Genomic DNA, 56,488 nt, shown 5'->3' with positions numbered 1-56,488 from the left:
CGGGCAGTTGCCAACGGACCTCTTTGCCGATGATCGATTGGAAATCACGGACCATCGCTGGGTACGGGTGCGGACCAGCCACGGTGCCGATGCAATAGAACGTGTCTTCGACGTTGGTCACCCAGTCACGCAGCGCATCGTTCATCGCGTCTTTCAGCGTGCCACGACCCGAGGTCACAGCAACAACTTCGGCGCCCAGCAACTTCATGCGGAACACGTTTGGCTGCTGGCGTTCCACGTCGTGCGCGCCCATGTAAACAACGCATTTCAGACCGAATTTCGCACAAACAGTCGCAGTCGCAACGCCGTGCTGACCTGCACCGGTTTCCGCGATGATACGGGTTTTGCCCATGCGGCGCGCCAGAATGATCTGGCCCAGCACGTTGTTGATTTTATGCGCGCCGGTGTGGTTCAGCTCGTCACGCTTTAGGTAAATCTTTGCGCCGCCCAGCTCTTCGGTCATGTTCGACGCGTAATACAGCGGCGACGGACGACCGACATAGTGTTTCCACAGGTCATCCATTTCCGCCCAGAACGTGGGGTCGTCTTTGGCGTTTTCGTATTCTGCCTGCAGATCAAGGATCAGCGGCATCAGCGTTTCGGCAACAAAACGGCCGCCGTAATCGCCAAAACGTCCGTTTTCGTCAGGACCGTTCATAAAGCTGTTGAATAGATCGTCTGCCATTTTGGCCTCCCCGCGTTTGCCGAAAACTCCTACCCTTTCGCTATCAAAGGGTAAAGCGGTACTGCTATTTTTAGGGCCGCCCGACGGTCGGACAACCCAATTTGTTATGCTTGTGCAGCAGCCACGAATTTGCGGATCAAATCGTGGTCTTTGACGCCCTTTGCGCTTTCTACGCCAGAGGACACATCGACCTGCCGCGCGCCTGTCAGATCGACAGCGCGGGCCACGTTTTCAGGCGTTAGGCCGCCCGCCAACATCCATGGCCGAGTCCAATATTTGCGGCGCGCCAGCGTCCAATCCCATTCGTGGCCGTTACCACCCGGCAAATCGGATCCTGCCGGCGGTTTTGCGTCGATAAGCAATTGGTCGGCGACTTGGCTGTAGATATCGATTTGATGGGTATCTTCGGGGGATGACAGGCTGATCGCTTTCATCACGGGTAGGCCGTATTTCGCCCGTACCTCGGATACACGTTCGGGCGTTTCTGATCCGTGCAACTGGATCATGTCCAGCGGGACATTCGCCGTTAGGTCATCCAAAAACGCGTCATCTGCATCCACAACCAACGCGACCTTGGCCACGCCGATCGGCACCTGAACAGCCAACATGGCCGCATCAGCAATCGTCACATTCCGTGGGCTTTTGGGAAAGAACACGAAACCGACGTATGCCGCGCCAGCCTCTGCCGCAGCCTGAATGCCCGCGCTATCGCGCAGGCCGCAAATTTTCACTCTGACGTCGGGCATTTAGGTGCGTTCAACCAACTGCAGAACATCGTCTTTGCCGTCGCCGTCCATGTCTTTCAGGCGGTCCAACTCGCGGCGCAACTGTGCGGCTTCGCGGGCTTTGGCCCGCCCTTCAGCACGGTTTTTATGTTCGCGAATCCATTCCCACAGAAAGCCGATCAACAACCCGACGCCAACGCCTAGGAAAATTGCCATGAACAGTGGGATTTCGATATCAGGCGAAATGCCCAGCAGCGACGCCAATGCAGGCGGCATAGCCCGTAGCAGGACAACTTCGGTATTGGCCAGTCCGACCAATACCAGACACAGGGCGACAAGGCCCCAAAAAGCATAACGTAAGGTTTTCATCCGTCTCTCTTATTCGTCGCCGTTCAGACGATCACGCAATAGTTTGCCTGTCTTAAAGAACGGAACGTGTTTTTCATCAACCTCGACCGATTCACCGGTGCGCGGGTTTCTGCCAGTTCTGGCATCGCGTTTCTTTACCGAAAAGGCGCCAAAACCGCGCAGTTCAACACGGTGTCCGTCGGCCATGGCTTCGGTGATGGTATCGAACACGGTGTTCACAATCTTTTCGACGTCACGCTGGTACAAATGCGGATTTTCGTCAGCAATCTTTTGGATCAGTTCAGATCTGATCATGAAAACGATCCCCCCTCAGGAAACATACTAGGCAGTCCATTGTGCCCCGACATCGACTATAGGAAAGGAAACTAGATCGGGAAATAGGTCTATCTAGGCCAAAACACGAATTTTCGCATGAATTTCGGGCAGTTGGGTCAATTATCCGACCATAATGACCCGCATTGTTGACGGATGCTGGCTGCTGCACTGCAGCACTCGAAAGGTTTGATTCGCATAAAAAAACCCCGCCACGTTGCCGTGACGGGGTTCTTTTTGGTGATAACCAGGACTGATTAGTCGTTGGTTTTCAGGGCTGCGCCCAGGATGTCACCCAACGAAGCGCCGGAGTCGGACGAACCGTACTGCTCAACAGCTTCTTTTTCTTCTGCGATTTCGCGTGCTTTGATCGACAGACCCAGTTTGCGGGTTTTGCTGTCTACGTTGGTTACGCGAACGTCGACTTTGTCGCCTACGCCGAAACGCTCTGGGCGCTGGTCAGCACGGTCACGCGACAGGTCGGAACGACGGATGAACGATTTCATGCCTTCGTATTCAACCTCGATACCGCCGTCTTCGATTGCGGTAACTTCAACGGTGATAACCGAACCACGCTTTACGCCGCCGATTGCTTCAGCGAATGGGTCGCCTTCAACAGCTTTGATCGACAGAGAGATACGCTCTTTTTCGACGTCCACTTCGGTGACAACGGCCTTAACCATGTCGCCTTTGCGGTAGTTCTGGATCGCATCTTCGCCACGCTCGTCCCACGACAGGTCGGACAGGTGAACCATGCCGTCGATGTCGCCTGGCAGGCCAACGAACAGACCGAATTCGGTGATGTTCTTGACTTCGCCTTCAACCTGCGTGCCCTCTGGGTGGGTCTCAGCAAAGACTTCCCATGGGTTGCGCTGGGTCTGTTTCAGGCCAAGAGAAACGCGACGTTTGGACGAATCGATTTCCAGAACCATGACTTCGACTTCTTGCGAGGTCGAAACGATTTTGCCTGGGTGTACGTTCTTTTTGGTCCACGACATTTCGGAAACGTGTACCAGACCTTCGACACCTGGCTCCAGTTCGACGAATGCGCCGTAGTCGGTGATGTTGGTCACGCGGCCCTGGTGTACCGATTCCAGTGGGTATTTGTTTTCAACAGAATCCCATGGATCAGCTTGCAGCTGTTTCATGCCCAGCGAAATGCGGTGGGTGTCTTTGTTGATCTTGATAACCTGAACGTTGATGGATTCACCAATTGTCAGGATTTCCGATGGGTGGTTCACACGGCGCCATGCCATGTCGGTGACGTGCAGCAGGCCGTCTACGCCGCCCAGGTCAACGAATGCACCGTATTCGGTGATGTTTTTAACAACGCCTTCGACCGACTGACCTTCGGTCAGGTTGCCGATAACTTCAGCACGCTGTTCTGCACGCGACTCTTCCAGGATTGCGCGACGCGACACAACGATGTTGCCACGGCGGCGGTCCATTTTCAGGATCTGGAATGGTTGCTTCAGACCCATCAGAGGGCCAGCGTCACGAACTGGACGTACGTCGACTTGGCTGCCTGGCAGGAACGCAACAGCGCCGCCCAGATCGACAGTAAAGCCGCCTTTGACGCGGCCAAAGATTGCGCCCTCGACGCGCTCTTCTGCAGCGTATGCTTTTTCCAGACGGTCCCATGCTTCTTCGCGGCGTGCCATCTCGCGCGAGATAACAGCTTCGCCACGTGCGTTCTCTGCTGCGCGCAGGAACACTTCGACTTCGTCGCCGACAGCGATGGATGGAGCTTCGCCTGGGTTAGCGAATTCTTTCAGATCAACGCGGCCTTCCATTTTGTAGCCTACGTCGATGATAGCTTGGCCAGCCTCGATCGAGATGACCTTACCTTTGACAACCGAACCTTCAGCAGGGGTGTCGATTTCGAAGCTTTCGTTAAGGAGGGCTTCGAATTCCTCCATAGTTGCGTTAGCCATGTGGCATCATTTCCTTTACACGGTTTTTTTCTGGCCGGGCGGTTGGTTCCACCGGTCTTTGGTTGACGTCCTAAACGCAAAACAAAGAGGGCCGGATGTTTCCGACCCTGCCCGAATCTGCGCCCGTGGATGTGTTCCCCACTTTGGACAGACGCGCGTTTACTGTGATTTTGCCTTAATTGCAAGGCTGGTCATATCATGGCGTTGATACGTTCCAGATAGTCATCCTCGGCTTCATGCGCTTTGCGAGAGTAAGGAAACGCCGTGCCATAACTAATCGCATCGGCGGCGCTGTCTATCATTTTGGCATGGATGACCTCTGCGCCCTTGGGGCTGATGGTTGGCCGCGCTCCATTGTCATTCAGGTCCAACGCCATTTCAGCCGTCCCGAAATGATCGTACCCCATCGACCATTCCGAAAACGGCGACTGCGCATCAGCGGCGCGATCCATCAAAACCTCTAGGTCCGTATGCCGGTCGTCATTTTCCAATCGTTGCATAAGGTCGCGCAGATGGGCCGATGGTCCGTGCAAGGCCTGAAAAAATTGTTGGTTGGCGCGCCACAGATACCCTGTGATCCCTTGCCTGCGATTGTTCAGGATGGAACTGCGTAAAATGTCCAAATCCGAATGGTCATAATCGGCATAGCAGGGTCTGCTGCGATACAAAATCCGACGGAATTCCATTCTTGCCCCCCCAACCTTATGATCTTCTACACCCATCCGCGCCTCGAACTATCAAAAATACGACACGCTCTATCGCTGTTCCATCAAATGCTATGGCCGCAAAAATGGCGTGGGCAACAAAACATTAGCGCGCTGACCCAAAAGATAAAGGCCCCGCAACTGCGAGGCCTTTGGTGTTTCGATTAGACTTCGGTCACGAAATCCTCTGTGCTGCGGCGCACCTTTTTCTGGGGCAGAAGCCAGTCATTTTCAGGCTGACGATACCCAACCGGCAAAATGACGACGGATTTCAGGCCTTTGTCTTTCAGGCCCAGAATGTCATCGAAAGCAGTCGCGTCGAAACCTTCCATCGGGGTCGCGTCGACCTCTTCTTCGGCGGCCGCCATCATGGCAAAGCCCAGCGCGATATAGGCCTGACGGGCCGCGTGTTCGAAATTGGTGCGTTCATCGCGTGGCAGGTACATGCCCTTTAGGCCTTCGTAATAGGTCACCAGAGCGTCCGATTTTTCACCGCGGATTTCTGCGTGCAGGTCCACAACGCCATCGATACGGTCTGCGGTATAGTTATCCCACGCAGCAAACACCAACACAGCGGTGCCATCGACCAGCTGTTTCTGGCCAAATGCGGCCTCGGACAGCTTTGCGCGGGTTTCGGTGTCTTTCACAACGAACAGGTGGAACGGCTGCAAACCGGACGACGTTGGCGCCTTGCGCGCGGCGTCAATGATACGGTCCAGCTTTTCCTCTGGTACGGTTTGGGCAGCGTCCATCGCTTTGGTTGCATAACGCCATTCAAGTTTTTCATAGAACATCTGAGTGGTCCCTTAGTCTGGTATAAAATTTATACTGGTATATATTGGTCACTAAGAAGCGCCGACAAGAAGGCACATGTTTGAAACCAGTATCAAGGATGACACCATGAAGGATCACACGATTGGCCATTGCCCTATGGCCTGTGAAAAACTGAACGGTTTTATGTCTCGCGTTGGCGACCGCTGGAGCGTTCTGGTCATCCTTGCGTTAGATGGCATGGGGATGATGCGTTTCAATGAACTGAAACGTCATTTGGGCATTACCCAGCGTATGCTGTCGCGAACCTTGCGCGAATTGGAACGCGATGGGCTGGTGCGCCGCACGGAACATGACACCGTACCGCCGCGGGTCGATTACGAACTGACCGCTTTGGGGGAATCCTTTGGCGACCCGATCCGTTATCTGGGGGATTGGGGCCTAAAGCATTTAGAACAGATTGATGCTGCGCGCGCCGAATTCGACGCGAAACATCCCGATTAACGGGCGGCGTTGATCGCGTCGCAAGCGGCTTTGATCGCTTGTTCGATCGACATGTCAGATGTGTCGATCATCACCGCGTCATCTGCCGGCTTTAGCGGGGCCGTTGCGCGTTCGCTGTCGCGTTTGTCGCGGGCAACCACATCGGCCAGCACCTGTTCGCGGGTGGTTTCAGGATGTTTTGCCGACAATTCCAAAAACCGACGTTCAGCGCGGCATTCCGCGCTGGCGGTCACAAACAGTTTCACATCGGCATTCGGGCAGATCACCGTACCGATATCGCGCCCGTCCAACACCGCGCCGCCCGTGCGGCGGGCGAATGACTGTTGGAACGCAACCAAAGCGCTGCGCACTTCGGGGATGACGGCGACTTTGCTGGCGGCCTGCGCGACTGCGGCGGTGCGCAGCGCGTCGTTTTCCAGATCCAAAGGGTCTAGCGTTTCAGCCGCCTGAACAGCGTCCATGCCGTCCAGCGTTTTGGCCCCAACGGCGCGATACAGCAGCCCCGTATCTAAATGCGCAAAGCCGAATGCGGCTGCGACCGCTTTGGAAATTGTGCCTTTGCCAGCGGCGGCAGGTCCATCAATCGCAACCGTAAACTGCATCTTATGCCTCGCGGGTGATCGCTGCGCCCAGTTCGGCCATCAGCGGTTCAAAAATCGGGAAAGACGTTGCAATCGGCGACCCGTCGTCAACGCGCATCGGTTCGTTCGTCGCCATACCCATCACCATGAACGACATCGCAATGCGGTGGTCCAAACGGGATTCGACGGTGGCGCCACCTTTGACGTTGCCGAAACCTTGGCCTTTGACGATCCACCAATCATCGCCTTCGTCCACGGTCACGCCAGCCGCGCGCAGGCCTTTGGCCATTGCGTCGATACGGTCGGATTCTTTGACGCGCAGTTCTTTGACGCCCTTCATCACGGTGTCGCCATCTGCAAAGGCCGCAACCACGGACAGCACAGGATATTCGTCGATCATCGACGCGGCGCGCGCTGGGGGAACTTCGATCCCTTTCAGGTTCGGGCTATATTTTGCGCGCAGGTCCGCGACAGGTTCACCGCCCTCTTCGCGCAGGTTTTCGTATTCCAGATCGGCACCCATTTCGCGCAGCGTGGTGAACAGGCCCGCGCGGGTGTCGTTTAGGCCGATGTTCGGCACCAATACGTCCGACCCTTCGGTGATGATCGCAGCGCACACAGGGAACGCAGCCGATGACGGATCGCGCGGTACAACGATGGTCTGCGCTTTCAATTCAGGCTGACCGGTCAACGTGATCACGCGGCCTTCGTCGGTTTCTTCGACGGTAAGTTCCGCGCCAAACCCTTGCAACATGCGTTCGGTGTGATCGCGAGTCGCCTCTTGTTCGATCACAACGGTTTTGCCTGGGGCGTTCAGACCCGCCAACAGAACCGCCGATTTCACCTGCGCCGAAGGAACAGGCGTTTTGTAGGTCACAGGCACAGGGTTTTCCGCGCCAACGATGGTCAGCGGCAGGCGGCCACCCTGACGGCCATAGGATTTCGCACCAAACAGCGCCAGCGGATCGGTCACGCGGCCCATCGGGCGGGAATTCAGCGATGCGTCGCCCGTAAATGTCGCCGTGATCGGCGACGTCGCCATGCAGCCCATGATCAAACGCACGCCCGTGCCCGAGTTACCGCAGTCGATCACGTTTTCAGGCTCTTTGAACCCGCCAACACCGACGCCTTCAACGGACCAGTTGCCTTCGCCGTGGTCCACGACCGTCGCGCCGAATGCGCGCATGGCTTTGGCGGTGTCCAGAACGTCTTCGCCCAGCAGCAGGCCAGTGATTTCGGTTTTACCCACGGACAGCGCGCCCAAAATCAGCGAACGGTGCGAGATGGATTTATCGCCCGGCACATTTGCCACGCCGTTCAGCGGGCCACATTTGCGGGAAATCATCGGGATCGGAGTGCCGTGACCGGACATGAGTAACCTCTTTTAGCTATGCCAAGCGTCATATCGCGGGACCAATTCATGGTCCAGATGCGGCGCACCCATTGGTCCGCCGCATCAGTAGTTTTAGTGACCGCCCAAAATGCCGGTGCGGACGCTGTAATCCACAGCGACTTCGTAATCAGGATCGTCGTCACTATCCACGATCAGGTGGCCTGCCTTTTTCAGCAGGGCATGGCAATCGTGGCTTAGGTGACGCAGCTGAACCTTTTTGCCAGCGGCTTCGTATTTTGCGGCGATCGCTTCGATCGATTGCAGGGCGGATTGGTCAACCACGCGGCTGTCATTGAAATCAATGATCACCAGCGATGGGTCGTTCGCAACGTCGAACAGTTCGGCAAAACCTTCGGCCGAACCAAAGAACAGCGGCCCCTGAATTTGATAGACCTTTGCGCCTTCGGGTGTTGCGTAGGATTTCGCGTGAATACGGCGCGCGTTGTTCCATGCATAGGCCAGCGCGGACACGATCACGCCCACAACAACGGCTGTCGCAAGGTCGGTCATCACGGTCACGACGGTCACCAGAACGATCACAAACGCATCGATCAGCGGCACGCGGAACAGGATTTTGAACGAATTCCACGCAAACGTGCCGATCACGACCATGAACATCACGCCAACCAGCGCCGCCAGCGGGATCTGTTCAATCAATGGCGAAGCCACCACGATGAACGCCAGCAGGAACAACGCCGCAGCGATGCCAGCCACGCGGGTACGTCCACCCGATTTCACGTTAATCATCGACTGACCGATCATCGCACAGCCGCCCATCGTGCCAAAGAAACCAGCGATAAAGTTTGCAGACCCCTGCGCGATACATTCCTGCGATGCGCCGCCGCGTTTGTTGGTCATTTCACCGACCAAGTTCAGCGTCAGCAGCGATTCAATCAGGCCAATCGCGGCCAGAATGATCGAATACGGCAGGATGATTTTCAGCGTTTCTAGGTTCAGCGGAACCTCAGGGAAATGGAACATCGGCAGGCCGCCTTTGATTTCGGCCATATCGCCCACGCGAGGCACATCGATGCTGAACACGATCACGATGATCGCGGTGATACCGATACCAGCCAGCGGCGCAGGGATGATGTTCGTGAATTTAGGCAACGCATAGATGATCGCCATGGTCAGCGCGACCAGACCCAGCATCATATATAGCTGCATACCCGACAGCCATTCGCCGCCCGATGCGCCATGCCCCGAAACCTCGGCCGTGCCAGGCACCTGAAATTGCGTCATCTGAGCCAAGAAAATAACGATCGCCAGACCGTTCACAAAGCCCAGCATAACAGGGTGCGGGACAAGGCGGATGAATTTACCCCAGCGCAGAATGCCCACGGCAATCTGGATGATCCCCATCAGGACAACAGTTGCGAACAGGTATTCGACCCCGTGTTCCGCAACCAGCGCCACCATCACAACAGCCAACGCGCCAGTTGCACCCGAAATCATGCCCGGACGGCCACCGATCAGCGCGGTCACCAAACCGATGATAAACGCGGCATACAAACCGACCAGCGGGTGCACACCTGCGACAAACGCAAAGGCGACCGCTTCGGGTACCAGCGCCAGCGCCACGGTCAGGCCCGACAGAATTTCGGTTTTCATTTGGGACGGCGTCAGATCACCTTTGTCGGCGATCGCTAATTTTTCGGCAAAGGCCGACAATGTCGCGCGGGGCATAGTCCACATCCTGTTTCTGTTCGCTTGATCCGCCCCTATCCTGTTAGCGGTAGAAAGTGAACCCACGGCGAAATTTTGACACCATCCATGATCTAATTTCACCACAACAACTGGGTTGCACATCCAAACGCAACACGGCACCGTTACAACCAAAAGATGAACAGGTGAGACAAATGACAAAAATCGGAATCATCGGCGGATCAGGCGTCTATGACATTGACGGATTGGAATACCGCAAATGGGTGGCCGTTGATACCCCATGGGGCGCGCCGTCGGACGAATTGCTGACAGGCACATTGAACGGCGTCGATATGGTTTTCTTGCCCCGCCACGGTCGCGGCCATGTGCAAACGCCGTCCACCGTCAATTACCGCGCCAACATCGCGGCACTGAAACAATTGGGCGTGACGGATGTGTTCAGCGTGTCGGCCTGCGGATCGTTCCGCGAAAACATGGCCCCCGGTGATTTTGTCATCGTCGATCAATTCATCGACCGCACCTTTGCGCGGGAAAAAACGTTCTTTGGCCCCGGATTGGTCGCACATGTCAGCGTCGCGCATCCCACCTGCGACCGCCTGATGGACGCAGCCGAAACAGCGGCCAAGGCAACAGGCACCACCGTTCATCGCGGCGGCACGTACCTAGCGATGGAAGGCCCGCAATTCAGTTCGATGGCCGAAAGCCACATGTACCGCGCGTGGGGCTGTGATGTCATCGGCATGACCAACATGCCAGAGGCGAAATTGGCGCGAGAGGCAGAGCTTTGCTACGCATCGATTGCGATGATCACGGACTACGACAGCTGGCACCCAGACCACGGCGCGGTACAGATCACCGACATCATCGCCACGCTGAACGGCAATTCGGCCAATGCCAAACAAACGGTCGCCAATCTGCCTGCCATTTTGGGCTCTGACCGCGCGCCCTGCCCCTGCGGCTGTGACACGGCGCTGGAATATGCCATCATGACCGCGCCCGACAAACGCGACGGCACCATGGTCGAAAAGCTAAAGGTGATTGCGGGCCGCGTATTGGGCTGATAGCCCCCGCGCCGAATTCAAATCAGAGGCCGACATGAAAACTGTTCAGGACTATATCCGTACGATCCCCGATTTCCCGCACGAAGGCATCATGTTCCGCGACGTGACCACGTTGTTTTCGGACCCGCGCGGGTTTCGGATCGCAGTCGATCAATTGCTGCACCCCTATATGGACCAAAAGATCGACAAGGTGATCGGGCTAGAGGCGCGCGGTTTCATCTTGGGCGGCGCGGTCGCGCACCAATTGGCGGTGGGTTTTGTGCCCGTGCGAAAGAAAGGCAAACTGCCCGGCAAAACCATTTCGCAGGACTACAAACTGGAATACGGCGAAGCGACCGTCGAAATCCACGATGACGCGCTGCAGGCTGGCGAACGGGTGCTGATCGTCGATGATCTGTTGGCCACGGGCGGCACCGCAGCAGCGGGCATCCATCTGGTCGAACAGCTGGGCGCGGTCGTTGTCGGATGCGCCTTTGTCGTGGACCTGCCCGAACTGGGCGGCCGCAAACACCTGACGGACATGGGCATGTCCGTCCATACGCTGTGTGATTTCGAAGGCGCCTAAACGGTTAGGGCCGGATGAACGTCAGATAATGCGGCGTCCGGCCTTCGCGCAAAGCCTTTTGTTCGTAGCGGGTCGAAATCCAATCGCCCCACGGATCACGCCAATCGGTCGGGCCTTCGGCGGTCCATTGGAACCCTGCTTTTGGCACTTCCTCTAGGGTTTGGCGCACGTAGTCTGGGATATCGGTCGCAACGCGGAATTCCGAACCGGGTTTCAATTTGCGAAACAGCGGGTCCAGATGTTCATCTGTCACAAAACGACGGCGGTGGTGGCGTTTTTTCGGCCACGGATCGGGATAGTTCAAAAACGCCTTTTCGATGGATTCATCGGGCAGAACGTCAAACAAATCCCGCGCATCACCGGGGTGGACCGAAATATTGGTCGCGCCCGATTTACGGATTTTGCCCAGCAACATCGCCACACCGTTGATGAACGGTTCGCACCCGATGATTTCCACCTCAGGGTATTTTTCCGCCATGTGGATCAGGTGTTCACCGCCGCCAAAGCCGATTTCGACCCAAACAGGTTTGCCGTGAAAACGGGCCGCCATATCGATCGGATCGCGGTTCGGGTTTGTATCCCAATCCACGCCGCCGGGGGCCAATGCGGCCAAATCTTCGTCTAGGTAATCTTTTTGTGCCTGATTCAGGGTTTTCCCGTGAATACGGCCATAAAAGTTACGCCAAGGGGCTTTGGGGTGTTTGTTTGCACTGGTCATGGGCCGCGCTGTAGCAGGACGCGCGGCTTACGGCAATATCAGCGGATGGTCAGCATGACATCTTGGGTCGCGGATAGATCAATTCCCGCCTGATCCGCCAGTTCGGTCACCGAATAGACATCGCGATCAGGGATCGTGAACGGAACCGACCGCGTATCCAGGTCAAAGATATCACCCTGCCACAATTCATTCACGCTGCGCATATAGGCATCCCAATCCGAACACGCCCAATCGCTATAGCTGTTCCCCGCCGCCGTATCGACCAGATACCGGAAACACATCAGCCCATCGCGGCGTTCCCATTCCCCGACCCAAGGGATCGGGCGCTGCGGATACCACAAAATCGCATGTCCATCGGCGGCCAGATATTCAACTTGGGTGCCGTGGTCGGTGCTAAAGGTTTGCGCGGTACGACCAGCAAGGGACGGAGACCCCAAAGTTGGCATTTCCAACGTACAGGCCGTCAAACCCAATATCGCAATGATCCCAAACCGCCACATAGTTGCCCCCGCAAACATAGATACAAAAAGGGCGGCACAAGACCGCCCTTTGATATTTTAGACCGCTTTGGTCAGCGCATCGACCAGATCGGTGCGTTCCCACGAAAAACCGCCATCCGCGTCAGGTTCACGGCCAAAGTGACCATAGGCCGCCGTGCGTGCATAGATCGGTTTGTTCAGACCCAGATGGGTACGGATACCGCGAGGCGTCAGGTCCATTGCGCCCGAAACAGCGCGTTCAATCGCGGCTTCGTCGACTTTGCTGGTGCCGTGGGTGTTGGCATAGATCGACAGTGGTTTCGCAACGCCAATCGCATAGGACAGCTGGATCGTGCATTTATCCGCTAGACCAGCCGCAACCACGTTTTTCGCCAGATAGCGCGCAGCATAGGCCGCCGAACGGTCCACCTTGGTCGGGTCTTTGCCCGAAAACGCACCGCCGCCATGTGGGGCCGCGCCGCCGTAGGTATCCACGATGATTTTGCGGCCCGTCAGGCCAGCGTCACCATCAGGGCCGCCAATGACGAATTTACCCGTTGGGTTGATCCACCATTCGGTCGCATCCGACAGCCAGCCATCAGGCAGCGTTTCGCGGATGTAGGGTTCGACAATCGCACGCACGTCAGCCGACGACAGCGATTCATCCAAATGCTGGGTCGACAGGACCAGCGACGACACGCCAACAGGCTGACCGCCGCGGTAGATGACCGACAGCTGCGCCTTTGCATCTGGGCCCAGCGCTGGTTCGGTGCCGCTTTTGCGGACCTCGGCCAGACGGCGCAGAATGGCGTGGCTGTATTGGATCGGTGCGGGCATCAACGCTGTGGTTTCGTTGGTTGCGTAACCAAACATGATGCCTTGGTCGCCTGCGCCTTCGTCTTTGCCATCGGCCTCATCGACACCTTGGGCGATGTGGGCGGATTGTTCGTGCAGCAGGTTGGTGATTTCCACGGTTTCCCAGTGGAATTTATCCTGTTCGTAACCGATGTCTTTGATCGCGCCGCGCACGATATCAGGCATCGATTCCATATACTCTGCCAGTTTGGACTGATCGGACAGGCCAACTTCGCCCCCGATGACGACACGGTTTGTCGTCGCAAATGTTTCGCAGGCAACGCGGGCTTCTGGCTCTTCTGCCAAAAGCGCATCCAGAACCGAGTCAGAGATGCGGTCGCATACTTTATCGGGGTGACCTTCGGATACGGATTCCGAAGTAAAAGTGTAGTCCAGTCGTGACATGAAATGCTCCATTAGATGTGACCCGCCACGCCAGGAAGCCGTTGTGGGGGTGAGTGTGGTATCGGTTAGACCCGCCAGAGTTTAGCGTCAACGGCCATTTGACCGATTGATGATTATTACGGCGCACAGTGCTGTGAGGATTACAATGAATCCCAAAACCTACCCATCCGAGCGTAAAAAGTAGTCGGCAGGGTAATAGGCAAAGCCGTATCAACGTATCCGTTCGTCTGAAACGGCAAATCTGCAACGACCGTTCCGCGCCCATCAATCACGGCGGATATGCCCGTATTCCCGACGCGCACCATTGGCACACCTTGTTCGATCGCGCGAATCCGCGCTTGGGCAAAATGCTGTTTCGGACCAGCCGACGGACCGAACCACGCGTCGTTTGTAATCAGGACCAACGCGGCGGGTCTGACCCCGCTGGCCGACATGGACGGGAAAATACCTTCGTAACAGATCAACGGCAGGATCGGGCCAACCCCAGGGATATCGATCACCTCTGGGCCGAGGCCTGCGGCATAGGCCGCCCCATCACGCGCCGCGAACCCGCGAATGCCCAATTTCCACGCCAGTTCGCCGCCCGGGAAATATTCACCAAACGGGACAAGGTGAGATTTGTCATAAATGGACCGCGATCCATCAGATTTCAGCGCCAGCATGCTGTTGTAATACAGGCCATCGCGGCTGCTGTTCAGGCCTAGGATCACGGTAGACGTCGGCGTCGCGTTCGAAATTTCGGCCAGCGTGTATTCTGCATAATTCATTAGGGTCGGAATGGCCGTTTCGGGCCACACGATCAAATCCGGCGCGGGCATCGCCATCGATGCGGACAGCATACGCTGATAAAACTCTTCTGCCTTTTCTGGCACCCATTTATCCGCTTGGGATGCGTTCGGCTGCACCAACCTTAAGGTGGATTGCGTGACCGATGTCGGATTTGGCGCATAGGGCACGGCGGGCAACGCCAGAAGAACCAGCAACCACCACCGCGCGCTGTGCGCGACCATGCCAGCAACGCCCAACATAAGCAGGGTCAACCCCATAGCCCCAACATACGCGAATAGCGGCATGGACACCGTATCCAACATCGCATGCGATACCTGCGCCCATGGAAACCCTGTTAGGGCATAGGCGCGGAACACTTCGGCGGCCATCAAACCTAACGTCACACCGGCCACGTTGCGCGACCATTTCATCGCCGCCCAAACAAAAACGGCCCAGATGACTGCCAATCCAGCAGGCAGCAGCACCGCAGCAAACGGCGCCATCCAAGCGTAAAGTTCTGGTTCGACCAAAAACGGGTTTATGATCCAGCTAAGCGTTGGCAGAAAATACCCAAATCCCGCAGCAAAGGCGTATGCCCCTGCCCCGCGCGCATCTGCAGCCCGACCGATGGCCCAAATCATAATGGCCAGCGCTGGCAAAACCACCACTGGCCAATGAAATGGTTCTTGCCCGAACGACAGAACAATGCCCGCCCCGAATGGCAGGGCAAATCCTGACAATCGAGGCAACATAATTATTCCGCCGGCGCAGCAGTCAATCGAACGCGCAAACGTTTGATCCGACGAGGATCGGCGTCGACAACTTCGAATTCGGGTCCATCGGGATGTTGAATCACCTCGCCGCGCGCGGGAACGTGCCCCGCCAGCATAAAGACCAGACCGCCCAACGTATCGACCTCTTCTGCGTCGATTTCTTCGTGCGCGGTTAGGTCCATACCGATTTCGGCTTCGAATTCCTCTAGCTGCGTTTTGGCCTGAGCCATGTACACGCCAGCGCCGGTGCGGGTAAATGTGTCCGCCTCGTCAACGTCATGCTCATCTTCGATTTCGCCAACGACCTGTTCGATCAAATCTTCGATCGTGACCAGCCCATCGGTCCCACCGTATTCGTCAATCACCAACGCCATATGGATGCGTTCGGCCTGCATTTTTTGCAGCAGAACATGCAGCGGCATGGATGGCGGCACATATAGCAGTGGCCGCAACATATCGCGCACATCGAATTCATGATCGCCGTTAAACCCGTGGCGCAATGCGAAATCTTTGAGGTTCGCAAGCCCGACAGGTGTATCCAGCGTTCCGTCAAAGACCGGAATCCGCGTCAATCCGCTATCGCGAAAGACTTCGACCAGTTCTTCTTTGGTGGATGTGACCGGAACCGCGACAATCTCTGCTTTAGGAATGGACACGTCTTCGACGCGCATTCGGCGCAAGTTGGACAGGCCCAACGTCGGCAGTTGCGCCGTGGGCTGTTCATCGTTCGATTGTTCGATGGTTTCGGATTCTTCTGACGGGGACAAAACGCCTAGGATGCGGCCAAACAGGCCACCCTTATTGCCGTCAGATTGTTCAGTCAGCGCGCTCTGCGCTGCCGTAGAAGGCCCCTCTGTGGTGTCGCCCATTTTCTCCAAACCTATGATCGTGCCTTCAGTGGCTGATCTTCAATATTCTGAATATGGGTCAGCCAGACCCATTTTGCAAAGGATCTCGGTCTCTAATCCTTCCATTAATTCCGCATCTGGGTCATTTATGTGATCAAAACCCAACAGATGCAGCACGCCGTGGACCATCAAATGCATTGTATGGTCCTGAATTGGCTTTCCTGCCTCCTGTGCCTCGCGGGTGCAGGTGTCATAGGAAATGGCGATGTCACCCAATTCGATGGTGCCGAACACGTCAGGTTCGGGCGCATCGGGCATCGCGCCTTGGATTTCGGCGGCACGTTCATCCGCAGGCCACGACAACACATTCGTCGCCTTGTCCTTTTCGCGAAAATCGGCGTTCAGTTCCTGAATGCGGGCATCATCACAGGCCAGAACGGACATTTCACAATCGTCCGCATCAATGTCCAACCGCGCCAGAACCGCCAAGGCCGCGTTTTCGCAAATCTGTTCTATGCCGACATCAATCCAGCGTTGGTCCGTGATATCAATGTCGATTTGCATCTGGTTTATAAACCACCCTTAGGAACCGCAGTTTGCCGCCGCATCCCGAACATCTGCCCAGAACGCTTTTGCTGCCGGTGGCTTTATACCGTACTCCGCCAACTTCCCAGACGGATTTTGAATTGCCGCATTTCGGGCATTCCAAATGCCAGTTTTGGCTTTCTTCACGCATCTCGGCCGCGATGTCGCGGCCAAGGTTTTTTTCAATAAATCGCTGTAACCAGCCCATTACCGCTGTGCGTCTGCGTCGTATGCTTCGATAATGGCTGCGACCAATGGGTGGCGCACCACATCTTTGGCGGTAAAGTAGTTAAAGCTGATCTTGTTCAACCCCTTCAGCAGACGTTCCGCATCGACCAGACCAGAATCCTGCCCACGCGGCAAATCGATCTGGCTGCGGTCACCCGTGATGACCATCCGCGACCCTTCGCCCAGACGGGTCAGGAACATTTTCATCTGCATTGTCGATGCGTTTTGCGCCTCGTCCAACACGATGAACGCATTTGACAGCGTCCGACCACGCATAAAGGCCAGCGGAGCGATCTCGATCTTTTTCTCTTCGATCAGTTTCGCCACCTGTTTTCCGGGCAGAAAATCATTCAGCGCATCATATAGCGGCTGCATGAAAGGATCGACTTTGTCTTTCATATCGCCGGGCAAGAAACCCAACTTTTCGCCCGCTTCGACAGCGGGACGAGACAGAATGATCCGATCGACGTGTCCCTGAATGAACATCGACACACCGACTGCAACAGCCAGATAGGTTTTACCCGTACCGGCAGGGCCAATGCCAAAGGCCAGTTCATTTTTGAACAGGTTTTCTACATACGCCTTTTGCGCATCTGTGCGGGGTTCGATCAGTTTCTTGCGCGTTTTGATTTCGACACGGGTACCGATGGACATTTCCATCTGATCACCACCCTGGACGCCAGTATCACGTTCAGACGCACCCATCCGCAATTCGCGGTCGATGTCGCCCATGCCGACTTCGCGGCCTGATTCCAGACGTTGATACAATGACTGTAGGACCTCTTGCCCAGTTTTCTGCGCGGCATCTTCGCCGATCAGGATCATGTGGTTGCCACGTCGCGCGATCTGTATTCCCAATCGTTCCTCGATCTTTGCCAGATGCCTGTCATGTTCACCACACAGGGCAGCCAAAAGATAATTATCTGGGAACTCAATCACCAGCTCGGGGTGCGGGGTCAAGATATCGTTAGGCAATCACATCTCCTTACAAGAGGTTGTATTTATATGGTGCCACAAGTTGTAATTAAAGCAAGCGTCTCATGCGCATATGACAGTTGCATAAAACAAATGGCCGCAGATTTCTCTGCGACCACCCAAAATTGCATTTTTTTTGACCAAATTACAGAACGTCTGCGATTGGCGTGCCTTCTTTGAACGGGCCAACGGCGGTATTCGGCAGGCCAACACCCGAACAAACAGGCAAACCATCTGGAGTCAGACGTGGCGATAGGTAACCTTCGACGCCGTCATCGATGATCCAGTGGTCACAGCCATGGGGGTCAACCCAGATACCTGCAACCATGGTCGACAGGTGGTGTTCGTTGATGCCGTAGTCCATGCTTTTGTCCGGACCGATGCCGCCCGTGCGGAATGGGCCTGTACCTTCAAGGTTTTCAGACAAAACACAGCCCGAAACGGATGCGGCAGCGATGAGAAGAACGGTTGCTTTAACGATTTTCATAACGCGATCCTCTTAACGCAGGCAGTAGATTTCAACGCGACGGTTTTCTTGCATACCTGCCGCTGTGTCGTTTGTTGCGCGCGGGCTGCGTTCGCCAAAGCCGCGAACATCGACGACCGAAGCGCCAACGCTACGTGCGATATCCGCAACCGCATTTGCGCGGTTGTTCGATAGGCGCATGTTATATTCGTCCGATGCGCGGCTATCGGTGTGACCGTAGACCAGGAACGCGAATGCGCCGTTTGCCATCGATTCCGTAAAGAACCCCTGCAGACGCTGGCGACCCGCGTTGTTGATGTAATAGCGGTCGGTCGCAAACAGTTGGTCCGATGGAACAACGCCGCAGATTTCACTACGGTGACATACGGCAGTGCCGTCTGGGCGGCGGTTGGCATCCATGTAACCTTCGGCGCCGTCATCCATCACCCAATGCTCACAGCCATCAGGGTCGATCCAGATGGTTGGGACATATTGTTCGCCAGATACAACACGGCTGTCCTGCGCCGATACGATCGAAGCAAGACCGAGCGAGATCAAAGCAGCCGTCGCGGCCACCTTTCCAAATCGTTGTCCGAAATTCGTCTTCACAGCACTTACCTTTTGTCTAAACATTCAACGCGCACGAAACTATCCGAACGCATACCTTTCGTTTAGATACAGACGTTTTTCCCAAAAATCGCAAGAGAAAAGACATATTTGGTGTCTGTTTGACCCCAAATATACAACAATCGGTAAATTTAGATCAAATTGTCTACGACTTGAACGCCAAAAGTGACAATTAAATCAGCTCTCCGTGCAGCGAATTGGTCCGGCTTTCCAGAATCCGCACACGGCGAATGGTGCCTTTGACCTCTGCCGGAGCCGTCGCGTGCACCGCATGCAGGTATTCGGATTTGCCGATCATCTGGCCTTCTTGGCGGCCCGCTTTTTCAAACAGAACCGATACTTCTTTGCCAACCATGCTGTTTTGGGTCGCGACCTGCTGTTCTGTCAGCAACGCCTGCAGCGCCTGTAGACGTTCGTTCATGACATCATCAGGCAGCTGCGCCTTTTCGGCGGCGGGCGTACCCGGACGGGTCGAATATTTGAACGAATAGGCCTGCCCGTAGCCAACGCGGCGGACCAGATCCATAGTGTCTTCGAAATCCTGATCGGTTTCGCCCGGGAAACCGACGATGAAATCGCCCGACAACAGCAGATCAGGGCGCGCGCCGCGAATCCGGTCAATCAGGCGGAAATAATCGTCACGCGTGTGTTTGCGGTTCATCGCCTTTAGGATTTTATCGCTGCCCGATTGCACAGGCAGGTGCAGATACGGCATCAGTTTATCGCAGGTGCCGTGCGCATCAATCAGCGCATCGTCCATGTCATTCGGGTGCGACGTGGTGAAACGAATGCGTTCCAAGCCTTGGATTTTGTCCAGTTCCCAAATCAGCCCAGCCAAACCTTTGTCGTGGCCGTGATAGGCGTTGACGTTCTGACCCAGCAAAGTGATCTCGCGCACGCCAGCCGCAACCAGATCGGCGGCTTCGCGTAGAATGCGTTCTTTGGGGCGGGATACTTCGGCGCCGCGGGTATAGGGCACAACGCAGAACGCGCAGAATTTATCGCATCCTTCCTGAACGGTAAGAAATGCTGTGGGACCGCGCGTGGCGCGTGGACGTTTGTTCAGCGTGTCGAATTTATCCTCTTCGGGGAAATCCGTATCAATGGCTTTTTTGCCCTGTTGAACGGCCTCTTCCATCGCAGGCAAACGGTGATAGGACTGAGGCCCCACGACCAGATCGACCATCGGCTGACGGGCCATGATCTCTTCGCCTTCGGCTTGGGCCACGCAGCCCGCAACGCCGATTTTCAGGTCGGGCTTTGCCTCTTTCAATTTCTTGAAACGGCCCAGTTCCGAATACACCTTTTCCGCCGCTTTTTCGCGAATGTGGCAGGTGTTCATCAGGATCATATCCGCCTCGTCCGGCGTTTGGACTTGGGTATAACCTTTACCGCCCAGCGCTTCGGCCATGCGTTCGCTGTCATAGACGTTCATCTGACAACCGTAGGTTTTGATAAATAGCTTCTTCGGCTCGGACATGGGTGTGATCCCGAATAACGGACAAGGGGGAATTTGGCGTTACCTAACGCCTTGCCCTTCGTCTTGCAATGGCGGCGAAATTGTCAGAGTTTGACCACAACGACATTTGAACCGAGACCCATGCGCCATTCATCCCTACAATCTTTTCTGACTGACGCCCCCAAACTGCTGGCAAAAGGGCCCGTCGCCCTGATCATGGTCGAAGACGACGTCGAAGTCGCAAGCACCATTCGCCACCATCGCGACATCGGTTTCAACAAAATCGTCGTTTTTGCATCGCCAGAAATCGTCATCGATCCCGCAGTCGAAAAACTGATCGACCGTGTGGATTACGATGTCCGTTCTGCTGATATGGTGGCTACGGCAGTCAATGGCTGCATCAAAGCTGCGCCAGCGGTCTGGATGTATTACTGCTATAACGCCGAATATCTGTTCTATCCGTTCTGCGAAAACCGCACTGTCGGCGAAATGCTGGCGTTTCATACCGAAGAACGCCGCGATTCCATGCTGACCTATGTCGTCGACCTGTACGCCCAAGACCTAAACCAGTTCCCCAATGCGGTTTCGCTGGACACTGCGCAGATGGACAAAACAGGGTATTACGCGCTGGCACGGCAAAACCCAGCCAACCACAATCATCCATATGAACGGCAGCTGGATTTCTTTGGCGGTCTGCGGTGGCGTTTCGAAGAATTCGTTCCAACCGCCCTGCGGCGCATTGACCGCATCGCCCTGTTCAAATCGAAACAAGGATTGGCCCTGCGCGGCGATCACACGTTTAATGACGATGAATACAACACCTATTCATGTCCGTGGCACCACAATCTGACGGCCGCCATCTGTTCGTTCCGCACGGCAAAGGCGCTGAAACGCAATCCCGGATCCACATTTCAGATCCCCACCTTTAGCTGGCGCAATTCGGTGCAATTCGAATGGCATTCACGCCAATTGCTGGATTTGGGTCTGATGGAGCCTGGCCAGTGGTTCTAAAAACCGCGTCCGTTAGTCGCGGCGCAGACGGATAACCACATCAACAGCGGAAATTCGCGCACCATCAGGGGCCTTTGGCAAACCTTCGATCCGCAATTCTTCGGATGGGGCATCTGTCAACGTGCCGTCATTTTCCCAATAGAAATGCGGGTGATCGGTCATGTTGGTGTCGAAATAGCTGCGCGACCCGTCAACGGTGATTTCGCGTACCAGTCCTGCTTCGGAAAAGGCACGTAGCGTATTGTAAACAGTGGCCAAAGACACGCCTGCGCCCGCTTTGGTCGCGGCTTCGAACAGCCATTCGGCGGTCACGTGCCGATCCATACCATCGCCCACCAGCAACGCCGCCAATGCCACACGTTGACGGGTCGGCCGCAATCCTGCGTCCGCTAGCCATGTCGTTCCGCGCTCGATCGTTTGGTCGTGCATACTTGTGCCCTTTGTCGGTTATCCCTGTTAATAAAGCAGGGTTGGGGTGATTTTCAATCAACTTCTATTCAACTGCCCTAAACGGATACGACCGCTAGACTTGCTCTTGTTAACCACTGAGTGATAGACGGTCCCAAATCAATCTGGACCCAAGAGGGAAACAAACAACATGGCCCAATATCCGAGCAGCTTTGACCGCGAAGATCTTTTGAAATGTGCCCGTGGCGAACTCTTTGGCCCAGGTAACGCACAATTGCCAGAACCACCCATGCTGATGATGGACCGCATCACCGAAATTTCGGGCGACGGCGGCGCACACGGCAAAGGTCACGTGATCGCAGAATTCGACATCAAACCTGATGCGTGGTTCTTTGACTGCCATTTCCCTGGCAACCCGATCATGCCTGGCTGTCTGGGTCTGGACGGCCTGTGGCAGCTGACCGGTTTCAATCTGGGCTGGCGCGGCTGGGAAGGTCGCGGTTACGCATTGGGCGTAGGCGAAGTCAAACTGACCGGCATGGTTCGTCCGGACCGCAAAATGCTGACCTACAAAGTTGATTTCACCAAAGCCGTTCAAACGCGCCGCCTGACAATGGGTGTTGCAGACGGTATTGTAGAAGCTGATGGTGAAGTTATCTATCAGGTCAAAGACATGAAAGTCGCCCTGTCGGCATCCTAATCGCCACAGGTTTCAATAAAACTATAGGGAGGCCGCCAATGCGTCGCGTCGTCGTCACTGGATTGGGCATCGTATCGCCCATCGGCAACAATGCTGCCGAAGTAGAAGCATCCTTGCGCGCAGGGAAATCAGGCATCGAAGCCAGCCCAGAAATGGCCGAGCGCGGTTTCCGCAGCCAAATCGCGGGCACCGTGAAAATCGACATCACCGAACATGTCGACAAACGCGCATTGCGTTTCATGGGCCCTGGCGCGGCATATGCCTATATTTCGCTGAAACAAGCGATCGAAGACGCAGGTCTGTCCGACGAACAAGTTTCGAACGTGCGCACTGGCCTGATCGCAGGTTCGGGCGGTCCGTCGACCAGCGCAATGTATGCAGCCCACCAGATCGTCGACAAAAACGGCAGCCCGAAACGCATTGGGCCGTTCGCTGTTCCAAAATGCATGTCGTCGACCATCTCGGCGAACCTGTCGACCCAGTTCAAGATCAAAGGCATCAACTATTCGATCACCTCGGCCTGTTCGACGTCGCTGCACTGCATCGGCAACGCGGCTGAACAGATCATGATGGGCAAACAGGACGTTATGTTCGCGGGTGGCGGCGAAGAACTGGATTGGACTTTGTCCTGCCTGTTCGACGCGATGGGCGCAATGTCGTCGAAATATAATGACACCCCAGAAAAAGCATCCCGCGCGTTCGACGCAAACCGTGATGGTTTCGTCATCGCAGGCGGCGGCGCAATGCTGGTGTTGGAAGAGCTGGAGCACGCCAAAGCGCGCGGTGCGAAAATCTACGCCGAGGTCACAGGCTTTGCCGCGACATCCGACGGCCACGACATGGTTGCACCATCGGGCGAAGGCGGCGAACGCGCGATGCGTCTGGCGCTGCAATCCCTGCCAGAGGGCCGTTCAGTCAGCTATATCAACGCCCACGGCACATCGACCCCAGTCGGTGACGTTGGCGAAATCGAAGCCGTCCGCCGCGTATTCGGCGAAGGCAGCACTCCGCCTGTTTCGTCGACCAAATCGATGACCGGCCACAGCCAAGGCGCCACCGGCGCATCCGAAGCTGTGTACTGTCTGCTGATGCTGCAGGGCGATTACATCGCGCCTTCGATCAACGTCGAAGAACTGGACCCAGCCCTGAAACCAGAGGAGATCGCATCGTCGCTGGTTGAAAACGCAGGTCTGGACAGCGTGATGACCAACAGCTTTGGCTTTGGCGGCACCAACGGATCGATGATCCTGTCGAAGTATCGCGACTAATTTTTTCGGATATCGAAAACCAAAGGCCACGCACATTCGCGTGGCCTTTTTTCGTTTACGCGGTGATCCTGCGTACGCAGGAACGTTCAGCCATCCCCACGCATACCGCCAGCAGCGCTGCGGCCATAGCGACCGTGATGCAAACAAATTTCAAAGTAGCGAAAGACGAATAGATGATCGCGATCCAATTAGGGAAACCCGCCACATTGGACAGCATCACAAACGACATCAGGTTTTCTGCGACATCCAGCGTGCCGCCAGCCATGATGGACAGCCCAGCGGCATACCCGATCTTTTGCCCCCACCCATTCGCCACGCCAATCCGCGCAACCAAGGTGGACAGCAACAGCCCAAACGTCACCATCGACGCGATAAACGCGAAATCGATCAACTGAGTCCGCACGTATATATCTAGCGTCCCCAGTTCCTGCATGTGACTGTAGTAGCCTTTGATCAATTCCCCATTAAACGCCGTTTGCCCGACCGCATAAGGCACAGGGAACTGCGATGCTGCATAGCTTTGGGTCAGCTGCGCGTTGCAAAACCAAAGACGAAAAACTGCCTGCTGTCAGCGCGACATGCCACCCAATCGGCAGCCCCGCGATTTTCGCCATACCATTTTTTAAAACTTAACCATTACGACTCACCAGTTGCATTCCATGGAATGTTTTTATATTCCCTGGAATGAAACATCAACCTGCTTAGGTTAAATGCCCCATTCGCCCCAAACAATCGTTGAATTTGCGACCCATTTTGCAATCAGCGCCGAACTGTATCAAACCGTTCTGCAGGACCGGCTGCGCCCGCAGGGGCTTACCTTGGCGCAGCTATCCGTCCTGTCACATATCGCGCGCCAACAGCGCCCTCAGCGCGTCACGGATATCGCGCGTGCCGTTCAGGTCGGCCAACCTGCAGTTACAAAAATGGTCAGTAAATTCCACGGCGCTGGATGGGTGGACCTGATTGATGCGCCGAACGATCAGCGGGTCAAACTGGCGCATATAACAGCGGCGGGCGCCGAACACCTGATGACGACGCAGCGATCGCTTTTGCCGGAACTAAAGCCATTTTTGGACCAATACGGCAGTGACGATATTAACACCGTGCTCAAAATCCTTAATGACTTCTCAAATATGCTAGAAAGCTTTAAGCCTTGATTAACCAATTTTAACGAACTTGAGCGCCTATACATATGCCTTTCGATGGACACAGGCAGATTTCGGTAACTTGACCCTAGGGCACAAACGGGTCACATCTCATAAAAATTTCGGGGAATACTAATGATCCAACTTCAAGGTAAACGCGGCCTGATCATGGGCGTTGCTAATGATCGTTCGATCGCATGGGGCATTGCCAAAGCGATGGCAGATGCGGGCGCTGAACTGGCCTTTACCTACCAAGGCGAAGCCTTTGGTAAACGCGTTGCGCCACTGGCGGCTTCGGTTGGGTCGGACACCCTGATCGACGTTGACGTGACAGACAACGACAGCATGGATCTGGCGTTTAAGACGTTGAAAGACAAATGGGGCACCATCGATTTTGTCGTACACGCGATTGCCTATTCCGACAAAAACGAACTGACTGGCCGTTTCATCAACACCAGCCGCGACAATTTCTGTCATTCGATGACCATCAGCTGTTATTCGTTCATTGATGTTGCAAAACGCGCGTCCGAACTGATGCCCGAAGGCGGCAGCCTGTTGACCCTGACCTACGGCGGATCGAACCGCGTGACGCCAAACTACAACGTCATGGGCGTTGCCAAAGCGGCGCTGGAATCGTCGGTGCGCTATCTGGCAAACGATCTGGGCCCACAAGGTATCCGCGTGAATGCCGTATCCCCAGGCCCGATGAAAACGCTGGCTGGTGCGGCCATCGGCGGCGCACGCAAAACGTTCCGCCACACCGAAGAAAACGCACCCCTGCGCAGCAACGCCACGCTAGAGGCCGTCGGCGGCACCGCTGTGTATCTGGCATCCGAGGCAGGCGCCTATACGTCGGGTGAAATCATCCGCGTTGACGGTGGTTTCCACGTTTTGGGCATGCCGCAGCAGGATAACCTGTAATCGATGTTGTTCGTAGCGCTTGCCATCGGCTATTGCGTTGCGCTGTTCAAGGCCGCACCAAACGGGTGGTCCGGCCTGCAAATCCCAAAGCCAGAGCCTAGGTTCTGGCTTTTCGGCCTTATGGGGCTGATCCTGATTATCTATCTGATGGGGCCCGTCGTTGGCGGCGCGATGATCGTAATGGTCTATACCCAAGAGATCGGCCAAATCGCGGCGCTGCGCAGTTTCGGGCACCCCGCGCAGATCCGCACAAATCCGATTTTTCCGCTGCGCACCGAACGGTATCTGGATGACGTGCCGCACATGCATATGGCCTTTGCCGCGCTGTATGGCGTGGCGACTTTGCTGGTTGTTGCGACGCTGGCCCACGCCATTTCACAATTCGCCTTTGGCCATGCGCCTATCGTGTCCAGTTGGGCATCGGTGATCGCGGTCTTTGCGCCTGCCTATGGGGCGGTGATGATCCTGCCTGTGTGGCCATTTGCTGGTGGGCGGGTCGCCTACACTTTGGGCCAATCGTTCGGCCATACCCTGCCCTATTTGGCGGCAGCATTAGTGTTGGCGGTCATGATCGCGCTGGCTGTCGGGTATCAGTCGCTATTGCTAGGCGTTTTGGCCGCGCTGACGATCCGCGGGATCGTATTGCTGCAATCGCTGCCCAAGACACCCAAAATAGAAAAAACGCCCGCAATTTGGCTTGCAGGCGCTTATATTTTCACAGCGGCGGCGATGTTTTCCTACATCTACACCGTCATGATCCTGTAGATCAGGCTGCTTTGATTTCGACCAGTTCGATCGCAAAGTTCAGGTCTTTGCCAGCCAGCGGGTGGTTCGCGTCCAGAATGACCTGTTCTTCGTTAGCTTCGACAACGGTCACAGGAACAACCTGACCTGTTGGCGCCTGCATCTGCAGCTGCGTACCTGGTTCGGTTGGGATGTGGTCAGGGATTTCGGAACGAGGGATCGCTTGGATCGCTTCGTCACGCTTTTCGCCGTAAGCTTCGGCGCAAGGAATATCGACCGATTTTTTGTCGCCAACAGCCATACCTGGCAGCGCTTTGTCCAGACCTGGGATGATCTGACCCGAACCAACAACGAATTCCAGCGGGTCGCGGCCTGCGCTGCTGTCAAAGGTTTCGCCCGAGGTCAGGGTGCCAGTGTAGTGAATGCGTACGGTATCGCCCGACTTAACTTGCGTCATGAAAATCTCCGAATTTTGGGAATTGATAAACGAGGCCGCGACTGCGCGGGTGCTCTGGGTTCTGGGGTAACGTAAGTATTGCATGGCAGAATTGCAAACAGCGTAGTTGTTCTTTGGCCCATAGCGCGGCAGGTTGCGCGTCAGGATGGAGGAAGACAATTGATAAATACATGCATATTTGATGCCTATGGCACCCTGTTCGACGTGACCGCCGCCGCCCGCGAAGCCGCCAACGAACCGGGACAAGAGGCATTGGCAGAGGTTTGGCCGACGCTGGCCGCCGATTGGCGCCGCAAACAGCTGGAATATTCGTGGCTGCGCGCCATCGCCCGCAAACACATCGATTTCTGGCAACTGACCCAAGACGGTCTGGACTGGGCGCTAGAGGCATCGAACCTGACCGACCCTGCCCTGCGCGAACGCCTGCTGGCGCTGTATTGGGAACTATCGGCCTATTCCGAAGTGCCTGAAATGCTGCGCAAACTAAAGGCGATGGGCCTGAACACCGCCATCCTGTCGAACGGCAACCCTGAAATGCTGAACGCGGCTGTAAAATCGGCGGGCCTATCGGATGTGTTGGACGACGTGATGTCGGTGGAATCCGTTGGCGTGTTCAAACCCCACGATCTGGTCTACGAAATGGTCGAAAGCCGGTTCATCTGCGAACGAAACGAAGTGCTGTTTGTGTCCTCTAACGGCTGGGACGCGGCGGGCGCGGCCAATTTCGGCTATCGGACCGCATGGGTGAATCGCAACGGTGATCCGCTGGATCGTTTGTATGCCGCGCCTGAATTTGTGCTCTCGGATTTGACGACGATCCCTGATATCGCGCAGGGATGAATTACACAGACCACTACATCGAACATGGCGACGCGACGCTATATGCCCGCGTCGACGGCGTGCAGGACGCTGACGCGCCGACCATCGTTTTCGCCAATTCGCTGGGAACGAACCTGCACCTGTGGGATGCGGTCCTGCCGCTGTTGCCCGAAGGCCTGCGCATCGTCCGCATGGACAAACGCGGCCACGGCAATTCCACTGCGACGCCTGCGCCCTATTCGATGGGGAAACTGGTCAAAGATACCGAAGCCGTCTGTGACGCGCTGAACGTGCGGGATGCGATGTTCGTGGGGCTGTCCATCGGCGGGATGATCGGTCAGGGGCTGGCGGTGAAACGGTTCGACATCATCCGCACGCTGGTTCTGTCGAACACGGCAGCGCGGATCGGCACGCCAAAGCTGTGGCAGGATCGGATCGACGCGGTGCGCGCGCATGGCATCGAAAGCTTTGTCGATGGGATCATGCGCAAATGGTTCACCCGTGATTTTGCAAAATCGGACGCTGTAAAACCGTGGCGGGATATGGTCTGCGCGACGTCAGTCGAAGGATACTGTGGTTGTTGCGCCGCCGTGTCGGGCACGGATTTTTACACGCCCACCAGCGGGTTGCGCATTCCCACGTTAGGCATTGCAGGATCGGACGACGGGTCAACGCCCGCCGACCTGGTGCGCGAAACGGTGGATGTCGTACCCGGATCGCAGTTTCACATCATCCGAAAATCGGGCCACTTGCCTTGCGTTGAACAGCCACATGCCTATACCGAACGGCTGATCCAATTCATGAAAGAAACGGGACATATCTGATGACCGCCTCTGCCTTTGATAGCGCGATTTTCCGCGACATGTTGTTCGACCGCGAATGCGCGGCGCTGTTCACAGACACCGCCGAAGTGCGCGCGATGATGATCGTCATCGGGTCGATGGCAAAGGCAAATGGCGAAATCGGCACCGTGCCTGAAACCGCGGCCAAGGCGATCCACCGCGCGTCGCTGGAACTACAGATCGACCCATCGGCGCTGGCGTCGGACGTGGCCAAAGGCCAATCGCCGATCACCCCCCTGATCGCCCATTTCCAAGAATTGATGCAGGCGCCAGAATTTTCCCCTTACGTAGGGGAAGGTGCTGATGCTGTCGCGATCGAAGACACGGCTCAGTCGTTGCGGCTGCGTCAATTTCTGACTTTGATCGAAACGCGATTGACCGAACGTGATATCGCCGCCGATTTTGGCGACCTACGTGACCGCATTCAGGTCGTTCACATGCAGGACGGCCCTTTGCGCGAAAAACTGGTCGAAGGTCTGCGCCTGAATGCCCCGTCTCACGATCCGATGACCGCGCTGTGCGATCTGTCCGCATGGCTATCGAAAACGGCAGCAGAAATCGCGACCGATGCCGCGCTGGACCAATCGATTGCCACGTTGATCGACGGGCTGAACAGCGCCATCCAATCCGCACGTGGCACCGCGCATTGTCGTCTGACCTTGCGTTTCGCGCTGCCTCAGATCGCGATTGCGGTTGGACGTCTTTCCCTGCTTGCAAAGTAAACAATTGCGTCTAGGTATGTTCCATTCGTTGGAGTTTACCTAATGCGCCTACCCGTCGTTTTCATCCTGATCACCGTCCTGTTGGACGCGATGGGGATCGGGATCATCATGCCCGTCATGCCCGAACTGATCCAAGAGGTCAGCGGCCAAACCTTGGGCAACGCGGCGCTGTGGGGCGGCGTATTAACGGCCGTTTTTGCCGCCATGCAGTTCATTTTCGGCCCGTTGATCGGCAACCTATCCGACGCATTCGGCCGCCGCCCTGTTTTGCTGCTGGCGCTGTTTGTGATGATGCTGGACTATCTGCTGATGGCCGTTGCGGGCACGGTTTGGTTGCTGCTGATTGGCCGCGTGATAGGCGGGATTACAGCCGCGACCCATTCAACCGCAGGCGCCTATATGGCCGACATTTCCAAACCCGAAGAAAAGGCCGCGAACTTTGGCCTGATCGGCGCGGCATTTGGTTTGGGGTTTGTTGTCGGCCCGATGGTCGGCGGTTTGCTGGCAGACCTAGGAACACGCGCACCGTTTTATGCCGCCGCGGCCTTTGCCTGTGCGAATATGGCCTTTGGTTTCTTTATCCTGCCCGAAACGGTCAAACCGGAAAACCGCCGCCCGATATCGTTGAAAAACGCCAACCCTTTGGGATCGTTTTCCGCCATCGGACGGCTACCAAATATGGGGCGGATGCTGTCCATTCTGGGCCTGTTCGGCGTTGCCCACTACGTCTATCCTGCGATCTGGGCCTATTACGGCACGGCGCAGTTTGGGTGGGATCCACGGATGATTGGGATTTCGCTGGCCTGTTTCGGCGTATCGATGGCCGTTGTTCAGGCTGTGTTGGTCAAACCGATGCTGCGCATTTTGGGCGATAGAAACACGGTGCTGTTTGCATTCACCGTCGATATTTTCGCCATGTTCTGCGCGGTTTTCGTCAAAGAAAGCTGGCTGATCCTTGCCCTGACGCCCGTTATGGCGCTGGGATCGGTTTCCACCCCCGCGATCCAAGGCATCATGTCGCGCGCCGTGGCTGACAACCGTCAGGGCGAATTGCAGGGGGTCATGCAGTCGATTGGCGCTGTGGGCGCAGCGATTTCGCCGTTATTGATGACCGCGATTTTCTGGGCCTACACAGACGCCAATGGCATCTATCTGCCAGGCGCACCGTTCGTTTTGTCGGCTGGGCTGGTCGGCTTGTGCATTTTGCTATTTGCATGGCCCGCACTGGCCAACATCAAAGAAAAGGCCGCCCCCTAAGGGACGGCCCAACAGCCGGATTAGCGGCTGAATTTTTTGTGCTTGAGCCGCTTTGGTTCCAATGCGTCAGCACCCAAACGGCGCTTTTTGTCTTCTTCGTAGTCTTCAAAGTTACCTTGGAACCATTCGACGTGGGCTTCGCCTTCGAACGCCAGAATGTGGGTACAGATACGGTCAAGGAAGAAACGGTCGTGCGAAATGACCACGGCGCAGCCTGCGAATTCGGTCAGCGCGTCCTCTAGTGCACGCAAAGTTTCCACGTCCAAGTCGTTGGTAGGTTCGTCGAGAAGCAGAACGTTGCCGCCCGATTTCAACAGACGCGCCATGTGCACGCGGTTGCGTTCACCGCCCGACAGCAGGCCGACCTTTTTCTGTTGATCGCCACCTTTGAAGTTGAAGGACGAACAATAAGCGCGGCTGTTCACCTCGGCATCGCCCAGCTGGATCAGCTCGGCCCCGCCGGAAATTGCTTCCCAAACGGTGGCGTTGTCCTCTAGGTCGTCGCGCGACTGGTCAACGTAGGACAGCTGAACGGTATCGCCGTACACAACCGAACCTTCGTCAGGTTGTTCCTGACCGGTCAGCATTTTGAACAGGGTCGATTTACCAGCCCCGTTCGGACCGATCACGCCCACGATACCACCCGGAGGCAGATCGAACGACAGATCTTCGATCAACAGTTTGTCGCCCATCGCCTTTTTCAGGTTGGACACTTCGATAACTTTGCCGCCCAGACGTGGACCGTTTGGAATAACGATCTGCGCGCGGGTGATTTTTTCGCGCTCGGACTGTTCTGCCAGTTCGTTATAGGCGTTAATACGGGCCTTTTGTTTGGCCTGACGGGCTTTGGTGCCCTGACGCATCCATTCAAGTTCGCGTTCCAGCGTTTTCTGTTTGGATTTGTCTTCGCGGGCTTCTTGTTCCAGACGTTTGGCTTTCTGTTCCAGCCAGCTGGAATAGTTACCTTCGTATGGGATGCCCTGACCGCGGTCTAGCTCTAGAATCCAGCCGGTGATATCATCCAGGAAATAACGGTCGTGGGTGACGCAAAGGATCGTACCTTTGTAGTCGATCAAGTGCTGCTGCAGCCACGCGATGGTTTCCGCATCAAGGTGGTTGGTAGGTTCGTCAAGAAGCAGCATGTCTGGCGCTTCGAGTAGCAGTTTACACAATGCAACACGGCGACGTTCACCGCCCGACAGGGTCGAAACATCCGCGTCATCAGGTGGGCAGCGCAGAGCCTCCATCGATACGTCGACTTGGCTGTCCAGATCCCACAGGTTTTGGCTGTCGATTTCGTCTTGCAGCTGGGCCATTTCTTCGGCGGTTTCGTCCGAATAGTTCATCGCCAGTTCGTTATAGCGATCCAGAATGGCCTTTTTCGCAGCAACGCCCAGCATGACGTTTTCACGCACGGTCAGCGATTCATCCAGCTGTGGTTCCTGCGGCAGGTAACCAACATTCGCGCCTTCTGCGGCCCATGCCTCGCCTTGGAAATCTTTGTCCATGCCAGCCATGATTTTCAACAGCGACGATTTACCCGCACCGTTGACACCGACGACACCGATTTTCACACCGGGGAGGAAGTTAAGACGGATGTTCTCAAAAACCTTTTTACCGCCAGGGTAGGTCTTGGACACGCCGTCCATAAAATAGACGTACTGATAATTGGCCATGGGTCGATCCTTTGACAAAGTTGCGCCCTAGATAACGACCCACGACCAGATGAGCAATGCGGGGCTTACTGCTCTAACGCTCTGAGCAGGCCATCTGACTGGAATTCGATCAGATTTTCATCGCGGATACGGTCCGCCATCATTGGCCCCGCTTTCATGCCTGCGATCATCCCGACCTCGGCGCCTGCTTGGGCACCGCGCATCATCAATTCAGGCGTCCGTTCCACCATCGCCTGCCCGACGTCAGACGCATAAAACGTGGCAAGGCCAGCCAGCTCTTCTTCGGTAAACATATCCAGATAGATAGCTGCCGTTTCCGACTGCATTTCAGCGGTAAATGTATCGATCCAAACATCGACGAACAGGTCAAAGAACCGTTCGGGGTTCGTCAGATTGATGCCTTTTGACGACAAATCGTGCTGGATCGCGGACACCAGCATCGGACGTTGCGCCATCAATGCGCCTTCGAAATTGGCGCGGGTAGCGGTGACGCTGGCGATAAATTCGGCATCTGATTGTGCATCTGCATGCACAGCAGTTGCAGCCAAAGCAAAGATAGCAGGTAAGATAATACGCATTTTAGGATCCAATAGGTAAACGTAATGCAACCTATAGACGATCTTTTTCCGCGCTCCTAATCCTTTCATTTATGCATATGCGGGTTCGCTTTGACTTTGGGTATGTCACATGGTCCTGTGCTGGCGAAATCGTTTTAGAGGAGAGAGCGATGCGATACACACCAGCCGAAGACCGCTATTCGAAAATGGTCTACCGCCGCTGCGGCAATTCAGGCCTGAAACTGCCCGCCGTTTCCTTTGGCCTATGGCATAATTTCGGCCACGACACGCCGCATCAACTCAAACGGGACATGTGCCGAACGGCGTTCGATCTGGGCATCACGCATTTTGATTTGGCCAACAACTATGGCCCGCCCGCAGGGTCCGCCGAAGAGGCCTTTGGCGATATCCTGAAAACCGATTTCGCCGGATATCGGGACGAGCTGATCATTTCGTCCAAGGCCGGATATCACATGTGGGACGGCCCTTATGGCGAATGGGGCAGCCGCAAATATTTGATTTCGTCCTGTGATCAGTCTCTGAAACGCATGGGGCTGGATTACGTCGATATTTTCTACTCCCACCGTTTCGATCCCGACACCCCGTTAGAGGAAACCATGGGCGCGCTGGAACACATCTGGCGGTCGGGCAAGGCGCTATATATCGGGATTTCGTCCTATAATTCCCAACGCACCCGCGAAGCCGCCAATATCCTGAAATCCATGGGCGTGCCGCTGTTGATCCACCAGCCCAGCTACAACATGCTGAACCGCTGGGTGGAAACGGATGGTTTGTTAGACACGTTGGACGATCTGGGCGTCGGATCGATCGCCTTTACCCCGCTGGCCCAAGGTATGCTGACGAAAAAATACCTAAACGGCGTGCCTGCCGACAGCCGTGCGGCCCAAGACAAATCGTTGGACCAGGGCATGCTGACCGAACAGGCCATCGGCAACATCCGCAAACTGAACGACATCGCGGAATCGCGCGGGCAGACGTTAGCGCAGATGGCGATTGCATGGGTTCTGCGCGGCGAACGCGTGACCACAGCGCTGATCGGCGCGTCCAAACCGTCTCAGATCGTGGATTGCGCGGGCGCTGTTGCGAATTTAGAATTCACCGATGCAGAACTGGCCGAAATCGACAAATACGCAGACGAAGAACAGATCAACCTGTGGGCTCAATCGGCTGAAATTGATTGACCGTATCGGCGCGCGTCATAGATGCGCGCCGTCACTATTTTAGCAATAATTACGCGGGCTAGCGCTATCGCGGCTTTACTTTTACCGTTTCTCAGGCTTGAAAACCGCGATGGAGCACGTTTTTCCAACAGTGAAACGCGGTCAGGTGATCGGGCTATTGGGTGGGTCGTTTGACCCCGCCCACGAAGGTCATGCCCATATCACGCGCACAGCGCTGAACCGTTTTGGGCTGGACCGCGTGTGGTGGCTGGTATCCCCTGGCAATCCGCTAAAGGAACGCGGCCCCGCCCCGATGCAGGATCGCATCCGCCACGCGCAACGCGTGATGAACGATCCGCGCGTCATTATCACTGGCATCGAAGAACGGTTAGGCACCCGTTACACGGCGGAAACCATTGCAGCCCTGCAAAAACGTTATCGCGGGACGCGGTTCGTTTGGATCATGGGCGCTGACAATTTGGCACAGTTCCATCGCTGGCAAGATTGGCAAACCATTATGCGCAGCGTGCCAATCGGCGTTGTGGCGCGACCGGGCCATTCGACATCGGCCAAAACATCCAAAGCCACTCAGGTTTTTAACACGTCACAACTATTGCCCCGCGAATCCAGAGCATTGGGCCGTAGCGACGCGCCAAAATGGTGCTATGTTAACCTTCCTATGTCGGATGCATCATCAACAGCCATCCGCGCCAGAGGAGACTGGGGTTAAACGATGACAAACTGGACCAGACGCTCTGCCATTGCTGGATTGATCAGCACAACAGCGGCGCCGGTTCTGGCAAATGCGCCATTGGTGTCGCCCCCGCCATCTGCGCGGCCCGCAGGTTTTCCGCCGCCGCCACGACCGCGCGCCCGTCCGACACTGCGCGATATTATCGCCTCAGCAGGGCTAAGCGGCATAGCAAGCGTCATTGTCACCGATCTGCAAACCGGCAGCATCATTGAACGCAGCTACGCCAGCGCCCAATTGCCCCCTGCGAGCGTCGCCAAAGCCATCACCGCACTATACGCGGGCGAAGTTTTGGGCCCATTTCACCAGTTTCAAACGCGCCTGTTTGCCACAGGTCCGATCCAACAGGGGCGGCTGCAGGGGGATTTGATCCTTGCGGGTGGCGGCGATCCGACGCTGGACACCGACAATTTGGCCGATTTGGCCCAGTCGCTGTCGGATTTGGGGCTGACCCATGTCGATGGTGATTTTCAGATTTGGGACGGCGCTCTGCCCTACGTCAATGAAATCGACGAATCCCAGATGGACCACTTTGGGTATAATCCGTCCGTTTCTGGCCTGAACCTGAATTTTAACCGCGTGCATTTCGAATGGGCCCGCACGTCAGGCAATTATCTGGTCACAATGGACGCCCGTTCGTCGCTATATCGGCCCGATGTTGATGTTGCGCGCATGCGGATCGTTGATCGTGATCTGCCTGTCTATACCTACGCAGATGCGGGCCATTACGATGATTGGACCGTGGCCAGATCGGCATTGGGCAACAATGGATCGCGTTGGTTACCAGTGCGCAAGCCCGGGCTATATGCGGGCGAGGTTTTTCATACGTTCGCCGCGTCCAAGGGCATTCATATGCCGCGCCCCACCGAACGCAGCACCCCGCCAGTCGGCACTGTGATTGCGACCCACAACAGCGGCGACGCGCAAAACATCATCACTGACTGCCTGAAATTTTCGACAAACCTAACCGCCGAAGTTTTGGGCCTGTCAGCATCGGCCCAATTGGCATCCCACCCCGAAAGCATGCAGCATTCCGCCCAGCGCATGAACCAATGGATCGCGGAGCGCACGGGCGTAACGATTGATCTGCACGATCATTCGGGCCTATCCGACCAATCGCGCGTCGCCCCGTATCAAATGGTCAAAATGCTAGGCGCGGCTGGCGTTCCGCAACGCATTGGGCCGTGGCTAAAATCCATTGCCTTGCTAGATGACCAACGCAATCCGATCGAGACGGATATTTCGGTACGCGCGAAAACTGGCACGTTAAATTTTGTGTCTACGTTGGCCGGCTATATTCAAACGACGACCCAAAGGCCGCTTGCCTTTGCGATATTCTGTGCTGATTTGGACAAACGCGATGCTGCCAAAGCCAGTCAGGACGATATCCCAACCGGCGCAGCCGCATGGAACAGCCGCGCCAAAGCGTTACAGCAAAATCTGCTGAAACGCTGGGGACGTTTCTAAAGCGGCATATGACGCGCACGCGCGCCACGTTCGATTGCAGCTGCATGCAGTCGATCAATATTCAATTCGTGACGAATTTCTTCTAGCATCCGCGCCTCAGCGCCTTCGATGCGGCCATCGGCGGCAGCAACGTCACAGGCAATCGCATAGGCCGTTTCGAACATACGTTCGGGCAATGCGTCGCGCACCAAACCGAACAACGCATCCAATCCGTCCTCTTGTTCGAATAGGTCAAACACAATTTCGGACACGCGCGGCAGGTGTTCTTCTTTGAATTCGGCGAACACCGGCAAATGGTTGATCATGTTATTGATCCGAACCAACTCGGCTGTGCGGATTTCGGAATCGCTTGCGGATACGGCAATCGCCAAGGCAACCAGCGAATCTTCGGCACTCAGGTAAGGATCTTCGATCATGGTCGGCTCCAATAGTTACACCCTAACATTTATTGACCTAAGCGCCCTGTCGCAATAGGGAGGGCGCTTGAAGCCTGACATGGGGTTGGGCGTGGAATCATAGGTAGAACAATGACCGAAGTGCGCGATGCAGCGATGGAGAGTAAGGCTTGGCCGTTTGAAGAAGCGCGCGCCCTGCTGAAACGCTATTCGAAAGCCGCGCCCGAAAAGGGATATGTTCTGTTTGAGACGGGCTATGGCCCATCAGGCCTGCCGCATATCGGCACCTTTGGCGAAGTGTTGCGCACAACGATGATCCGCAACGCATTCCACCAGATTTCCGACATCCCGACCCGCCTGATTTGTTTTTCGGACGATCTGGACGGCATGCGCAAAGTGCCGACCAACGTGCCAAATCAGGAAATGCTGGTCGAACACGAACAAAAACCGCTGACGTCGGTGCCTGATCCGTTCGGCGAATTCGAATCCTTTGGCCACCACAACAACGCAATGCTGCGTCGTTTTCTGGATACCTTTGGGTTTGATTACGAATTCTATTCGGCAACCGAATTCTATGGGTCGGGCCAGTTTGACGAAGTGCTGAAACGCGCCGTCGATAAATACGACGACATCATGAAAGTGATGCTAAAATCCCTGCGCGAAGAGCGTCAGTCGACCTATTCGATTTTCCTGCCGATTCACCCTGAAACGGGCCGTGTTCTGTACGTGCCGATGAAATCGGTGAACCGCGACGATTATACCATCACCTTTGACGACGAAGACGGCAAAGAATGGACCCTGCCCGTCACCGGCGGCAATGTGAAATTGCAGTGGAAACCAGACTTTGGCGCACGTTGGGCGGCCTTGGGCGTGGACTTTGAAATGTATGGCAAAGACCACAGCACCAACACCAACATCTATGACCGCATTTCGGAAATCCTGGGCGCGAAAAAACCGAACCACATGGTTTACGAGCTGTTCCTGGATGCGAACGGCGAAAAGATTTCGAAATCCAAAGGCAACGGTATTTCGATCGACGAATGGCTGACCTATGCGTCGACGGAATCGCTGTCGTATTTCATGTTCTTGAAACCCAAGACCGCAAAACGCCTGCATTTTGATGTGATTCCAAAGATGATGGATGAATATCACCAGCAGCTGCGCGCCTATGCGACCCAAGACCTAAAAGGTCAGTTGGCGAACCCTGTTTACCACATCCACAACGGTGACGTGCCTGAATCGAAACTGGTTGTGCCTTTCTCGATGCTGCTGAACCTTGCGTCTGTTTCGGGTGCCGAAGACAAAGCCGCGATGTGGGGATTCATCCAACGCTACGCGCCGGACGCGTCGCCAGAAACCCACGCTGATCTGGATCAGGCCGCTGGTTTCGCGGTGAAATACTATCAGGATTTCGTCAAACCAACCAAAGTGTTCCGTGCGCCAACCGATCAGGAACGCGCCGCAATGGAAGATATGGTTGCCCGCCTAAAGGCATGGGATGGCGGTCTGGATGCAGAAGAGCTGCAATCGATGGTATTCGCCGTCGGCAAAGACCACGCATTCGAAAACCTGCGCGACTGGTTCAAAGCCCTGTACGAGGTTCTGCTGGGCGCGTCCCAAGGCCCACGTTTCGGCGGTTTCATCGCGCTATACGGCATCGAAGAATCGATCGCCCTGATCCAAGACGGTCTGGACGGCAAACTGGGCAATTAAGCCCAAAGTCATCCATTTTCGAAAAACCGACGTATCCTTTGTCATGGAGGGTACGTCATGAAGACACCAATCGCACTGATTTTAGGCCTCGCCGCCCTGCCTGTCGCGGCACAGGACACCAGCATTATTGCTGATATTATCGACGAACAGATGCAAGCCTTTGAGGCGCGGGATATCGACCGCGCCTTTTCTTTTGCCAGCCCATCGCTGCAGCGGATGTTCGGTTCGGCTGAAACATTCGGCCATATGGTCGAACACGGGTATTCCACCGTTTGGAACAACACGTCCGTTAGCTATCTGGGACTGCGACAAGAACGCGGTCAATGGGTTCAGCGGGTGATGATCCAAGATGCAGAAGGCGCCGTTGTCCTGTTTGATTACTACATGATCGAAAATGGCGACAGCTGGCGGATTGATGCGGTAACGCCTGTCGACGTGCCTGCAGGAATGGCCTGACGCAACACCCGCCGTCACGGTGGGCCCAGCGCCTGTTTACCTCGCCCTGCTAACCCTTTTTCCCGAAGCGCGGCCATGTCTGGCCAGCGACGCAAGAAAAGGGGTTACCATGAACAAGGCAATTACCGATGGTCTGCAACTGATGCCACCAGCGTTTGCGGATGGTTTGGATGTGTGGTCCAGCGGCGACGGAACCGCAGGATCGGATACCTACGCAGGATCGGGCGACGGCGTCTATGTATCCGCAGACCAGAATTTCGCGGGCTGCATCGAAATTCTATCAACCGCTGCGCTACAAAAGCTGCGCTATATGGGGCAAACGACCATCCTGCCGGGTTGCTATTTACGTGTGACCGCGCGGGTCAAGGCGATCTCTGGTCCATTGCCGCAAATCCGCATTGCAGGCTGGGCTGGGGGTGCGGGCGATCTGCATGTAGACGGTTTGACGGAAACCGGCCCAGAATCAATCATCCCAACCTACGGCGAAGTCGTCGAAGTATCCGCCATTGTCGGCACGGGTGCGCGCACGGGCGTTGATATGGTCTGGTCCGATGCGATCTATGGGCATTTCGGCATCGACATCATCAGCGGCGCCGGCGGCGTCATTCGCGTCGACGACATAGAAATCGAAGACGTCACATCCGTTTTTTTACGCGACATGATGGGCGTTGTTGATGTGCGCGATTACGGCGCGAAAGGCGACGGTATGACCGACGATTCCGCCGCATTCGAAGCAGCCGATGCCGACGCCAACGGCCGCGAAGTTCTGGTATCCGCAGGCACCTATTATCTGGGCGAACACGTCACAATCGAAAACCAAATCCGTTTCGAAGGCACAATCACGATGCCTGACAGCAAACGGATTCTTTTGCAGAAAAACTATGACTTTGCGACCTATGCCGATGCCTTTGGCAACGAAGAGATCGCATTCAAAAAGGCATTTCAGGCTCTTTTGAACAATTCGGGCCATGAATCCCTGGACCTATGCGGCCGCCGCATCCAACTTTCGGCGCCCATTGATATGCAAGCCGCCGAAGGCAGTAAGACCAGCTATGCCACCCGCCGCGTCATCCGAAACGGTCAATTCGAAGCGGTAGAAAACGCGGCATGGGACACCGTTACGGTGACATCCCAAGCGACCTATGCTGCGGATAACCCGCGCACGCTGACAGGGGTTGCGAATGTGGCAAATATCGCCGTCGGGTCGTTGGTCAGCGGCAATGGCGTAGGCCGAGAAATCTATGTCAAAGCCGTCAATGTGGCGGCGCAGACCGTCACGATCAACAAACCTTTGTATGACGCCGAAGGTACGCAAATATTTACCTTTGACCGTTTTCAATACCTGCTGGATTTCTCGGGCTTTGAATCCCTGTCGAATTTCATCATCGACGACGTGGAACTAAACGGCCAAGGCCGCGCCAGCTGTATCATGCTGGCAAAGGACGGATCGATTTTTCATGTCCGCGACTGTTTCATCAACAAACCTGCAAACCGTGGTTTGACCTCGATTGGTGGGGCATGTCAGGGCCTGACGATTGACCGTTGCCAATTCCTTTCGAATGAAATGTCGCTGCCCGTGGCGGACCGCATCACGATCGGTTTCAACGCGAATATGAACGACGTCAAAATTCGCGACTGCCGCGTCGTGCGTTTCAAACATTTCTGCACCTTGGCTGGCACAGGCAACCTGATTACGGGCAACCATTGGTTCCATGGCGACGGAGAGGATTTGGGCGTACGCAAAGGCGGCATCATCTTTACCTCGCCCAACTGCAAATCGATCATTACCGGCAACTACATCGATAACAACTTTATCGAAATGACCAACGAACATGACGCAACGCCCGCTTTGGGTCAGCAGTATTCGTTTGGCGGCCTAACGATCACGGGTAACATTTTCACGGCCAATAACGTGGCCAGCTGGTTCAATTTCATCGTTATCAAACCGTTTGGGACCGGTCATTTCGTGCATGGGCTTTCGGTCACTGGCAACACGTTCCGAACCCTGAACGGCAACATTCAAAGAGTCGAAACAGTCGACACCACCTTTGCCGATTTGGACTATAGCCGCATGCGTAATGTCCTGTTTTACGGCAACACCTATAACGGCGTGACCGAAGAAACGGTGAATCCTGCTATGATTGAACACAGTCAATCCACAGCGTCGCGCACGTGGGTCATTGAAACCGCACCGACGCTGCCCTTTGGCGGTCGCGCGCGTGTTGTCGAAGCCATCCAAAACGAAGGTTCGATCACCAATAGTTCGAATTCGGTCGATTATTCAACGCCTTGGGTCGAACCATCGTATGGAACCGACATGACAAAGCTGGCTTTGAATTGGCAAAATGCCGTCAAAGGCACGGTTTGGGCACGCGTTCGCATGGATAAACCTTTGTAATTTTCGCAAAAATTTTTCCCGACAGGTAAAATTTCCTGTCGGGAAAATATGTATTTTTTGTATCAGAAACGCATGTTGGGCTGGGTTTTCCGTACAATAGCCATTATCTGATGGGCAAACGGTAACCATCGGAGACCAGCCCGTTGCTAGATCTTACGCATGTTCGCACGATTTTGTCAGAGCATTACGACTTGGCCCCATCGCAAGAGTTGGCCGACTCGATGCAGGACATCTATGAAAAAATGGACCGTGTGGTTACCCCATACGATTTCGTCATGTATGCGCCCTACATCAAGGCCATCAATGAACTGAAAAAGACACGCAATGCGGTCATTCTGGGGCATAACTACATGACCCCCGAAATTTTCCACGGCGTGTCTGATTTCGTTGGCGACAGCCTTCAGCTGGCCCAAAAAGCGACCGAGGTCGAGGCAGATGTGATCGTTCAAGCGGGCGTTCATTTCATGGCCGAAACGTCCAAAATCCTTAGCCCCGATAAAATCGTGTTGATGCCCGACATGGAAGCCGGATGTTCGCTGGCCGAAAGCATCACCGCTGACGGCATCGAAGAAATGCGCGCCAAATATCCGGGCGCACCGGTTGTGTCCTATGTGAACACCACCGCCGAGGTGAAAGCCGCATCCGACATCTGCTGTACGTCGTCGAACGCCGCGCAAATCGTTGCCGCGATGGAAAGCGACACGGTCATCATGACCCCAGACCAATATCTGGCGCAGAACGTTGCGAACGATGTTCCGCAGAAAAACGTCGTTTACTGGCCTGGATCGTGCATCGTGCACGAACAATACACCGCCGAAGATTTGAACGAATTCCGCAAATACAATCCGGAAACCAAAATCATCGCGCACCCTGAATGCCCGCCTTCGGTTGTCGAGGCATCGGATTTCTCGGGCTCGACCAGCGGTATTCTGAAATACGTTCACGACAATAAACCCAAACAGGCGATGTTGGTCACGGAATGTTCGATGGCATCGAACATCGCGGACGAACTGCCAGAGGTCGAATTCTTGGGCCCATGCAACATGTGCCCTTACATGAAAAAGATCACTCTGGAAAAAATCCTATACGCCCTGCACACCATGGAAGGTCAGGTCGAGGTTGATCCAGTGGTATCCGAAAAGGCCCGCAGATCGGTCGAAGCAATGATCGATCTATCGCGCAAATTGGGAATCTAACCCCCTAAATGAAAACTGTTCATACTGACCGCATCGTCATTGTTGGCGCTGGCTTGGGTGCGCTTTATGCGGCGCTGAAACTGGCGCCAAAGCCCGTTTTGATGATTTCGCCCGAAATTCTGGGCGAAGGCGCCAGTTCGGCTTGGGCGCAGGGCGGCGTTGCGGCAGCCATGGACAAAAGCGATAGCCCCGCCAACCACGCCGAAGATACGGTAAGGGCGGGCGCGGGCACGGTCGACGCGGATGTGGCCGATTTGGTCACCCGCGAAGCGCGCGAATACATTCTGGACCTGACGTCGATGGGTACGCCCTTTGACCGTTCGGAAACAGGCGACTACGTGCTGTCGCGCGAAGCCGCGCACAGCTTTGCCCGCGTGGTGCGCGTACAGGGCGATCAGGCAGGTGCACAGATTATGGCGGCCCTGATCGAACAGGTGCGCAGCTGCCCGTCGATCCAAGTGCTAGAGGGCGTCATGGCCACGGCCATCGACGTTGAAAACGGGCGCGTGACAGGCGTTGCCATCCAAGAGGCCGACGAGGCGCGATCCGCCCCACTGATGCTGCGCGGATCGGCTGTTTTGCTGGCAGGCGGCGGATCGGGCGGGCTATTTGCCGTGACCACCAACCCGCCGCGCATTCGTGGTCAGGTGATTGGCATGGCGGCCCGCGCAGGTGCATTGATCGCGGATGCCGAATTCGTGCAATTCCACCCCACAGCCATGGACGTCGGCGAAGACCCCGCCCCATTGGCGACCGAGGCGTTGCGCGGCGAAGGCGCGACCCTGATCGACAAAGACGGCAAACGGTTCATGCTGGACGTCCATCCAGATGCAGAATTGGCCCCGCGTGATATCGTTGCCCGCGCGATTTTTTCGCAATGGAAAGACGGCAATCGCCCGTGCCTAGATACACGCGCGGCCTTGGGCGAAAAGGTCAAAACCCAATTCCCTGCGGTGGCCACGGCCTGCGCACGCAATGGCATTGACCCTGCGGTTGACCCTATTCCTGTGGCTCCGGCTGCGCATTACCACATGGGCGGCATCGCAACAGACACTGATGGCCGCGCATCGCTGGACGGCCTGTGGGTCTGCGGCGAAGCATCTTCAACGGGCCTGCACGGCGCGAACCGTCTGGCGTCGAATGGCCTGCTAGAGGCATTGGTCTACGCCCGCATTTGCGCCGAAGGCATCGCTGCAGCCGTTGAAACCGTCTCCGCGCCCGAAGTCGACATCGCATTCGAACCGCACGGCATCCCGCCGAACCCGACCGCAGTGAAAACGCTGCGTGACACGATGACGGCGCATGTTGGCGTTGTCCGCAATCAGGCGGGTCTGGAAACAGCGCTGCGCACCATAGACCAATTGGAACGCGACCACGGCGACAGCCCTTCGTTCCTGAACATGTGCGCGACGGCGACGCTGATCGCGGCCTCTGCCCTGCTGCGCAAAGAAAGCCGCGGCGCGCATGAACGGTCTGATTACCCCGATACACTCGACGGTCCTGGTGAACGTTCCCGCATGTTCCTGTCCGCCGCCATCGCGATCCGCGAAAAAATCTGCGAGGAAACCCAATGAGCTTTGCCACGGTCCCCGACCTGATCCTAGAACCGATGATCCGCAACGCCCTGCTAGAGGATCTGGGCAGCTATGGCGACGTGACCACCCGCGCCGTGATCCCAGCAGGCACCACCTATGACGCAGCGATCAACGCCCGCGCCGATGCGATTGTGTCGGGCATGCAGGTCGCCGAAATCACGTTCCGTCTGGTTGACCCAACTCTAGAGGTGATCACCCACATCCGCGATGGCGAGCCATGCAAAAAAGGCGACCGCCTGATGACGATCCGCGGGTCTGCCGCATCGATCCTGTCGGGCGAACGTGTGGCGCTGAACTATGCGGGCCGTTTGACGGGCATCGCCACCATGACCGCCAGCTTTGTCGCCGAAACCAAAGGCACAAACGCACGCGTCACCTGCACCCGCAAAACCACGCCGAACATGCGTCTGGTTGAAAAACTGGCCGTTCTGCACGGCGGGGGGTTCAACCACCGTTATTCGTTGTCCGACGCGATCCTGATCAAAGATAACCACATCGCAGCCGCAGGCGGCGTGCGTCAGGTGCTAGAGGCGACCAAAGCCCACGCATCGCACATGATGGCCGTCGAAATCGAAGTCGACCGTCTGGACCAACTGGCCGAAGTGCTAGAGGTCGGCGGCGCAAGCGTTGTGTTGCTGGACAACATGGATAACGACATGCTGCGCGAAGCCGTAAAAATGGTGAACGGCGCCATGAAAACCGAAGCCAGCGGCAACGTGAAACTGGATCGCATTGCCTCTATTTCTGCCACGGGCGTAGATTACATTTCCTCTGGCGCTTTGACGCATTCGGCCAAAACGGTCGATCTGGGTCTGGATTTTTGATGCAGGGCCTTAGCCCTGCAACGATCCACCTTTGATTTCGACAACACGGTGCGGGTACGGAATTTCGATACCCGCATCCTTTAACGCATTCCAAATCGCGAAATTGACGTGTGACGTGTATTTGTGACGTCCGTCATCGATCCCGTTCACCCAGAATTCCACATTGAAATCGATCCCGCTGTCGCCGAAACCGACCAGTTCGCAATCGGGGCCTTCGGGTTTGTCCAGAACGAAATCCAGTTTTGCCACAGCCGCATTGATGATGTCCGGCACCTTGTTGATATCCGTGTCATAGGACACTGAAAACGGGGCTTCGTACCGGTTGGCGGACCCGCTGTCGGAATAGTTGATCACGCGGGTGGTGATGAAATGTTCGTTCGGCACCACGATCCATTTGCCGTCATAGGTTTCCAAAATCGCCGCCCGAGCGGTCATTTTGACGATCGTGCCCGCTTCGCCACCGTCCAGTTCGACATAATCGCCGACGGTCGCCTGCCCCTCTAGCAGCAGGATAATGCCCGAAATGAAATTCGATGCGATCTGCTGCAAACCAAACCCGATACCAACACCGATGGCACCGCCCAAAACGGCCAGGGTGCTAAGGTTGATGCCCATGATGTTCATCAACAAAATGAACGCGAGGCCAAAGATCGCGACCTCTGCCGCTTTGGTCGCCAATTCGCGGGTGGCTGGGCGCAATTCCTCTTGTTTGCCGATGTAGTTGCGCGACTGGCCGGTGGACCATTGCCCCAGCCAGAACAACAGCGATCCCGCGATTACGCCGCGAATAACGGTGATCAGGGAAAACTGGATATTGCCCACGCCCACGGTCGTTTCGGTCAGTTTGACGATGGCAGGATCCAGAACGCCCAGCGCATACAGAACCGCGACAGGCATCAGGACGTATTTGCCCAGCATCCGCAGGAACGGGTCCTTTAACACATGTTTGGTTAGCGCCTGCGCGGCCAAAACCAGAAACACGCGTTTGCCGAATGCGATCACAGCGCCGGACCCGAACGCGGCGCGGGTGACGCTTTCGCCAATCCCAGTAAAGGCATAGGCCAACAACGGCAGGATCAAAGGCAGGAAAGACGCCGCCAAACGGCGCAATTCAGCGATCAGGCCTTTTGCGCCCTCTTTGGGTTGTAGGAAATTGTTGATCTTTGGCGTGATTTTTTTCGCGGTATAGCGGGCCAAAAGATAGGCCAGAACCAGCAACACAAACTGCGACCATGCTGCTGGACTAAGCAACCATGATTTCGCCAAATCAACGCCCTGCTGACCATAGTCCAGCGCCGTCAGAACAAACGGCGGCAACTCTTCGCGATTCAACATACCAAAATCCCCGATGTTTTCGGGGCAATATCACGCATCCTGAATTGACGGAACAATGCCCATAGGCAGCAAAGCGGTGTTAATTCAGACCTGAGGCGACAAGATCACGTTCCGAGAAAAATTTCGCGCGGATTGCCATCGTCGTCCAAAGCGACGAACACAAAATCCGCATCGGTGACTTTGGCGCCTTCTTTGGCGAAACGGGACCGTGCCCAAACATCAACGTGGATACGCATCGACGTGCGCCCCACCGTTTTCAATGTGGCGTATAGCGTGACTTCGTCGCCGACCTTAACAGGGCGCAGGAATTGCATCGCCTCGACCGCGACAGTGGCGCCGCGGCCTTGGGACACGCGGCCCGCCATATTGCCGGCGGCCAAATCCATTTGCGACATCAGCCAACCGCCGAAAATATCACCTGCCGGGTTTGTATCGGCGGGCATTGCGATGGTGCGGATGACCAGCACACCGTCGTCCTGTTGGCGCCCATGCGACGCACGTTCGATGCCGCGCGCTAAATTGTCAGTGTGATCCGTCATTGCATTGCCCCGTCGCAGATTGTCCCGACGGGTGGTTATCACCGAACGCAATCGTGACAAAGCCAATTAGCCATCAATCGATCCAAGTCCGCTTTTTTCACCGTTTTCACCCAAATGGGTGAAGGCCGATTTGCTAATATGATTGATCGGTTTCCAGCGTCGGGCAAATATTTAACCAGTTGGGCAATTATTGGTCTGCCCAATGGTTCAGTTGCTTGGTTGGGGTTAGTGAGTTGGCGTTTTCTTTAGCACAGTTGGTTGATCGGTACCCTTACGTCGTCCATCAGGCGATCAAAATCCCATTTGTGCACAAGCAACTGAACCGAAATATCATTGGGCGGTACACCAGCTATGCGCCCGAACGTCCGCGGAAGTTTTCGCTGAAATCAAATTATACATCGTGGTCTTCGTTAACGGACCGCAGTTACACAGGCAGGCAGCTGCCCGAAGATGTAAACCTGCGGCCAAAACCAGACATCAAAGACGTCGCCGAATTATGGCGCCGCACCGAAGGCAAAGAGGTCCCATCAGTCGATACCAGCGTGTTGTTCGCGTTTTTCGCGCAGTGGTTCACCGACAGTTTTCTGCGCACGAACACAGATGATACCCGCAAAAACAATTCCAATCATGAAATTGATTTTTGCCAGCTATACGGCCAAACCCAGCAGCAAACCGCCATCCTGCGGTCGAAATCGGGCGGCAAACTGCGGTACACACTGCACAACGGCGAAATGTATCCGCCCTATTTGTTCGACCCCGACAAAACGACCAAAGACAATTGGGTGTTCGCCAATCCCGAATTTGAAAAACTACATGATCGTGCGGTTTTGGCCCGCAACCTCGCGCATTTTTCCGAAGACCGCATAAAATACGTATACGCGACCGGGTTGGAACACGGGAACAACCAGATCGGCTATACAATGCTGAGCGTGATTTTCCTGCGCGAACATAACCGTATTTGTGATGAACTGGCTGCGGCTTATCCTGATTGGGACGATGATCGACTGTTCGCAACGGCGCGGATGATCATGATTGTCCTGCTGTTGAACATCGTTTTACGCGAATACGTGGCCCAAGTCGGCGTTGTGAAATTCCCGTTTCAAGCCGAACTGGGCTGGGCCGAAAAACAGCCATGGTATCGGGGCAACTGGATCAATCTGGAATTCACCCTGCTGTACCGTTGGCATTCGATGGTCCCGGACCATCTAGAAATCGCAGGGCGCAAACTGACCCATATGGATTATCGGGCCAACCCAAAGCTGATTCAGGAATTGGGTATCGACACGATCATCACCGCCGCGTCACAACAAAAGGCGGGCAAGATCGGTCTGGGCAACACACACCATATGTTCCTAGACCCGATGCCCGCAAACAGCAACAATCCGTCGGTTCAGGAACTGTCCCTAAAAATGGGACGTGATGCGAAACTGCGGTCTCTGAACGACTATCGCGAATTGTTCAGGCTGCCGCGGATCCGTGATTTCAACGAATTGGTTGACGATCCGGTTTTGGCGAACCGCCTGCGCGAACTGTATAAACACCCCGATGACATCGAATGGCTGACTGGCATTTTTGCTGAAAAACACGATGACGGTATGATGCTTGGGGAACTGATGCTGCGCATGGTTGCCTATGATGCCTTTACCCACGCGCTGACCAATCCTTTGTTGTCGAAAAACATCTATGGCCCCGACACATTCAGCCCCGTTGGCATGGATATCATCAATTCCACGACCAGTTTCCGCCAGATCGCCGCGCGCAATTCCAACAAACCAAACGCCGTTGTCTGTAGTTTTCAGGCGATCAAACAGGTCCCCGGTCCACAAAAACTGGCGCCACTGCGCAGAATTGTCGAAACCGTCGATATGGCGGCGATCGGCGGCTGGACCAAATATCACAACACCCGCAAAAACCGTTATGGGTCCACCGTATTCCGTGCCCACGCGTTCAAATCTGGCGTTGTCATCATGGACGCCAAAGGATGCGAGGTATTTACGAACTGGGACGGCCGTCTGGCCAAAACCGCCAGCTTTGGCGCGATCACGGTCCCGCGTGAATTGACGGGCCGCGTGAAACCATCGGTTTTCGACAACACCTACAAACACAACAAATACAAAGCGCTGTACCGAAAAATCTTGCTCATGCGGCGGGGCGATTTCCAATCAACGTTTAAATCTGTCCTGAACCGCCACGCGGATACATGGGCGGCTCGCGGCTCTGTCGATTTCACCGATGACATCGAACGGTTCGCGATGGAGTTCCTGTTTGAATGGTATTTCGGTGTTAAAATCGACACAGATGACATGCGCGCGCTGTATAACCACATCTTTTCGCATCAGCCGCGCATCTTGGCCCGCCTTAACCCGTGGTCGAAACTAAAGTCGTCAAAGCGCACTTTGGACGGCGTGTTGTCTATGATTATCGATAGCGACAAATTCCGCGAATACAGCGCCATGGCCGCCCAAGACCGTCTGCACGACACCCATGAACTCGCGCAGCAACTGCTGTTTTTGGTCGGGATGAATAATTACCTTGGGATTCAATCGTTGTTGAAATCCGTTGTCGGGGAATTGTCCAACAACCCCGACTACGCGGCCGATCTGCGCACGCGTTTGGCGGAAACGGATAATGCGCTGGATCTGCTGCAACCGCTGATCAAAGAAACCTTGCGCCTGCACCCGCCCGTTTTCTTTATCTTTGGCGTCGCGCAAAAAGATTTCACCCTGCAATCCAAATCGGGCAACTTTGAAATCCGCAAAGGCGAACACCTGACCGGCGCAATCCCGTTCGTACAATTGGACGAAGAAGCCTACGACAAACCCCATGAATTCAACCCGAACCGCGCATTCCACGATCCGCATTTGATCTGGTCCCATTCCGAACATTCCGCATCCGTTACGCCACATGACCACGGGTGCCCAGGCAAAGATGTAGCAGCCTATATCGGTGCGATGTTTGCGCAGACCATGCTGGAAAACTATGATTGGACGCTGGCGAAACCTGCGGAATGGAGCACACGGAAATATTCGCTGAATGTGGCGGCTCCGATCGGGAAAATGTCTGCGACGATCAAACCACGCGGTTAAAGTTCGGCCAATATCTGATCAGCCAATGATGCGACATCGCGGTGGGACCGACGAAATTTTTTAGGGATGACAACAAACCGCGCATCTATGGTGGCCGCGAAATCCCGCACGAATTGAGCCTGCACAAACGGAAAATCCGCATGCTGCATCAGGATCGTTTTCGGACGGATCAGATCATCGCGCCGCGCCTGCGCCCAATCCACTGACAAATATGTGCAATCAGCGGCCGATCCTGTCCCCTTGCCCGCAAGGATATCGTCCAGATTTGGCTTTAGATATTCCCGAAAATACGACCCCGCGTCGTCCAAACGGGCGGGATCGACGTCATTATCCGCCATCGCCAACAATTGTTTGGCGGTTTTAACGCGCGCCGCCTGAGCAATCACAAAATTGGTTAAAACGCGCAACGTTTGCGGGGCATAGTGGCTGGCCAACGCCCCCACACGGTACATGCCGGATTGGTATTGCAAGGCGTCTTTGCGCGACAAAACGGGCGGATAGACATTCAACCCAAAGGCCAGCCGCGCCCGATTTGGTCGCAAAATACCCAAAGTATACGCCAGCGCCATGCCGGTCCCCATTCCAAATGGGATAAATTCATCAACACCTTCGGCGTCCAGAACAGCCAGATAATCCGCGCAATGGCTATCGATCAGGCGGCGACCCTCTAGCCCGACCGCATCAGAGGTCGCATAGCCGGCGCGGTTCAACACGATCACTTTCATTTTGCGGGCGCGAAACACAGCGTCCGTGTCAAAAGGTAAATAGCTGCCGCCTGAAAAATCGTTGCACCAGACGACCGTATGTCCGTCAGGATCACCATAAACACGGTAGCCCAATTTGCGCCCCGCATCTCGCATGATCATGCGCAGTTGCCCACGCGGCACGGCCTGATCTTCTTCGGCTGAACTATGGGCCTGAATGCTATCGACAACGCGTTGGATATCCTGCTGGCGGTTCACCGACATTTTCTGCGCCAACGATTTGACCTGTGATCGAATGGTTTCGCGCGATTTTCCCAATTGGTCCGCGATATCGTTCACCGCCTCGCCTGTGACCAACAACCGCAAAACGGTCATTTCAGAGGCCGAGATTAAAAAGCTGTCCATCAGGATTTGTTCGACCGACGTGCTCAGCTCTGTTCCCGTATCAACAAGGATGACTTCGTTCATGTCGGTCTTACGGACCAGATAAATCTGCGGCTCTGTTCGGTTGGTCGTCACGCGGATCAATGTCTCCGCACCCAAAGCGCATTTTTTCAACCAGGTTTTCATGCGCGTTAAATCAGATGAAAAAATGTTCTGTTCAAAGGTTTCCCAATCAAGACCGCCTTCGTCAACGACGGGCCGCCCATCGACGGTCAACACGAATATTGGGGGCTTTGACAAACGGCGCTCCACCCCCAACTGGGCAAGGTGTAAATGTGTCAGCCGATCCCACAGCGGCTGAGACTGCGCTTCGATGCTTTGCAAACCATCGGGGGTTGCGTGATAGATCAACCACGCTTCCATCGTTGACAGAAAACGGCCAAAATGGGTCGGATCAATCGCACATTGATACAACGACAAAAGCGCCGAATTCACGTCACTGGATGGTTCGGTGGCCATAAAAAGCCCTATAACTTTGGTTTAGTCAGCCAATCTTATGCAAGGATCGGGGTTGTGTGAACCAATTTAAGGAAGAATCACATCACCCACCATACCCGCCTAAGTAAGCAATCCCAATCGGGTCGCAATCATCACCGCCTCGATCGTGGTGCGTGCGTTTAATTTGCGCCGCAGATTAGCCGCATGAAAATCAACTGTTGCGACAGATATGCCCAATTCATGAGAAATGCGGTCGCGCCTGTACCCTTTGGACGACAGCCGCAGCAGGTCCAGTTCGCGGTTGGACAAATGTGGAATTGCGGGCGGGGCATCGTTCAGAAACAGAATAACCGCCACCAAACCGCCAGACACCGGCAAAGTGTTGACCTGCAACACAGCACCGTCGCCACATGCGACATCATACGACACTGGGCGCCCATTCGCTGCAGCGTTCCTAGCACTGAAAAATTGTTCGCTGGGCATAATGTTCAGTTGGTTTTCCTGCCTCGAGACACAGTTGATCTGATGTTCGATATGCCCAAATGCGCTGTTCGAACTATGAACACAGCCCGACGCATCAATCAACGCCAGCCCAGCCCGATCCAAATCCGGCGATAGCGCAGAGGCCCGTTCAATCTGTTTCGCTGGCGATAATAACATGGCTGCGTGCTCAAATACCGTTCCCGCCCAAATTGCAGGCTATGACACGCTGTTTCGCCCCCCAAATGGGGGTCATGATGAGAAAAACCAGCATAAAAACTAGATAATCTGGGGTTAACGTGTAGCCTGAACGCATAACCGTTTGGGAACGTACCGATGAAAGACTCGCCCAATTCCAGATCAAAACTATCGCAAACCGTGCACAGCGCCCTGCCCGATTTATCGGTTGAACAGTTTGTCGATACCGCGACCGAGGTCGATAACTCGGCTTTCGAACGGTTCGTTTTTCGCGCATTCGCGCAATGCAGTTTTCCCATCGCGTTATTTGATCAGAACAACAATTTAACCTACGCGCGTGATTTGGATCCGATTTTTCCAGACAAATTATGCGATATCGGCGCGACGGCGAACGGATGTGCCTTTGCCGTGAAAAACAATACGCTGTTTTTTATTTATGATCGCATTGAACGCTGGCCCGATGCCCCCAAAGGCACCAAATTTTTCGCGCTGCACCTAGATGCCGAACGTCTATCGTCTATTGCGTCAGATACGGCGCAAAACGCGGCGCTGACGAACAGTGAATACATTTTGCTCGCCCATCTATTACAAGGCGACGACCTGCGCACGGCCGCTGAATCTGTGGGGGCCAGCTATGATACAAAGCGAAAACAGATCCAAAAGGTAATGGATAAACTGGGGCTGCATTCGCAGTCTGCCATGTTGAAATCAATTGCGATGGATGTCGCCGCGCGGATTTTGGATGAACTGTTTGCCCAACCCCAACGCGATGCCGAAATTGCTTTGGCCAAAAAACACTATGGCCGCGATATTATCATAAACCGCATCACGATTGGCGACGGCGTCGAAATACCAGTCTGGGATTTCGGAGCCCGATCGGGCCGCCCCATTTTGTATTTCCATAGCCTTCTTGCGCCGGTCATTTTTTCGGACGATTTTGCGCTGCGACTAAAACAATCCAATCTGCGTCTGCTTATGGTGCCGCGCCATTTTTTGGGTTTTGGCGAAATAGCGTCCCCCGATATAAGGCAGTCACGTTTGATCGCTCAGCTGGCCGAAACCGTCAGCTATCTGTCGGATGACCCACTGATGGTTATGGGGGATAGTGCGGGCTGCGCTTGGGCGGTGCGGTTTGCACGGGCACATACCGAACTGGTGTCACATCTGTACCTTGCAGCGACGCCGCAATCCGGAAATGCGTGGAAACGCTCGACCCTGTTTAGCGAAGTCTCTACCCGCGTCAGACAAAACGAACGGGTAATCACTGGGCTGACGCGGTTGTACAATTTAATCGCCCGTGTTCCGACTTTGGCGAAACCCGCGCTGGGGCATATGTACAGGCAGTCAGATCATGATCGCGAAACGATCAAAGCCGCGTTCGATACGGGCAATTTGCATCAATGGCTGAAACTGATCGCGAACCAAGCCGTGCATGCATCTATGGACGAATTGATCAACCTACAGCGCGATTGGGTGTCTGATTTGAAAAACCTGAACGTGCCCGTGACCTTTATGCATGGCACCACCGACCCAATCTGCCCCATAGATGAAATCAAAGAGCTATGCACCGACATCCCGCAAGCCACATTGGCGGAATTTGATGATGCCGGTCATTTTGTCGTCAGCCAGAAATTCAACCAGATCATTTCACAGCTTGCCGCCTAAAACCGATAGTCGAAACCGATTTGGCAATCGACATAGTCCGTTTCATATAGCGCAATATTCGACCCGTGGCGCGTATAGCTGCAGCCGAACGTTGGTGTAGCCCCCAGAATTTCGATCCGATCATCGGACAAAGACAGCCCGATCTTCGCGATATCGTCGCGCCTTGGGTAATCAACACCGCTAAAATCGTCATCATATCGACGCGCTGTGACTGATGCCGTAATCTCGGCCCGCAGATTGTCGGTCATAGCGGTCCGATAACCTGCCCGAACACCTGCGCCCCAATATCTTTGATAGCTTAGATCAGGCACAGACCGTTCGACAGATAGTCCCCAACTATATCGATCCACATCATTGCGCTGCGCCCACACCGCCCCGCCATAGATATACGGCCCATCCAAATTGTCTTTGTTCAAATAATCGCGATGTTCCGCGCGGATTGTGACGGTTCGATCCACCTTAGCCCGATGCACCCAAACACCCCGAACGCCTAACGTATCGCGATCCGATCCCGCATCGCCAAATCGCGCGCTATTGAAATGCAGACCAAAACGCCAATCGTCATCCGCCGCATAAATCCGATAGTCGGCGTTAATTGCGGCATCCCAATGGCTAATGTCAGCGTCTTGATACGCTGTACGAGACAGATCCCCCGACACAGAAATCACGCGACCACGATCTATAGCCCACCGATAGGCCACTGCCCCGGACACCTGCAGACCCACACTGGCCTGACTGTCGCCCCCGTTTTCAATTTCAAAATCACCAGAGGATGTTTCGAAAACGCGCGATGACGCCGCGCGGTTTGCGTTAGAGCTTGGCCTGAGTGCAAAGCCACCCGTGACCCGCCAAGGGTGGCGTTTTATCGCCTTGGTCAATGCGTCCAGATAAATATCAGCCTGACCTGTTTCGCGTGTCAGATACAGTAAATAGGCTTCGGCTCTGCGCGACTGGCCCGATTGCAACATCTGTTCGGCCCGCGCCAACCGTTCATAGGTTACGATCTGCGCCGATCCCGCCACAGACCATAACAGATACAGGCACAGCGCTACCACACATCGTAACCCCTGTGCCTGTACCATCACTCGTTACTCGGTCGCGATAAATCCGCCTTCGTGGTATTCGCCGTCAATCGTGCCGGATACGTCGCCCTGAACCGCGACATCGCCAGCGTTGTCGTAGAACGTGCCGTTCATGGTCATATCAATCACGTGATCGGTGTCGTCCGACAGAGTGCCGTCCAAATCTGCGCTCATACCGCCATTCCCGACCGAACCGGCAACGGTCAGTGTCCCCGATAGCGCGCCATCTTCAATCGCCGACCCATCGCTTTCGCTATACAGATCAAAGCTCGTCGCGCTGCCCGATGCGGTGCCGCCATCAAAATCCGCGGTCAGGCTCAGGTCGCCGACGGCCTGCATGTTTTCAGATTCCCCGATGTCGGAAACAACCACAACGCCCGTCATCGTCGCGCTACCTGTCAACAACGCCGCGGATGCTGTTTCCAAATCGCCGTCATCAATGGCGTTATATAGGGTCTCTAGCGATGCATACTCCGCAGGAATGGCTGCTCCGCCGTCTTCATCTGTGCCCATACAAGCCGACAACGACATGGCGGCAACACCTGCACATAGGGCAAATCGTAATTTGTTCATAATAAAAGTCCGTCCAATCAGCGCCCCCCAACTCGGGCATAGGCAATTGTCGGATTTCACCCCCATCAGAACAAGCTATAGAAAACCCTAGGCCAACCTGACGCAACGACCGATTAACACGTCGCTTTGGGTGCTTGTGATCACCTATCAAGTGGGGCATATGTTCTATGTTCTCAGGGCGGGGCGAAATTCCCCACCGGCGGTCAAAGCCCGCGAGCGCCCATTTTTGTGGGGTCAGCAGATCCGGTGAAATTCCGGGGCCGACGGTTACAGTCCGGATGAAAGAGAACCAGACGGCGTCCCTATCAGGGGCGACGATTGGGCTACGCCTTGGGACCATTTTGAAACGTATAGGAATGGTTCCATGACTAAAAAACTGAATATCGCCTTTGTGAAAGCCCGCTGGCATGCGGACATCGTCGATCAATCCTTGGTCGGGTTTGAAAAAGGTATGGCCGACGCAGGCCAAGATGTAGACATCAAAACATACGACGTCCCAGGCGCATTCGAAATGCCGCTGTTGGCTAAAAAACTGGGCCAAAGTGGCCAGTTTGATGCCATCGTCTGCGCGGCCCTAGTGGTTGATGGCGGGATCTATCGTCACGATTTCGTTGCCGCAGCGGTCGTTGATGGCCTAATGCAAGCGCAGCTGGATACAGGAGTGCCGACTTATTCCGTATCCCTGACCCCACATCATTTCCAACCAACGGCCGAACACATCGGATTTTATACCGAACACTTCGTCAAAAAAGGCGAAGAGGCTGCAAACGCAGTGCGCATGGTTGCGGCGCTGGATATTTAAACACATGTGGCAGGTCAAATAGACCTGCCAATTACGCCACGCCCGAACAAATTGCGGGGTCGCACGTGCATTAGTAATTGTGAATGTAGGTATTTGGTTGCGGGGGTAGGATTTGAACCTACGACCTTCAGGTTATGAGCCTGACGAGCTACCGGGCTGCTCCACCCCGCGATGGTTGTGCGGT

The 56,488-nt window shown here is 55.3% G+C and carries 57 protein-coding genes, 1 tRNA gene and 2 riboswitches (1 of these 60 cut by a window edge); of the genes, 25 read left to right on the top strand and 33 right to left on the bottom strand.

Annotated features, from left to right (window positions below):
* From trpB to ACXAGA_RS07550, 7 genes are all read right to left on the bottom strand, one after another.
* A protein-coding gene (trpB, locus tag ACXAGA_RS07580; RefSeq protein WP_475116882.1) for a tryptophan synthase subunit beta crosses the window boundary here: on the bottom strand, positions 1-685 show its 5' portion. 572 nt of this gene lie to the left of the window's left edge; 685 of the gene's 1,257 nt are visible here — the first part of the coding sequence; the start codon lies at positions 683-685; the stop codon falls past the left edge of the window.
* A 104-nt stretch (positions 686-789) separates the two neighbouring features.
* Positions 790-1,431, bottom strand: coding sequence for a phosphoribosylanthranilate isomerase (locus ACXAGA_RS07575; RefSeq protein ID WP_475116881.1), 642 nt, complete (start codon positions 1,429-1,431; stop codon positions 790-792).
* Entirely contained in the window at positions 1,432-1,779 is a 348-nt protein-coding gene (locus tag ACXAGA_RS07570; protein ID WP_475116880.1) for a LapA family protein, read from the bottom strand.
* A 9-nt stretch (positions 1,780-1,788) separates the two neighbouring features.
* A complete protein-coding gene (gene ihfB / locus ACXAGA_RS07565) occupies positions 1,789-2,073 on the bottom strand; it encodes an integration host factor subunit beta (RefSeq protein WP_086449647.1) in 285 nt (94 codons plus the stop codon).
* 275 nt (positions 2,074-2,348) lie between these two features.
* Positions 2,349-4,025 carry a 30S ribosomal protein S1 gene (rpsA, locus tag ACXAGA_RS07560; RefSeq protein WP_475116879.1) on the bottom strand — a complete coding sequence of 559 codons (1,677 nt, stop codon included), beginning with the start codon at positions 4,023-4,025 and terminating at the stop codon, positions 2,349-2,351.
* A gap of 191 nt (positions 4,026-4,216) precedes the next feature.
* A complete protein-coding gene (locus ACXAGA_RS07555) occupies positions 4,217-4,711 on the bottom strand; it encodes a BLUF domain-containing protein (RefSeq protein ID WP_475116878.1) in 495 nt (164 codons plus the stop codon).
* Between the two features lie 182 nt (positions 4,712-4,893).
* Entirely contained in the window at positions 4,894-5,523 is a 630-nt protein-coding gene (locus ACXAGA_RS07550) for an NAD(P)H-dependent oxidoreductase (protein ID WP_475116877.1), read from the bottom strand.
* A gap of 76 nt (positions 5,524-5,599) precedes the next feature.
* Between ACXAGA_RS07550 and ACXAGA_RS07545 the strand changes: the two genes are divergently transcribed.
* On the top strand, positions 5,600-6,004 hold the full coding sequence (locus ACXAGA_RS07545) for a winged helix-turn-helix transcriptional regulator (protein ID WP_475116876.1): 405 nt from the start codon (positions 5,600-5,602) through the stop codon (positions 6,002-6,004).
* Here ACXAGA_RS07545 and ACXAGA_RS07540 read toward each other — a convergent pair.
* The 3 genes from ACXAGA_RS07540 to ACXAGA_RS07530 all read right to left on the bottom strand — a co-directional run bounded on the left by ACXAGA_RS07540 (position 6,001) and on the right by ACXAGA_RS07530 (position 9,664).
* Positions 6,001-6,606, bottom strand: coding sequence for a (d)CMP kinase (locus ACXAGA_RS07540; protein ID WP_475116875.1), 606 nt, complete (start codon positions 6,604-6,606; stop codon positions 6,001-6,003). The two genes, ACXAGA_RS07545 and ACXAGA_RS07540, sit on opposite strands and share 4 nt — an antisense overlap.
* A gap of 1 nt (position 6,607) precedes the next feature.
* On the bottom strand, positions 6,608-7,957 hold the full coding sequence (gene aroA, locus ACXAGA_RS07535; RefSeq protein WP_475116874.1) for a 3-phosphoshikimate 1-carboxyvinyltransferase: 1,350 nt from the start codon (positions 7,955-7,957) through the stop codon (positions 6,608-6,610).
* 93 nt (positions 7,958-8,050) lie between these two features.
* Positions 8,051-9,664 carry a SulP family inorganic anion transporter gene (locus ACXAGA_RS07530; RefSeq protein ID WP_475116873.1) on the bottom strand — a complete coding sequence of 538 codons (1,614 nt, stop codon included), beginning with the start codon at positions 9,662-9,664 and terminating at the stop codon, positions 8,051-8,053.
* A 173-nt stretch (positions 9,665-9,837) separates the two neighbouring features.
* Here ACXAGA_RS07530 and ACXAGA_RS07525 point away from each other — a divergent pair, with 173 nt between their 5' ends.
* On the top strand, positions 9,838-10,704 hold the full coding sequence (locus tag ACXAGA_RS07525; RefSeq protein WP_475116872.1) for an S-methyl-5'-thioadenosine phosphorylase: 867 nt from the start codon (positions 9,838-9,840) through the stop codon (positions 10,702-10,704).
* Positions 10,705-10,738: 34 nt separating this feature from the next.
* On the top strand, positions 10,739-11,269 hold the full coding sequence (locus tag ACXAGA_RS07520) for an adenine phosphoribosyltransferase (RefSeq protein WP_475116871.1): 531 nt from the start codon (positions 10,739-10,741) through the stop codon (positions 11,267-11,269).
* Positions 11,270-11,273: 4 nt separating this feature from the next.
* Here ACXAGA_RS07520 and trmB read toward each other — a convergent pair whose 3' ends face one another.
* From trmB to miaB, 10 genes are all read right to left on the bottom strand, one after another.
* Positions 11,274-11,987, bottom strand: a complete 714-nt coding sequence (trmB, locus tag ACXAGA_RS07515) for a tRNA (guanosine(46)-N7)-methyltransferase TrmB (RefSeq protein ID WP_475116870.1) — start codon at positions 11,985-11,987, stop codon at positions 11,274-11,276.
* 38 nt (positions 11,988-12,025) lie between these two features.
* Entirely contained in the window at positions 12,026-12,487 is a 462-nt protein-coding gene (locus ACXAGA_RS07510; RefSeq protein WP_475116869.1) for a hypothetical protein, read from the bottom strand.
* Positions 12,488-12,544: 57 nt separating this feature from the next.
* On the bottom strand, positions 12,545-13,726 hold the full coding sequence (metK, locus tag ACXAGA_RS07505) for a methionine adenosyltransferase (RefSeq protein ID WP_475116868.1): 1,182 nt from the start codon (positions 13,724-13,726) through the stop codon (positions 12,545-12,547).
* 4 nt (positions 13,727-13,730) lie between these two features.
* Positions 13,731-13,779, bottom strand: a riboswitch (SAM-SAH riboswitch).
* Positions 13,780-13,866: 87 nt separating this feature from the next.
* Complete coding sequence (gene lnt / locus ACXAGA_RS07500) at positions 13,867-15,246, bottom strand: apolipoprotein N-acyltransferase (RefSeq protein ID WP_475116867.1); 1,380 nt, start codon at positions 15,244-15,246, stop codon at positions 13,867-13,869.
* A 2-nt stretch (positions 15,247-15,248) separates the two neighbouring features.
* Positions 15,249-16,136, bottom strand: coding sequence for a hemolysin family protein (locus tag ACXAGA_RS07495; protein ID WP_475116866.1), 888 nt, complete (start codon positions 16,134-16,136; stop codon positions 15,249-15,251).
* Between the two features lie 39 nt (positions 16,137-16,175).
* Positions 16,176-16,679 carry an rRNA maturation RNase YbeY gene (gene ybeY / locus ACXAGA_RS07490; protein WP_475116865.1) on the bottom strand — a complete coding sequence of 168 codons (504 nt, stop codon included), beginning with the start codon at positions 16,677-16,679 and terminating at the stop codon, positions 16,176-16,178.
* A 228-nt stretch (positions 16,680-16,907) separates the two neighbouring features.
* A complete protein-coding gene (locus tag ACXAGA_RS07485) occupies positions 16,908-17,903 on the bottom strand; it encodes a PhoH family protein (RefSeq protein WP_475116864.1) in 996 nt (331 codons plus the stop codon).
* 145 nt (positions 17,904-18,048) lie between these two features.
* Positions 18,049-18,390 (bottom strand): hypothetical protein, encoded by a 342-nt coding sequence (locus ACXAGA_RS07480; protein WP_475116863.1) that lies wholly within the window; start codon positions 18,388-18,390, stop codon positions 18,049-18,051.
* Positions 18,391-18,402: 12 nt separating this feature from the next.
* Positions 18,403-19,002 (bottom strand): OmpA family protein, encoded by a 600-nt coding sequence (locus ACXAGA_RS07475; RefSeq protein WP_475116862.1) that lies wholly within the window; start codon positions 19,000-19,002, stop codon positions 18,403-18,405.
* 166 nt (positions 19,003-19,168) lie between these two features.
* Positions 19,169-20,476 (bottom strand): tRNA (N6-isopentenyl adenosine(37)-C2)-methylthiotransferase MiaB, encoded by a 1,308-nt coding sequence (gene miaB, locus ACXAGA_RS07470; protein ID WP_475116861.1) that lies wholly within the window; start codon positions 20,474-20,476, stop codon positions 19,169-19,171.
* Between the two features lie 120 nt (positions 20,477-20,596).
* Here miaB and ACXAGA_RS07465 point away from each other — a divergent pair, with 120 nt between their 5' ends.
* Positions 20,597-21,466: a glycosyltransferase family protein gene (locus tag ACXAGA_RS07465; RefSeq protein WP_475116860.1), complete on the top strand. Its 870-nt coding sequence runs from the start codon at positions 20,597-20,599 to the stop codon at positions 21,464-21,466.
* Between the two features lie 12 nt (positions 21,467-21,478).
* Here ACXAGA_RS07465 and irrA read toward each other — a convergent pair whose 3' ends face one another.
* Positions 21,479-21,895, bottom strand: coding sequence for an iron response transcriptional regulator IrrA (gene irrA / locus ACXAGA_RS07460; RefSeq protein WP_475116859.1), 417 nt, complete (start codon positions 21,893-21,895; stop codon positions 21,479-21,481).
* A 169-nt stretch (positions 21,896-22,064) separates the two neighbouring features.
* On the opposite strand from irrA, the gene fabA reads away from it, so the two are divergent.
* Positions 22,065-22,574 (top strand): bifunctional 3-hydroxydecanoyl-ACP dehydratase/trans-2-decenoyl-ACP isomerase, encoded by a 510-nt coding sequence (gene fabA / locus ACXAGA_RS07455; protein ID WP_475116858.1) that lies wholly within the window; start codon positions 22,065-22,067, stop codon positions 22,572-22,574.
* A gap of 38 nt (positions 22,575-22,612) precedes the next feature.
* Positions 22,613-23,842, top strand: coding sequence for a beta-ketoacyl-ACP synthase I (fabB, locus tag ACXAGA_RS07450; RefSeq protein ID WP_475116857.1), 1,230 nt, complete (start codon positions 22,613-22,615; stop codon positions 23,840-23,842).
* Positions 23,843-23,897: 55 nt separating this feature from the next.
* Here the strand turns inward: fabB and ACXAGA_RS07445 are convergent, their stop codons facing one another.
* On the bottom strand, positions 23,898-24,338 hold the full coding sequence (locus ACXAGA_RS07445) for a hypothetical protein (RefSeq protein WP_475116856.1): 441 nt from the start codon (positions 24,336-24,338) through the stop codon (positions 23,898-23,900).
* Positions 24,339-24,552: 214 nt separating this feature from the next.
* Between ACXAGA_RS07445 and ACXAGA_RS07440 the strand changes: the two genes are divergently transcribed.
* The 3 genes from ACXAGA_RS07440 (at position 24,553) to ACXAGA_RS07430 (ending at position 26,673) form a co-directional block, all read left to right on the top strand.
* Positions 24,553-24,999, top strand: coding sequence for a MarR family winged helix-turn-helix transcriptional regulator (locus tag ACXAGA_RS07440; RefSeq protein WP_475116855.1), 447 nt, complete (start codon positions 24,553-24,555; stop codon positions 24,997-24,999).
* A gap of 123 nt (positions 25,000-25,122) precedes the next feature.
* A complete protein-coding gene (locus ACXAGA_RS07435) occupies positions 25,123-25,908 on the top strand; it encodes an enoyl-ACP reductase FabI (RefSeq protein WP_475116854.1) in 786 nt (261 codons plus the stop codon).
* 3 nt (positions 25,909-25,911) lie between these two features.
* Positions 25,912-26,673, top strand: a complete 762-nt coding sequence (locus ACXAGA_RS07430; protein ID WP_475116853.1) for a hypothetical protein — start codon at positions 25,912-25,914, stop codon at positions 26,671-26,673.
* A gap of 1 nt (position 26,674) precedes the next feature.
* On the opposite strand, the gene ACXAGA_RS07425 is transcribed toward ACXAGA_RS07430, so the two are convergent.
* Positions 26,675-27,109, bottom strand: a complete 435-nt coding sequence (locus ACXAGA_RS07425; protein ID WP_475116852.1) for an FKBP-type peptidyl-prolyl cis-trans isomerase — start codon at positions 27,107-27,109, stop codon at positions 26,675-26,677.
* Positions 27,110-27,268: 159 nt separating this feature from the next.
* Here ACXAGA_RS07425 and ACXAGA_RS07420 point away from each other — a divergent pair, with 159 nt between their 5' ends.
* Genes ACXAGA_RS07420 through ACXAGA_RS07405 form a run of 4 tightly spaced genes read left to right on the top strand, consistent with a single transcriptional unit; the run spans position 27,269 to position 30,749 of the window.
* Positions 27,269-27,949 carry a haloacid dehalogenase type II gene (locus tag ACXAGA_RS07420; RefSeq protein WP_475116851.1) on the top strand — a complete coding sequence of 227 codons (681 nt, stop codon included), beginning with the start codon at positions 27,269-27,271 and terminating at the stop codon, positions 27,947-27,949.
* The gene (gene pcaD, locus ACXAGA_RS07415) at positions 27,946-28,752 is read left to right on the top strand and encodes a 3-oxoadipate enol-lactonase (protein WP_475116850.1); all 807 of its coding nucleotides are present in this window, start codon (positions 27,946-27,948) and stop codon (positions 28,750-28,752) included. Before ACXAGA_RS07420 ends, pcaD begins: the two co-directional genes overlap by 4 nt.
* A complete protein-coding gene (locus ACXAGA_RS07410; protein ID WP_475116849.1) occupies positions 28,752-29,492 on the top strand; it encodes a lyase family protein in 741 nt (246 codons plus the stop codon). The genes pcaD and ACXAGA_RS07410 overlap by 1 nt, the downstream gene beginning before the upstream one ends.
* A gap of 42 nt (positions 29,493-29,534) precedes the next feature.
* On the top strand, positions 29,535-30,749 hold the full coding sequence (locus tag ACXAGA_RS07405; RefSeq protein ID WP_475116848.1) for a TCR/Tet family MFS transporter: 1,215 nt from the start codon (positions 29,535-29,537) through the stop codon (positions 30,747-30,749).
* 20 nt (positions 30,750-30,769) lie between these two features.
* Here ACXAGA_RS07405 and ettA read toward each other — a convergent pair whose 3' ends face one another.
* Positions 30,770-32,425, bottom strand: a complete 1,656-nt coding sequence (ettA, locus tag ACXAGA_RS07400; RefSeq protein ID WP_086449617.1) for an energy-dependent translational throttle protein EttA — start codon at positions 32,423-32,425, stop codon at positions 30,770-30,772.
* A 65-nt stretch (positions 32,426-32,490) separates the two neighbouring features.
* Positions 32,491-33,003 carry a DUF2059 domain-containing protein gene (locus ACXAGA_RS07395; protein WP_475116847.1) on the bottom strand — a complete coding sequence of 171 codons (513 nt, stop codon included), beginning with the start codon at positions 33,001-33,003 and terminating at the stop codon, positions 32,491-32,493.
* A gap of 149 nt (positions 33,004-33,152) precedes the next feature.
* On the opposite strand from ACXAGA_RS07395, the gene mgrA reads away from it, so the two are divergent.
* The 3 genes from mgrA (at position 33,153) to dacB (ending at position 36,381) form a co-directional block, all read left to right on the top strand.
* Entirely contained in the window at positions 33,153-34,184 is a 1,032-nt protein-coding gene (gene mgrA / locus ACXAGA_RS07390; protein WP_475116846.1) for an L-glyceraldehyde 3-phosphate reductase, read from the top strand.
* A 109-nt stretch (positions 34,185-34,293) separates the two neighbouring features.
* Positions 34,294-34,893, top strand: coding sequence for a nicotinate-nucleotide adenylyltransferase (locus tag ACXAGA_RS07385; RefSeq protein ID WP_475116845.1), 600 nt, complete (start codon positions 34,294-34,296; stop codon positions 34,891-34,893).
* A gap of 3 nt (positions 34,894-34,896) precedes the next feature.
* Positions 34,897-36,381 carry a D-alanyl-D-alanine carboxypeptidase/D-alanyl-D-alanine endopeptidase gene (gene dacB, locus ACXAGA_RS07380; RefSeq protein WP_475116844.1) on the top strand — a complete coding sequence of 495 codons (1,485 nt, stop codon included), beginning with the start codon at positions 34,897-34,899 and terminating at the stop codon, positions 36,379-36,381.
* Here dacB and ACXAGA_RS07375 read toward each other — a convergent pair.
* Positions 36,378-36,797, bottom strand: coding sequence for a tellurite resistance TerB family protein (locus ACXAGA_RS07375; RefSeq protein WP_475116843.1), 420 nt, complete (start codon positions 36,795-36,797; stop codon positions 36,378-36,380). The genes dacB and ACXAGA_RS07375 overlap by 4 nt on opposite strands.
* A gap of 111 nt (positions 36,798-36,908) precedes the next feature.
* Here ACXAGA_RS07375 and ACXAGA_RS07370 point away from each other — a divergent pair, with 111 nt between their 5' ends.
* The 6 genes from ACXAGA_RS07370 (at position 36,909) to nadC (ending at position 44,958) form a co-directional block, all read left to right on the top strand.
* Positions 36,909-38,489: a lysine--tRNA ligase gene (locus tag ACXAGA_RS07370; RefSeq protein ID WP_475116842.1), complete on the top strand. Its 1,581-nt coding sequence runs from the start codon at positions 36,909-36,911 to the stop codon at positions 38,487-38,489.
* Positions 38,490-38,546: 57 nt separating this feature from the next.
* The gene (locus ACXAGA_RS07365; RefSeq protein WP_475116841.1) at positions 38,547-38,945 is read left to right on the top strand and encodes a DUF4864 domain-containing protein; all 399 of its coding nucleotides are present in this window, start codon (positions 38,547-38,549) and stop codon (positions 38,943-38,945) included.
* Positions 38,946-39,054: 109 nt separating this feature from the next.
* Positions 39,055-41,343: a glycosyl hydrolase family 28-related protein gene (locus tag ACXAGA_RS07360; RefSeq protein ID WP_475116840.1), complete on the top strand. Its 2,289-nt coding sequence runs from the start codon at positions 39,055-39,057 to the stop codon at positions 41,341-41,343.
* A gap of 143 nt (positions 41,344-41,486) precedes the next feature.
* The gene (gene nadA, locus ACXAGA_RS07355) at positions 41,487-42,539 is read left to right on the top strand and encodes a quinolinate synthase NadA (RefSeq protein WP_475116839.1); all 1,053 of its coding nucleotides are present in this window, start codon (positions 41,487-41,489) and stop codon (positions 42,537-42,539) included.
* An 8-nt stretch (positions 42,540-42,547) separates the two neighbouring features.
* The gene (locus ACXAGA_RS07350) at positions 42,548-44,113 is read left to right on the top strand and encodes an L-aspartate oxidase (protein WP_475116838.1); all 1,566 of its coding nucleotides are present in this window, start codon (positions 42,548-42,550) and stop codon (positions 44,111-44,113) included.
* Entirely contained in the window at positions 44,110-44,958 is an 849-nt protein-coding gene (gene nadC / locus ACXAGA_RS07345; protein ID WP_475116837.1) for a carboxylating nicotinate-nucleotide diphosphorylase, read from the top strand. Before ACXAGA_RS07350 ends, nadC begins: the two co-directional genes overlap by 4 nt.
* A gap of 9 nt (positions 44,959-44,967) precedes the next feature.
* Here nadC and ACXAGA_RS07340 read toward each other — a convergent pair whose 3' ends face one another.
* A complete protein-coding gene (locus tag ACXAGA_RS07340) occupies positions 44,968-46,293 on the bottom strand; it encodes a mechanosensitive ion channel family protein (protein ID WP_475116836.1) in 1,326 nt (441 codons plus the stop codon).
* 104 nt (positions 46,294-46,397) lie between these two features.
* Positions 46,398-46,832 (bottom strand): acyl-CoA thioesterase, encoded by a 435-nt coding sequence (locus ACXAGA_RS07335; RefSeq protein WP_475116835.1) that lies wholly within the window; start codon positions 46,830-46,832, stop codon positions 46,398-46,400.
* Positions 46,833-47,065: 233 nt separating this feature from the next.
* Here ACXAGA_RS07335 and ACXAGA_RS07330 point away from each other — a divergent pair, with 233 nt between their 5' ends.
* Positions 47,066-49,918, top strand: coding sequence for a cytochrome P450 (locus ACXAGA_RS07330; RefSeq protein ID WP_475116834.1), 2,853 nt, complete (start codon positions 47,066-47,068; stop codon positions 49,916-49,918).
* On the opposite strand, the gene ACXAGA_RS07325 is transcribed toward ACXAGA_RS07330, so the two are convergent.
* Complete coding sequence (locus ACXAGA_RS07325; protein ID WP_475116833.1) at positions 49,915-51,525, bottom strand: LuxR C-terminal-related transcriptional regulator; 1,611 nt, start codon at positions 51,523-51,525, stop codon at positions 49,915-49,917. The genes ACXAGA_RS07330 and ACXAGA_RS07325 overlap by 4 nt on opposite strands.
* A gap of 99 nt (positions 51,526-51,624) precedes the next feature.
* The gene (locus ACXAGA_RS07320; RefSeq protein ID WP_475116832.1) at positions 51,625-52,164 is read right to left on the bottom strand and encodes a response regulator transcription factor; all 540 of its coding nucleotides are present in this window, start codon (positions 52,162-52,164) and stop codon (positions 51,625-51,627) included.
* 156 nt (positions 52,165-52,320) lie between these two features.
* Here ACXAGA_RS07320 and ACXAGA_RS07315 point away from each other — a divergent pair, with 156 nt between their 5' ends.
* On the top strand, positions 52,321-53,847 hold the full coding sequence (locus tag ACXAGA_RS07315; RefSeq protein WP_475116831.1) for an alpha/beta fold hydrolase: 1,527 nt from the start codon (positions 52,321-52,323) through the stop codon (positions 53,845-53,847).
* Here the strand turns inward: ACXAGA_RS07315 and ACXAGA_RS07310 are convergent.
* Positions 53,844-54,902: a surface lipoprotein assembly modifier gene (locus ACXAGA_RS07310; RefSeq protein ID WP_475116830.1), complete on the bottom strand. Its 1,059-nt coding sequence runs from the start codon at positions 54,900-54,902 to the stop codon at positions 53,844-53,846. The genes ACXAGA_RS07315 and ACXAGA_RS07310 overlap by 4 nt on opposite strands.
* 33 nt (positions 54,903-54,935) lie before the next feature.
* Positions 54,936-55,502, bottom strand: a complete 567-nt coding sequence (locus ACXAGA_RS07305; protein ID WP_475116829.1) for a hypothetical protein — start codon at positions 55,500-55,502, stop codon at positions 54,936-54,938.
* Between the two features lie 165 nt (positions 55,503-55,667).
* Positions 55,668-55,796: riboswitch (FMN riboswitch) on the top strand.
* 70 nt (positions 55,797-55,866) lie between these two features.
* On the opposite strand from ACXAGA_RS07305, the gene ACXAGA_RS07300 reads away from it, so the two are divergent.
* Positions 55,867-56,304 carry a 6,7-dimethyl-8-ribityllumazine synthase gene (locus ACXAGA_RS07300; RefSeq protein WP_475116828.1) on the top strand — a complete coding sequence of 146 codons (438 nt, stop codon included), beginning with the start codon at positions 55,867-55,869 and terminating at the stop codon, positions 56,302-56,304.
* A gap of 94 nt (positions 56,305-56,398) precedes the next feature.
* On the opposite strand, the gene ACXAGA_RS07295 is transcribed toward ACXAGA_RS07300, so the two are convergent.
* A tRNA-Met gene (locus ACXAGA_RS07295) sits at positions 56,399-56,475 on the bottom strand.
* Positions 56,476-56,488: the final 13 nt, after the last annotated feature.

Source organism: Marivivens sp. ABH4_498 (genome assembly GCF_056160585.1).
The sequence above is the reverse complement of the archived record's forward strand: the minus strand, read 5'-3'. Positions and strand labels throughout refer to the sequence as shown.

Bases quoted from the DNA above. Each gene is read 5' to 3' on its own strand.
- ACXAGA_RS07575 (WP_475116881.1), bottom strand. From the start codon at position 1,431: ATGCCCGACGTCAGAGTGAAAATTTGCGGCCTGCGCGATAGCGCGGGC.
- ACXAGA_RS07570 (WP_475116880.1), bottom strand. From the start codon at position 1,779: ATGAAAACCTTACGTTATGCTTTTTGGGGCCTTGTCGCCCTGTGTCTG.
- ihfB (WP_086449647.1), bottom strand. From the start codon at position 2,073: ATGATCAGATCTGAACTGATCCAAAAGATTGCTGACGAAAATCCGCAT.
- rpsA (WP_475116879.1), bottom strand. From the start codon at position 4,025: ATGGCTAACGCAACTATGGAGGAATTCGAAGCCCTCCTTAACGAAAGC.
- ACXAGA_RS07555 (WP_475116878.1), bottom strand. From the start codon at position 4,711: ATGGAATTCCGTCGGATTTTGTATCGCAGCAGACCCTGCTATGCCGAT.
- ACXAGA_RS07550 (WP_475116877.1), bottom strand. From the start codon at position 5,523: ATGTTCTATGAAAAACTTGAATGGCGTTATGCAACCAAAGCGATGGAC.
- ACXAGA_RS07545 (WP_475116876.1), top strand. From the start codon at position 5,600: ATGTTTGAAACCAGTATCAAGGATGACACCATGAAGGATCACACGATT.
- ACXAGA_RS07540 (WP_475116875.1), bottom strand. From the start codon at position 6,606: ATGCAGTTTACGGTTGCGATTGATGGACCTGCCGCCGCTGGCAAAGGC.
- aroA (WP_475116874.1), bottom strand. From the start codon at position 7,957: ATGTCCGGTCACGGCACTCCGATCCCGATGATTTCCCGCAAATGTGGC.
- ACXAGA_RS07530 (WP_475116873.1), bottom strand. From the start codon at position 9,664: ATGCCCCGCGCGACATTGTCGGCCTTTGCCGAAAAATTAGCGATCGCC.
- ACXAGA_RS07525 (WP_475116872.1), top strand. From the start codon at position 9,838: ATGACAAAAATCGGAATCATCGGCGGATCAGGCGTCTATGACATTGAC.
- ACXAGA_RS07520 (WP_475116871.1), top strand. From the start codon at position 10,739: ATGAAAACTGTTCAGGACTATATCCGTACGATCCCCGATTTCCCGCAC.
- trmB (WP_475116870.1), bottom strand. From the start codon at position 11,987: ATGACCAGTGCAAACAAACACCCCAAAGCCCCTTGGCGTAACTTTTAT.
- ACXAGA_RS07510 (WP_475116869.1), bottom strand. From the start codon at position 12,487: ATGTGGCGGTTTGGGATCATTGCGATATTGGGTTTGACGGCCTGTACG.
- metK (WP_475116868.1), bottom strand. From the start codon at position 13,726: ATGTCACGACTGGACTACACTTTTACTTCGGAATCCGTATCCGAAGGT.
- lnt (WP_475116867.1), bottom strand. From the start codon at position 15,246: ATGTTGCCTCGATTGTCAGGATTTGCCCTGCCATTCGGGGCGGGCATT.
- ACXAGA_RS07495 (WP_475116866.1), bottom strand. From the start codon at position 16,136: ATGGGCGACACCACAGAGGGGCCTTCTACGGCAGCGCAGAGCGCGCTG.
- ybeY (WP_475116865.1), bottom strand. From the start codon at position 16,679: ATGCAAATCGACATTGATATCACGGACCAACGCTGGATTGATGTCGGC.
- ACXAGA_RS07480 (WP_475116863.1), bottom strand. From the start codon at position 18,390: ATGAAAATCGTTAAAGCAACCGTTCTTCTCATCGCTGCCGCATCCGTT.
- ACXAGA_RS07475 (WP_475116862.1), bottom strand. From the start codon at position 19,002: ATGTTTAGACAAAAGGTAAGTGCTGTGAAGACGAATTTCGGACAACGA.
- miaB (WP_475116861.1), bottom strand. From the start codon at position 20,476: ATGTCCGAGCCGAAGAAGCTATTTATCAAAACCTACGGTTGTCAGATG.
- ACXAGA_RS07465 (WP_475116860.1), top strand. From the start codon at position 20,597: ATGCGCCATTCATCCCTACAATCTTTTCTGACTGACGCCCCCAAACTG.
- irrA (WP_475116859.1), bottom strand. From the start codon at position 21,895: ATGCACGACCAAACGATCGAGCGCGGAACGACATGGCTAGCGGACGCA.
- fabA (WP_475116858.1), top strand. From the start codon at position 22,065: ATGGCCCAATATCCGAGCAGCTTTGACCGCGAAGATCTTTTGAAATGT.
- fabB (WP_475116857.1), top strand. From the start codon at position 22,613: ATGCGTCGCGTCGTCGTCACTGGATTGGGCATCGTATCGCCCATCGGC.
- ACXAGA_RS07440 (WP_475116855.1), top strand. From the start codon at position 24,553: ATGCCCCATTCGCCCCAAACAATCGTTGAATTTGCGACCCATTTTGCA.
- ACXAGA_RS07435 (WP_475116854.1), top strand. From the start codon at position 25,123: ATGATCCAACTTCAAGGTAAACGCGGCCTGATCATGGGCGTTGCTAAT.
- ACXAGA_RS07430 (WP_475116853.1), top strand. From the start codon at position 25,912: ATGTTGTTCGTAGCGCTTGCCATCGGCTATTGCGTTGCGCTGTTCAAG.
- ACXAGA_RS07425 (WP_475116852.1), bottom strand. From the start codon at position 27,109: ATGACGCAAGTTAAGTCGGGCGATACCGTACGCATTCACTACACTGGC.
- pcaD (WP_475116850.1), top strand. From the start codon at position 27,946: ATGAATTACACAGACCACTACATCGAACATGGCGACGCGACGCTATAT.
- ACXAGA_RS07410 (WP_475116849.1), top strand. From the start codon at position 28,752: ATGACCGCCTCTGCCTTTGATAGCGCGATTTTCCGCGACATGTTGTTC.
- ACXAGA_RS07405 (WP_475116848.1), top strand. From the start codon at position 29,535: ATGCGCCTACCCGTCGTTTTCATCCTGATCACCGTCCTGTTGGACGCG.
- ettA (WP_086449617.1), bottom strand. From the start codon at position 32,425: ATGGCCAATTATCAGTACGTCTATTTTATGGACGGCGTGTCCAAGACC.
- ACXAGA_RS07395 (WP_475116847.1), bottom strand. From the start codon at position 33,003: ATGCGTATTATCTTACCTGCTATCTTTGCTTTGGCTGCAACTGCTGTG.
- mgrA (WP_475116846.1), top strand. From the start codon at position 33,153: ATGCGATACACACCAGCCGAAGACCGCTATTCGAAAATGGTCTACCGC.
- ACXAGA_RS07385 (WP_475116845.1), top strand. From the start codon at position 34,294: ATGGAGCACGTTTTTCCAACAGTGAAACGCGGTCAGGTGATCGGGCTA.
- dacB (WP_475116844.1), top strand. From the start codon at position 34,897: ATGACAAACTGGACCAGACGCTCTGCCATTGCTGGATTGATCAGCACA.
- ACXAGA_RS07375 (WP_475116843.1), bottom strand. From the start codon at position 36,797: ATGATCGAAGATCCTTACCTGAGTGCCGAAGATTCGCTGGTTGCCTTG.
- ACXAGA_RS07370 (WP_475116842.1), top strand. From the start codon at position 36,909: ATGACCGAAGTGCGCGATGCAGCGATGGAGAGTAAGGCTTGGCCGTTT.
- ACXAGA_RS07365 (WP_475116841.1), top strand. From the start codon at position 38,547: ATGAAGACACCAATCGCACTGATTTTAGGCCTCGCCGCCCTGCCTGTC.
- ACXAGA_RS07360 (WP_475116840.1), top strand. From the start codon at position 39,055: ATGAACAAGGCAATTACCGATGGTCTGCAACTGATGCCACCAGCGTTT.
- ACXAGA_RS07350 (WP_475116838.1), top strand. From the start codon at position 42,548: ATGAAAACTGTTCATACTGACCGCATCGTCATTGTTGGCGCTGGCTTG.
- nadC (WP_475116837.1), top strand. From the start codon at position 44,110: ATGAGCTTTGCCACGGTCCCCGACCTGATCCTAGAACCGATGATCCGC.
- ACXAGA_RS07340 (WP_475116836.1), bottom strand. From the start codon at position 46,293: ATGTTGAATCGCGAAGAGTTGCCGCCGTTTGTTCTGACGGCGCTGGAC.
- ACXAGA_RS07335 (WP_475116835.1), bottom strand. From the start codon at position 46,832: ATGACGGATCACACTGACAATTTAGCGCGCGGCATCGAACGTGCGTCG.
- ACXAGA_RS07325 (WP_475116833.1), bottom strand. From the start codon at position 51,525: ATGGCCACCGAACCATCCAGTGACGTGAATTCGGCGCTTTTGTCGTTG.
- ACXAGA_RS07320 (WP_475116832.1), bottom strand. From the start codon at position 52,164: ATGTTATTATCGCCAGCGAAACAGATTGAACGGGCCTCTGCGCTATCG.
- ACXAGA_RS07315 (WP_475116831.1), top strand. From the start codon at position 52,321: ATGAAAGACTCGCCCAATTCCAGATCAAAACTATCGCAAACCGTGCAC.
- ACXAGA_RS07305 (WP_475116829.1), bottom strand. From the start codon at position 55,502: ATGAACAAATTACGATTTGCCCTATGTGCAGGTGTTGCCGCCATGTCG.
- ACXAGA_RS07300 (WP_475116828.1), top strand. From the start codon at position 55,867: ATGACTAAAAAACTGAATATCGCCTTTGTGAAAGCCCGCTGGCATGCG.